General features: G+C 69.2%; 53 protein-coding genes and 2 pseudogenes (2 of these 55 running past the window's edge). 24 read left to right on the top strand and 31 right to left on the bottom strand.

Annotated features, from left to right (window positions below; translation table 11 throughout):
* On the bottom strand, positions 1 to 2 hold a 2-nt sliver of the coding sequence (locus O4N75_RS00845) for a hypothetical protein (RefSeq protein WP_269627524.1). Its footprint begins 529 nt before the window's first position; just 2 of its 531 coding nucleotides fall inside the window; its start codon straddles the left edge of the window (only 2 of its three bases are visible, at positions 1 to 2); its stop codon lies beyond the left edge, outside the window.
* A 116-nt stretch (positions 3 to 118) separates the two neighbouring features.
* On the opposite strand from O4N75_RS00845, the gene coaBC reads away from it, so the two are divergent.
* Positions 119 to 1312: a bifunctional phosphopantothenoylcysteine decarboxylase/phosphopantothenate--cysteine ligase CoaBC gene (gene coaBC, locus O4N75_RS00850; RefSeq protein ID WP_269629413.1), complete on the top strand. Its 1194-nt coding sequence runs from the start codon at positions 119 to 121 to the stop codon at positions 1310 to 1312.
* A gap of 7 nt (positions 1313 to 1319) precedes the next feature.
* Here the strand turns inward: coaBC and O4N75_RS00855 are convergent, their stop codons facing one another.
* Genes O4N75_RS00855 through O4N75_RS00865 form a run of 3 tightly spaced genes read right to left on the bottom strand, consistent with a single transcriptional unit; the run spans position 1320 to position 2941 of the window.
* Positions 1320 to 1787, bottom strand: coding sequence for a hypothetical protein (locus O4N75_RS00855; protein WP_269627525.1), 468 nt, complete (start codon positions 1785 to 1787; stop codon positions 1320 to 1322).
* Positions 1788 to 1808: 21 nt separating this feature from the next.
* Positions 1809 to 2186, bottom strand: coding sequence for a c-type cytochrome (locus O4N75_RS00860; protein ID WP_269627526.1), 378 nt, complete (start codon positions 2184 to 2186; stop codon positions 1809 to 1811).
* A 14-nt stretch (positions 2187 to 2200) separates the two neighbouring features.
* Positions 2201 to 2941: a GntR family transcriptional regulator gene (locus tag O4N75_RS00865; protein WP_269627527.1), complete on the bottom strand. Its 741-nt coding sequence runs from the start codon at positions 2939 to 2941 to the stop codon at positions 2201 to 2203.
* Between the two features lie 94 nt (positions 2942 to 3035).
* Between O4N75_RS00865 and O4N75_RS00870 the strand changes: the two genes are divergently transcribed.
* The 5 genes from O4N75_RS00870 to O4N75_RS00890 all read left to right on the top strand — a co-directional run bounded on the left by O4N75_RS00870 (position 3036) and on the right by O4N75_RS00890 (position 9489).
* A complete protein-coding gene (locus O4N75_RS00870; protein ID WP_269627528.1) occupies positions 3036 to 4604 on the top strand; it encodes an FAD-linked oxidase C-terminal domain-containing protein in 1569 nt (522 codons plus the stop codon).
* 2 nt (positions 4605 to 4606) lie between these two features.
* Positions 4607 to 5830, top strand: coding sequence for an FAD-binding protein (locus O4N75_RS00875; RefSeq protein WP_269627529.1), 1224 nt, complete (start codon positions 4607 to 4609; stop codon positions 5828 to 5830).
* Positions 5830 to 7125, top strand: a complete 1296-nt coding sequence (gene glcF, locus O4N75_RS00880) for a glycolate oxidase subunit GlcF (protein ID WP_269627530.1) — start codon at positions 5830 to 5832, stop codon at positions 7123 to 7125. The genes O4N75_RS00875 and glcF overlap by 1 nt, the downstream gene beginning before the upstream one ends.
* Positions 7122 to 7403, top strand: coding sequence for a hypothetical protein (locus O4N75_RS00885; protein ID WP_269627531.1), 282 nt, complete (start codon positions 7122 to 7124; stop codon positions 7401 to 7403). The genes glcF and O4N75_RS00885 overlap by 4 nt, the downstream gene beginning before the upstream one ends.
* Before the next feature lie 70 nt (positions 7404 to 7473).
* A complete protein-coding gene (locus O4N75_RS00890) occupies positions 7474 to 9489 on the top strand; it encodes a TonB-dependent receptor (protein ID WP_269627532.1) in 2016 nt (671 codons plus the stop codon).
* Between the two features lie 4 nt (positions 9490 to 9493).
* On the opposite strand, the gene dut is transcribed toward O4N75_RS00890, so the two are convergent.
* The 5 genes from dut to dapB form a co-directional block, all read right to left on the bottom strand.
* Positions 9494 to 9940: a dUTP diphosphatase gene (dut, locus tag O4N75_RS00895; RefSeq protein ID WP_269629414.1), complete on the bottom strand. Its 447-nt coding sequence runs from the start codon at positions 9938 to 9940 to the stop codon at positions 9494 to 9496.
* 106 nt (positions 9941 to 10046) lie between these two features.
* A complete protein-coding gene (locus tag O4N75_RS00900) occupies positions 10047 to 11984 on the bottom strand; it encodes a S9 family peptidase (protein WP_269627533.1) in 1938 nt (645 codons plus the stop codon).
* Positions 11985 to 12092: 108 nt separating this feature from the next.
* A complete protein-coding gene (locus tag O4N75_RS00905) occupies positions 12093 to 14009 on the bottom strand; it encodes a prolyl oligopeptidase family serine peptidase (RefSeq protein WP_269629415.1) in 1917 nt (638 codons plus the stop codon).
* A 77-nt stretch (positions 14010 to 14086) separates the two neighbouring features.
* Positions 14087 to 15514, bottom strand: coding sequence for an amidase family protein (locus tag O4N75_RS00910; RefSeq protein ID WP_269627534.1), 1428 nt, complete (start codon positions 15512 to 15514; stop codon positions 14087 to 14089).
* Positions 15514 to 16284, bottom strand: a complete 771-nt coding sequence (dapB, locus tag O4N75_RS00915) for a 4-hydroxy-tetrahydrodipicolinate reductase (protein ID WP_269629416.1) — start codon at positions 16282 to 16284, stop codon at positions 15514 to 15516. The genes O4N75_RS00910 and dapB overlap by 1 nt, the downstream gene beginning before the upstream one ends.
* A 179-nt stretch (positions 16285 to 16463) precedes the next feature.
* Here dapB and O4N75_RS00920 point away from each other — a divergent pair, with 179 nt between their 5' ends.
* The 7 genes from O4N75_RS00920 (at position 16464) to O4N75_RS00950 (ending at position 25600) form a co-directional block, all read left to right on the top strand.
* Positions 16464 to 17894 (top strand): DUF4173 domain-containing protein, encoded by a 1431-nt coding sequence (locus O4N75_RS00920; protein WP_269627535.1) that lies wholly within the window; start codon positions 16464 to 16466, stop codon positions 17892 to 17894.
* Complete coding sequence (locus O4N75_RS00925; RefSeq protein ID WP_269627536.1) at positions 17891 to 18598, top strand: response regulator transcription factor; 708 nt, start codon at positions 17891 to 17893, stop codon at positions 18596 to 18598. The genes O4N75_RS00920 and O4N75_RS00925 overlap by 4 nt, the downstream gene beginning before the upstream one ends.
* The gene (locus O4N75_RS00930) at positions 18595 to 20160 is read left to right on the top strand and encodes a HAMP domain-containing sensor histidine kinase (RefSeq protein ID WP_269627537.1); all 1566 of its coding nucleotides are present in this window, start codon (positions 18595 to 18597) and stop codon (positions 20158 to 20160) included. Before O4N75_RS00925 ends, O4N75_RS00930 begins: the two co-directional genes overlap by 4 nt.
* Positions 20161 to 20251: 91 nt before the next feature.
* On the top strand, positions 20252 to 20461 hold the full coding sequence (locus O4N75_RS00935; RefSeq protein ID WP_269627538.1) for a hypothetical protein: 210 nt from the start codon (positions 20252 to 20254) through the stop codon (positions 20459 to 20461).
* 72 nt (positions 20462 to 20533) lie between these two features.
* On the top strand, positions 20534 to 21820 hold the full coding sequence (locus O4N75_RS00940) for a S41 family peptidase (RefSeq protein WP_269627539.1): 1287 nt from the start codon (positions 20534 to 20536) through the stop codon (positions 21818 to 21820).
* 97 nt (positions 21821 to 21917) lie between these two features.
* The gene (locus O4N75_RS00945) at positions 21918 to 24206 is read left to right on the top strand and encodes an NADP-dependent malic enzyme (RefSeq protein ID WP_269627540.1); all 2289 of its coding nucleotides are present in this window, start codon (positions 21918 to 21920) and stop codon (positions 24204 to 24206) included.
* A gap of 95 nt (positions 24207 to 24301) precedes the next feature.
* Entirely contained in the window at positions 24302 to 25600 is a 1299-nt protein-coding gene (locus O4N75_RS00950) for an Hsp70 family protein (RefSeq protein WP_269627541.1), read from the top strand.
* Between the two features lie 172 nt (positions 25601 to 25772).
* Here the strand turns inward: O4N75_RS00950 and O4N75_RS00955 are convergent, their stop codons facing one another.
* The 5 genes from O4N75_RS00955 to acs all read right to left on the bottom strand — a co-directional run bounded on the left by O4N75_RS00955 (position 25773) and on the right by acs (position 33624).
* Entirely contained in the window at positions 25773 to 28574 is a 2802-nt protein-coding gene (locus O4N75_RS00955) for a pitrilysin family protein (protein WP_269627542.1), read from the bottom strand.
* Between the two features lie 208 nt (positions 28575 to 28782).
* On the bottom strand, positions 28783 to 29766 hold the full coding sequence (locus O4N75_RS00960; RefSeq protein WP_269627543.1) for an NADP-dependent oxidoreductase: 984 nt from the start codon (positions 29764 to 29766) through the stop codon (positions 28783 to 28785).
* Between the two features lie 111 nt (positions 29767 to 29877).
* Positions 29878 to 30861: a small ribosomal subunit Rsm22 family protein gene (locus O4N75_RS00965; protein WP_269627544.1), complete on the bottom strand. Its 984-nt coding sequence runs from the start codon at positions 30859 to 30861 to the stop codon at positions 29878 to 29880.
* A gap of 216 nt (positions 30862 to 31077) precedes the next feature.
* Positions 31078 to 31641: an SRPBCC family protein gene (locus tag O4N75_RS00970; RefSeq protein ID WP_269627545.1), complete on the bottom strand. Its 564-nt coding sequence runs from the start codon at positions 31639 to 31641 to the stop codon at positions 31078 to 31080.
* 45 nt (positions 31642 to 31686) lie between these two features.
* Complete coding sequence (acs, locus tag O4N75_RS00975; protein WP_269627546.1) at positions 31687 to 33624, bottom strand: acetate--CoA ligase; 1938 nt, start codon at positions 33622 to 33624, stop codon at positions 31687 to 31689.
* A 180-nt stretch (positions 33625 to 33804) separates the two neighbouring features.
* Between acs and O4N75_RS00980 the strand changes: the two genes are divergently transcribed.
* On the top strand, positions 33805 to 35382 hold the full coding sequence (locus O4N75_RS00980) for a M28 family metallopeptidase (protein WP_269627547.1): 1578 nt from the start codon (positions 33805 to 33807) through the stop codon (positions 35380 to 35382).
* 49 nt (positions 35383 to 35431) lie between these two features.
* Here O4N75_RS00980 and O4N75_RS00985 read toward each other — a convergent pair whose 3' ends face one another.
* The 3 genes from O4N75_RS00985 to O4N75_RS00995 form a co-directional block, all read right to left on the bottom strand.
* Positions 35432 to 37051, bottom strand: coding sequence for a cisplatin damage response ATP-dependent DNA ligase (locus O4N75_RS00985; protein ID WP_269627548.1), 1620 nt, complete (start codon positions 37049 to 37051; stop codon positions 35432 to 35434).
* A gap of 34 nt (positions 37052 to 37085) precedes the next feature.
* Positions 37086 to 37952 (bottom strand): DUF4349 domain-containing protein, encoded by an 867-nt coding sequence (locus O4N75_RS00990; protein ID WP_269627549.1) that lies wholly within the window; start codon positions 37950 to 37952, stop codon positions 37086 to 37088.
* Positions 37953 to 38045: 93 nt separating this feature from the next.
* The gene (locus tag O4N75_RS00995; protein ID WP_269627550.1) at positions 38046 to 39056 is read right to left on the bottom strand and encodes a ligase-associated DNA damage response exonuclease; all 1011 of its coding nucleotides are present in this window, start codon (positions 39054 to 39056) and stop codon (positions 38046 to 38048) included.
* Between the two features lie 498 nt (positions 39057 to 39554).
* Between O4N75_RS00995 and O4N75_RS01000 the strand changes: the two genes are divergently transcribed.
* Together O4N75_RS01000 and O4N75_RS01005 are read left to right on the top strand one after the other, a co-directional pair.
* Positions 39555 to 40004: a PaaI family thioesterase gene (locus tag O4N75_RS01000; protein ID WP_269627551.1), complete on the top strand. Its 450-nt coding sequence runs from the start codon at positions 39555 to 39557 to the stop codon at positions 40002 to 40004.
* Positions 40001 to 40420: a PaaI family thioesterase gene (locus tag O4N75_RS01005; protein ID WP_269627552.1), complete on the top strand. Its 420-nt coding sequence runs from the start codon at positions 40001 to 40003 to the stop codon at positions 40418 to 40420. The genes O4N75_RS01000 and O4N75_RS01005 overlap by 4 nt, the downstream gene beginning before the upstream one ends.
* Positions 40421 to 40429: 9 nt before the next feature.
* On the opposite strand, the gene O4N75_RS01010 is transcribed toward O4N75_RS01005, so the two are convergent.
* From O4N75_RS01010 to O4N75_RS01020, 3 genes are read right to left on the bottom strand one after another with little or no spacing between them, the layout of a single operon-like run.
* A complete protein-coding gene (locus O4N75_RS01010) occupies positions 40430 to 42142 on the bottom strand; it encodes an MFS transporter (RefSeq protein ID WP_269627553.1) in 1713 nt (570 codons plus the stop codon).
* Positions 42143 to 42181: 39 nt separating this feature from the next.
* Positions 42182 to 43684: a response regulator gene (locus O4N75_RS01015; RefSeq protein ID WP_269627554.1), complete on the bottom strand. Its 1503-nt coding sequence runs from the start codon at positions 43682 to 43684 to the stop codon at positions 42182 to 42184.
* A 46-nt stretch (positions 43685 to 43730) separates the two neighbouring features.
* Positions 43731 to 44111 carry a helix-turn-helix domain-containing protein gene (locus tag O4N75_RS01020; protein ID WP_267232142.1) on the bottom strand — a complete coding sequence of 127 codons (381 nt, stop codon included), beginning with the start codon at positions 44109 to 44111 and terminating at the stop codon, positions 43731 to 43733.
* Between the two features lie 414 nt (positions 44112 to 44525).
* Between O4N75_RS01020 and O4N75_RS01025 the strand changes: the two genes are divergently transcribed.
* The 3 genes from O4N75_RS01025 (at position 44526) to O4N75_RS01035 (ending at position 45975) form a co-directional block, all read left to right on the top strand.
* A complete protein-coding gene (locus O4N75_RS01025; protein WP_269627555.1) occupies positions 44526 to 44918 on the top strand; it encodes a hypothetical protein in 393 nt (130 codons plus the stop codon).
* Between the two features lie 196 nt (positions 44919 to 45114).
* Positions 45115 to 45465, top strand: a complete 351-nt coding sequence (locus O4N75_RS01030) for a hypothetical protein (protein ID WP_267232140.1) — start codon at positions 45115 to 45117, stop codon at positions 45463 to 45465.
* A gap of 84 nt (positions 45466 to 45549) precedes the next feature.
* On the top strand, positions 45550 to 45975 hold the full coding sequence (locus O4N75_RS01035) for a hypothetical protein (protein ID WP_269627556.1): 426 nt from the start codon (positions 45550 to 45552) through the stop codon (positions 45973 to 45975).
* Here the strand turns inward: O4N75_RS01035 and O4N75_RS01040 are convergent.
* Positions 45953 to 46093 (bottom strand): universal stress protein, encoded by a 141-nt coding sequence (locus O4N75_RS01040; RefSeq protein ID WP_269627557.1) that lies wholly within the window; start codon positions 46091 to 46093, stop codon positions 45953 to 45955. The genes O4N75_RS01035 and O4N75_RS01040 overlap by 23 nt on opposite strands.
* A gap of 95 nt (positions 46094 to 46188) precedes the next feature.
* Positions 46189 to 46821, bottom strand: a pseudogene (locus O4N75_RS01045) (ATP-binding protein); the annotation flags it as partial.
* Positions 46822 to 46888: 67 nt separating this feature from the next.
* Here O4N75_RS01045 and O4N75_RS01050 point away from each other — a divergent pair.
* Both O4N75_RS01050 and O4N75_RS01055 read left to right on the top strand, forming a co-directional pair.
* Positions 46889 to 47350 (top strand): hypothetical protein, encoded by a 462-nt coding sequence (locus O4N75_RS01050; RefSeq protein WP_269627558.1) that lies wholly within the window; start codon positions 46889 to 46891, stop codon positions 47348 to 47350.
* Entirely contained in the window at positions 47347 to 47547 is a 201-nt protein-coding gene (locus O4N75_RS01055; RefSeq protein ID WP_269627559.1) for a hypothetical protein, read from the top strand. Before O4N75_RS01050 ends, O4N75_RS01055 begins: the two co-directional genes overlap by 4 nt.
* A gap of 53 nt (positions 47548 to 47600) precedes the next feature.
* Here the strand turns inward: O4N75_RS01055 and O4N75_RS01060 are convergent, their stop codons facing one another.
* Both O4N75_RS01060 and O4N75_RS01065 read right to left on the bottom strand, forming a co-directional pair.
* Positions 47601 to 47951 carry a hypothetical protein gene (locus O4N75_RS01060; protein WP_269627560.1) on the bottom strand — a complete coding sequence of 117 codons (351 nt, stop codon included), beginning with the start codon at positions 47949 to 47951 and terminating at the stop codon, positions 47601 to 47603.
* Positions 47952 to 48238: 287 nt separating this feature from the next.
* Complete coding sequence (locus O4N75_RS01065; protein WP_269627561.1) at positions 48239 to 48778, bottom strand: hypothetical protein; 540 nt, start codon at positions 48776 to 48778, stop codon at positions 48239 to 48241.
* 77 nt (positions 48779 to 48855) lie between these two features.
* Between O4N75_RS01065 and O4N75_RS01070 the strand changes: the two genes are divergently transcribed.
* The gene (locus tag O4N75_RS01070; RefSeq protein ID WP_269627562.1) at positions 48856 to 49119 is read left to right on the top strand and encodes a helix-turn-helix transcriptional regulator; all 264 of its coding nucleotides are present in this window, start codon (positions 48856 to 48858) and stop codon (positions 49117 to 49119) included.
* On the opposite strand, the gene O4N75_RS01075 is transcribed toward O4N75_RS01070, so the two are convergent.
* From O4N75_RS01075 to O4N75_RS01100, 6 genes are all read right to left on the bottom strand, one after another.
* Positions 49116 to 49421 carry a hypothetical protein gene (locus O4N75_RS01075; protein WP_269627563.1) on the bottom strand — a complete coding sequence of 102 codons (306 nt, stop codon included), beginning with the start codon at positions 49419 to 49421 and terminating at the stop codon, positions 49116 to 49118. The two genes, O4N75_RS01070 and O4N75_RS01075, sit on opposite strands and share 4 nt — an antisense overlap.
* Positions 49422 to 49557: 136 nt before the next feature.
* Positions 49558 to 49917, bottom strand: a complete 360-nt coding sequence (locus O4N75_RS01080; RefSeq protein ID WP_269627565.1) for a hypothetical protein — start codon at positions 49915 to 49917, stop codon at positions 49558 to 49560.
* 1 nt (position 49918) lies between these two features.
* Complete coding sequence (locus tag O4N75_RS01085; RefSeq protein WP_269627566.1) at positions 49919 to 50338, bottom strand: hypothetical protein; 420 nt, start codon at positions 50336 to 50338, stop codon at positions 49919 to 49921.
* Between the two features lie 208 nt (positions 50339 to 50546).
* Positions 50547 to 51164 (bottom strand): NYN domain-containing protein, encoded by a 618-nt coding sequence (locus O4N75_RS01090; RefSeq protein ID WP_269627567.1) that lies wholly within the window; start codon positions 51162 to 51164, stop codon positions 50547 to 50549.
* A 226-nt stretch (positions 51165 to 51390) separates the two neighbouring features.
* Positions 51391 to 51807: a hypothetical protein gene (locus O4N75_RS01095; RefSeq protein WP_269627568.1), complete on the bottom strand. Its 417-nt coding sequence runs from the start codon at positions 51805 to 51807 to the stop codon at positions 51391 to 51393.
* 102 nt (positions 51808 to 51909) lie between these two features.
* Positions 51910 to 52194: a DUF6471 domain-containing protein gene (locus tag O4N75_RS01100; RefSeq protein WP_269627570.1), complete on the bottom strand. Its 285-nt coding sequence runs from the start codon at positions 52192 to 52194 to the stop codon at positions 51910 to 51912.
* 113 nt (positions 52195 to 52307) lie between these two features.
* Here O4N75_RS01100 and O4N75_RS01105 point away from each other — a divergent pair.
* Positions 52308 to 53087 (top strand): annotated as a pseudogene (locus O4N75_RS01105) (IS1595 family transposase); the annotation flags it as partial.
* On the opposite strand, the gene O4N75_RS01110 reads toward O4N75_RS01105, so the two are convergent.
* Positions 53011 to 54480: a helix-turn-helix domain-containing protein gene (locus tag O4N75_RS01110; RefSeq protein WP_348649514.1), complete on the bottom strand. Its 1470-nt coding sequence runs from the start codon at positions 54478 to 54480 to the stop codon at positions 53011 to 53013. The pseudogene O4N75_RS01105 and the gene O4N75_RS01110 sit on opposite strands and share 77 nt — an antisense overlap.
* 633 nt (positions 54481 to 55113) lie before the next feature.
* On the opposite strand from O4N75_RS01110, the gene O4N75_RS01115 reads away from it, so the two are divergent.
* On the top strand, positions 55114 to 55514 hold the 5' portion of the coding sequence (locus O4N75_RS01115; protein ID WP_269627571.1) for a PAS domain S-box protein. Its footprint extends 343 nt past the window's final position; 401 of the gene's 744 nt are visible here — the first part of the coding sequence; its start codon is at positions 55114 to 55116; its stop codon lies off the right edge, out of view.

The raw sequence follows: 55514 nt of genomic DNA on the forward strand, positions 1-55514 counted from the left end.
ATCCGTCGTCTCCCTCTCACGGCCAAGTTGTGGAACAAATTAAGAACGGAAACCGACGTTTGTCCAGCCGCTTCGTATGGCCTATGACCGAGCGACCATTGCGGAGGGGCACGAAGCCTTGTCGGACAAGCGGATTCTCCTGATCGTCGGCGGCGGCATCGCGGCCTATAAGGCGCTGGAACTGACCCGGCTGCTGCGCAAGGCGGGCGTCGGCGTGCGGCCGATCCTGACCAAGGCGGGCGAGCAGTTCGTGACCCCGCTGTCGCTGGCCGCGATCAGCGAGGACAAGGTCTATTCCGAGCTGTTCTCGCTGACCGACGAGGCCGAGATGGGCCATATCGAGCTGTCGCGCTCAGCCGACCTGGTCGTCGTCGCTCCGGCCACCGCCGACCTGATCGCCAAGGCCGTGCACGGCCACGCCAGCGACCTGGCCTCCACCACCCTGCTGGCCACCGACAAGCCGGTGCTGATGGCGCCGGCGATGAACGTGCGCATGTGGGAGCATCCCGCCACTCGCCGCAACGTCGCCCAGCTCAAGGCCGACGGGGTGCTGTTCGTCGGGCCTGACAAAGGGGCGATGGCCTGCGGCGAATACGGCTTCGGCCGGCTGGCCGAGCCGCCGGCGATCTTCGAAGCGATCATGGCCGCCCTGGCCGGTCCCGCAGCGCGGCCGCTGGCGGGCAAGCGGGCGATCGTCACCGCCGGGCCGACCGCCGAGCCCATCGATCCCGTCCGTGTGCTGACGAACCGGTCGACCGGAAAGCAAGGCTTTGCGATCGCACAGGCCTTGGCCGAACTTGGCGCCGAGGTGACTCTGGTCGCCGGTCCGGTCGCCGTGCCGACCCCGGCGGGGGTCAGGCGAGTCGACATCGAGACCGCCCGCGAAATGCTGGCGGCCTGCGAGGCGGCGCTGCCGGCGGACATCGCCGTGTGCGTGGCGGCGGTGTCCGACTGGCGCCCTGAAAGCGCGGCCGGGACCAAGATGAAGAAGGGCGCCGACGGCCCGCCGGCGATCACCTTGGTCGAGAACCCCGACATCCTGGCGACCTTGTCGCAGTCAGCGCGGCGTCCGGCGCTGGTGGTCGGTTTCGCGGCCGAGACCAACGACGTCGAGGCCTACGCCAAGGCCAAGCTGGCCAAGAAGGGCTGCGACTGGATCGTCGCCAACGACGTCAGCATCGCCGGCACCATGGGCGGCGACGACAATGCGGTCTCGATCGTCACCAAGAACGGGGTCGAGCGCTGGGATCGGACGGCCAAGTCGGAAGTCGCCCGCAAGCTGGCCGAACGGATGGCTCAGGCGTTGGGCTGACGCCCGCTCAGGCCCTCGCCTTCTCCAGGGCGCAGAGCAGCAGCACCGCGCGGCGGACCAGGTCGCAGGTCCGCATGTGCAGGACCTCCAGCGCCTTGTCGCCGTCCGCTGCCGGCGGCGCGGCGGACGCGTCGAACTGACCAAGGCCCATGCGGCTGAGGCTGGCGCGGGCCAGGTCCTGCAGCGCCGCCTGCCGGCGATGGGCGAGCGCCCGCACCTCTACGGCGAGGGCCGCGGCCTCGCTGCGCTGAGCGCCGAAATCCAGGCGTTCGAGGGCGTCGAGCCGGACGGCCAGGCTCAGAGGCTGGTCGCAGGCGGCCTCGCCGCCGGCCTGGACGCAGCGCTCCAGGAAGTATTCAAGGAACGACCAGGTTTCCGAGAACGTCCCCAGCGCGTGGTAGTCGGGCGCGCGGCCCCAGGCATGCTGAAGCGCTCCGGCGGGGCGGGCGCCCGTCCGGAGGTCAACCGTATTCATGGGGCACCTGGGGGTTGGCGGCTACTTCAGGGTGGCGAGATAGGCGATGACCGCCGCGCGCTGCTCGGGGTTGGCGACCCCGACCAGCATCTTGGTGCCCGGGACGGTGGCGGCGGGCTTGGCCAGATAGGCGTCGAGATTGGCTGTGGTCCACGTCTGGCCCCAGCCGGTCATGGCCTTGGAGTAGGCGTAGCCCGGCACGGTCCCGGCCTTGCGTCCGATCATGCCCTTCAGCGGCGGGCCGAGCTTGGCCGGGCCGCCGGGGGCGATCGCGTGACAGGTTCCGCACTGCTGCTTGAACACCGTCTCGCCCTGAGCCGGCGCGGCCGCCGCCGAGGAGGCCAGGCCGGCGGCGAGCGCAAGCCCGGCGGCCAGGCGAAGGAGAGTGTGATCGGTCATCGCGGTGATCCTGCTCATCGTGCTGAGGTGCGGCGCTTGGGCCGCGAGCGGTCAACGGCCGGCTCGTCGGTCCGTTGCGTCGCGGCGAAGCTGGAGAACCTCTCCGGCTCGTCATAGGAGACCCTCAGGTGTGCAATCACGGCATCCTCTGGTGAGACGCTGGAGCGGCCCAAAACCACATCCAGCAATCCGCGATGCCGGTTCAGCCGCCACTTGATGGTCTCGCCGCGGTCCTGGGCGGCGTGGGCGAAGAGGACTGTGCACAGAGAGTCCAGGGTGCGCGCGAGGTACGGATTGCCCGACAGCGCCCAGATCTCGCGGTGGAACTCGAAGTCGGTGGTGGCCCCGGCCGGGCGGTCGCCGACCTCCCAGGCCTCCATCTGCTCGACCATGGCGCTGAGCCGCGCGGCCGTGGCCTTGGTCATGTTGGCCTGGCAGAGGCGCAGCGCCTCGGCTTCCAGCACCACGCGGATGCTGTTGATGCGCTGTACGTCCTCGTCGGTCAGGCGGGTGACGAACATGCCACGGCGGGCGTGGTTGGTGACCAGGCCGCTTTCCTGCAGCTGCATCAGCGCCTCGCGGATCGGGATGCGGCTGATGGCGAACTCGCGGGCCAGCTGGCTCTCGTTCAGCCGCGAGCCGGGCGGGTAGCGACCCGACAGGATCGCTTGGCGCAGCAGGCGCAGGATGTGCGACTTCAGCGTGGTCGGCGTGGCGCCATGCGGGTCGCCCAGGGGAACATCGCCGTCCATCATCCACGCTCACTGCCCGGCTGCGGCGCCGGCTTTTCGTATTCAGTATACGAAATGGGCTCACCTAGGGGAAGCAGGCCGCGCTGCGGCGGTGGTCATGGCCGAGCGGCCGCGCTATGTCGAGCCGTCAGTTCGAGCGGGGAGGCCGGGCGGCCATGATGAGAACGGCGTCGCCGCCATGTTGATGCCCGCGCCCGACCAGGGGCTGCTGGACCGCCGCGGCGAGTTCGTGGCGGCGCTGCGCGCCATCGTTCCCGGCGAAGGGGTGATCGACGACGACGCCGGCCTCGCCGCCTATGAGTGCGACGGTCTGACCGCCTACCGCCAGCGGCCGATGATCGTGGTGCTGCCCGAGACCGTCGACCAGGTCAGCCGGGTGCTGGCCTACTGCCACGGCGTGGGCCTGAAGGTCGTGCCGCGCGGGGCCGGGACCTCGCTGTCGGGCGGCTCGCTGCCGCTGGCCGACGGGGTGATCCTGGGCCTCGGAAAGTTCAACCGCATCCTCGACATCGACTACGCCAACCGTTGCGCGGTGGTGCAGCCGGGGGTGACCAACCTGTCGGTGACCCATGCGGTGGCCGGCGAGGGGTTCTATTACGCGCCAGACCCCTCCAGCCAGATCGCCTGCTCGATCGGCGGCAACGTCGCCGAGAACGCCGGCGGCGTGCACTGCCTGAAATACGGCATGACCACCAACAACCTGCTGGGCGTGGAGCTGGTGCTGATCGACGGCACGGTGATGCGGCTGGGCGGCAAGCACTTGGACCCGCAGGGCCTGGACCTGCTGGGCGTGGTCTGCGGCTCGGAAGGGCTGCTGGGGGTGGTGACCGAGGTGACGGTCCGCATCCTGCAGGCGCCGGAGACCCAGCGCGCCCTGCTAATGGGTTTCCAGGACGTCGAAGAGGCCGGGGCCTGCGTCGCCGCGGTGATCGCCGCCGGCATCATTCCGGCGGGCATGGAGATGATGGATCGCCTGGCCATCGCCGCGGCCGAAGCCTTCGTGAAGGTCGGCTATCCGCTCGACGTCGAGGCGTTGTTGATCATCGAGCTGGACGGCCCGCCGGCCGAGGTCGACCACCTGATCGAGGTGGTGCGCGAGATCGGCGAGGGCTGCGGCGCCAGCTATCTGCGGGTCTCGATGAACGAGGACGAGCGCAAGGGCTTCTGGGCTGGGCGCAAGGCGGCGTTCCCGGCGGTGGGCCGGATTTCGCCCGACTACTACTGCATGGACGGCACCATCCCGCGTGGAACCCTGCCATTGGTGTTGCGGCGGATGACCGAGCTGTCGGAGCAGTATGGCCTGCGCATCGCCAACGTCTTCCATGCCGGCGACGGCAATCTGCACCCGCTGATCCTCTACGACGCCGACATTCCGGGCGAGCTGCACCGGGCCGAGGAGCTGGGCGCGGCGATCCTGACCCTGTGCGTCGAGGTCGGCGGGGTGCTGACCGGCGAGCACGGGGTGGGCGTCGAGAAGCGCGACCTGATGGAGGTGCAGTTCGGGCCGGCCGACCTCGACCAGCAGCAGCGGCTGAAGTGCGCCTTCGACGAGGACGGACTGCTGAACCCGGGCAAGGTGTTTCCCAAGCTGTGCCGGTGCGCGGAGCTCGGCCGGGTGCATATCCACGGCGGCAAGGTCCGCTTCCCCGAACTGGATCGGTTCTGAGCGTGGGCGAGAGCTGGACACCCAAGGACACGGACGAGGCGCGCGCCGCGGTCGGCGAGGCGCTGGCCCAAGGGCGCTCCCTGGAGCTGGTCGGGACCGGGACGCGGCGCGGCTTCGGCCGGCCGGTCGAGGCTGACGTAAGCCTGGACCTTTCGGCGTTGCGCGGCGTCGTCACCTATCAACCCGAGGAGCTGATCCTGGCCGCGGGCCCGGCGACGCCGATGAGCGAGATCGCCGCCATGCTGGCCGAGCGGGGCCAATGCCTGGCCTTCGAGCCGCCGGACTTCGGGCCGCTGTGGGGCCTGCCGGCAGGCCAGGGCACGCTGGGCGGGGCGATGATGACCGGGCGCGGGGGGCCAAGGCGGCTGACGGCCGGCGGGCCGCGCGACCACTGCCTGGGGCTGAAGGGCGTCAACGGCTTCGGCGAAGCGTTCGCGGCCGGCGGCCGGGTGGTCAAGAACGTCACCGGCTTCGACGTCGCCAAGCTGGCCACCGGCAGTTTCGGCACGCTCTGCGTGGTCACCGAGCTGACCCTGAAGGTGCTGCCCGCGCCGCCGCAGGCGCAGACCCTGGCGATCCGCGGCCTGACCGACGAGGCGGCGATGGGGGTGATGGCCAAGGCGCTCGGCTGCCCGGCCCAGGTCTCGTCGGCGGCGCACCTGCCGGCCGACGTCGCCGCGCGTTCGCAGGTCGGCGAGCTTTCGGCCGCGCACGGATCGGTGACCCTGCTGCGGGTCGAGGGGGTCGGCCCGTCGGTGACGGCGCGGATCGCGCACCTGGCCGAAGTTCTCTCCAGCGAGACTCGGCAGGCGGTGCTGGACCGCGAGGCCTCGCAGCTGGCCTGGAAGGAGATCGCCGATGCGGCCTTGTCCGCCGGCGGCGAGGGCCAGGTCTGGAAGCTGTCGGTTCCGCCGATGCTCGGTGCGGCGATCGGGCGGCGTCTGGCCGATGAGCTGGCCGGACGCTGCTTCTACGACTGGGGCGGCGGGGCGGTATGGCTGGAGCTTCCGGCCGCGCCCGATGCTCACGCCGAGCGGGTGCGGGCGGTGCTGGCGCAGGTCGCCGGCGGCGACGGCCATGCGACCCTGATGCGGGCCGACGCCGCGGTGCGGGCGCAGGTCGCGCCGTTCCAGCCGCTGGCCGCGGGCGTGGCCGCGCTGACCGAGCGGGTGCGGGCCCAGTTCGATCCGCAGCGTATCTTCAATCCCGGCCGGATGTACGCCTGATGCAGACCAGCTTCTCGCCCGCCCAACTAGCTGATCCGGATACGGCGTCGTCGGAAAAGATTATCCGCACGTGCGTGCACTGCGGGTTCTGCACCGCGACCTGTCCGACCTTCCTGCTGCTGGGCGACGAACTCGACAGTCCGCGCGGTCGGATCTACCTGATGAAGGAGATGCTCGAGAAGGGCGGGCCGCCCTCGGCTCGGACCGTCAAGCATGTCGACCGCTGCCTCTCCTGCCTGTCCTGCATGACCACCTGCCCGTCGGGCGTGAACTATATGCACCTGGTCGATCACGCCCGGGCCTATATCGAAGAGCATCATGTTCGTCCGTGGCCGGAGCGTTTCCTGCGCGCGATGCTGGCGCGGGTGCTGCCGGACCGCGCGCTGTTCCGCTGGGCGCTGCGGCTGGCGCAGGTCGGGCGGCCGCTCGCGGGCCTGCTGCCGGGACGGCTGAAGGGCATGGCGGCCATGGCGCCTGTGCGGCTGCCGCCGCCCGATCCTGCTGAAAAGGCGCAGGTTTTCAAAGCCGTCGGCGAGCGCCGGGCGCGGGTGGCGCTGCTGGCCGGTTGCGCCCAACCGGTGCTGGCGCCGGAGATCAACGCCGCCGCGATCCGGCTGCTGAACCGCCTGGGCGTCGAAGTGGTCACGGCGCCCGGATCCGGCTGCTGCGGAGCGTTGCCGCACCATCTGGGCAAGGCCGATCGCTCGCACCTGCTGGCCCAGGCCAACATCGCCGCCTGGATGCGCGAAATCGACGGCGAGGGGCTCGACGCGATCATCGTCACGGCCTCCGGATGCGGGACTACCGTGAAGGATTACGGCTTCGTCTTCCGGGAATCTGCCGAATGGGCGGAGTCGGCGGCCAAGGTCTCGGCCCTGGCCAAGGACATTACCGAGGTGCTTCAAGGACTTGGTCCGCTGCCGCAGGTCGGGATCCCGCCGTTGCGGGTCGCCTACCACTCGGCCTGCTCGCTGCAGCACGGCCAGCAAATCGGCAATGTTCCCAAGGCCTTGCTGCAAGCGGCAGGTTTGACGATCGTCGAGCCGATCGAGCCGCACATCTGCTGCGGCTCAGCGGGCACCTACAATCTGCTGCAGCCGGAGCTGGCCGGGCGCTTACGCGAGCGCAAGGTCGCCAATCTCGAGGCGACCAAGCCCGACGTGATCGCCGCCGGCAACATCGGCTGTCTAACCCAGATCGCCGGCGGCTCGGGCGTGCCGGTGGTGCACACGGTCGAGCTGCTCGACTGGGCGGCCGGAGGACCGGCGCCCGCGGCGCTGGCGGGGCGGGCGTGAGGCTGCTGGCTCTGGCCATCCTGCTGGCCGCGGGCGCGGCGTCCGCCCAGACCATGGATGGGTTGCCGGCCGGCCCCGGCCGCAGCGACACGGTGCGGATCTGCACCGGCTGCCACGAAGCCGGGGTCATCGTCCATCGGACCCAGAAGACGGCCGCCTGGGCCGACATCGTCCAGGCGATGGTCGAGAAGGGCGCCGAGGCCTCGAGCGCCGAACAGGCGGCGATCATCGCCTACCTCCAGAAAGCGTTACCGCCGAAGGGCGATTTGGCGCCCTAAACCGCCGCCCGCGCCGTTTACACGCGCCGTACCCGGCACTAGACCCGTCGCACGACCAGGGGAGGTGCGCGTGGGAGTACTGTCGATCGCCTTGATGGCCGCGGCGTTGACGCAGGACGCCGGCGCCGCGTCCGCGGCGGGCGCTGACCAGGCGGTCACCAGCTACGACGCCGGCTTCTTCTCCGCCGCGCGGCCCGGCGACGCCAAGGCGATGATCGACCGCATCCCCGGCTTCGCCTTCGACGGCGGCGGCAGCGTGCGCGGGCTGTCGGGCGCGGCGGGCAATGTGCTGATCGACGGCCGCCGGCCCTCGTCCAAGAGCGACTCGCTGAGCGACGTGCTGGCCCGGATTCCGGCCGACCAGGTGGTCCGCATCGACGTGATCCGCGGCGGCGCGCCCGGGATCGACATGCAGCGCAAGCCGGTGGTGGCCAACGTCATCCGCGATCCGCGCGGCGGGGTCAGCGGCTCGGTCACGCTCAGCGATCAGCTGACCTTGGGCGATGCGCGAAACGAGACCGAGATCGCCGCCGACTTGGCCGCCCGGCTGGGCGCCCATGTGTTCGAGGCCGCGGCCAGCTACGAGCGCGGCGACAGCCACGATCGCCGCCGCACGCACCGGGTGCGCACGGCCGGCCACGGGCGGCTGCTGATCGACTCGCAGATCGACAGCGACAAGCCGGGCGAGGAGGTGGTCGGCTCGGCCGCCTACGAGACCGCCCTGCCGGTCGGCGACGTGCGGCTGAATATCCGCGGCTATCGCGAGATCAGCGACGTGACCGAGCGCGACAGGTTCGATGTTCCCGCCGGGGCCGGCCTGCTGAGCGAGGCCTATCGCGGCGCCGGCGGCGAGTTCGGCGGCCGCTATGTCGCGCCGCTCGGCGACGGCGTCGAGCTGGAGGCCATGGCCCTGCGGTCCTGGCGAACCAATGAGACGCGGGCGACCTCGACCAATGGCCCCCGGACGGTCGGCTATCGCCGCTTCGACGAATCCGGGGAGAGCGTCGGGCGCGCGGTGCTGCGCTTCCACGGCTGGGACGCGCTGTCGCTGGAGACCGGGCTGGAGGCGGCGTTCAACTGGCTGGAGGGCGACAGCGCCCTGATGGTCGGCGGCGTGCTGGCTCCGGCGCCCGGATCGCAGGCCCGGGTCGAGGAGCGCCGCGGCGAAGGCTTCGCCACCGGGGTCTGGCAGCCGTCGCCGGTGCTGGCGCTGGAGGCCGGCCTGCGGTTTGAAGCCTCGGTGCTCGATCCCGGCCATGGCGAGGCGCAGGGCCTGGAGTTCGCCAAACCGTCGGCGGCCCTGACCTGGACGCCCAGCGCCCAACGTTTGATCCGTGTGCGGATCGAGCGCGAGGTTGGGCAGCTGAACTTCAATGATCTCCTCGCTTCGGTGAACATGTACACCGGCGTGGTGACGGCCGGGGCGGGCCTGCTGGCGCCGACCCAGACCCTGCGCGCCGAGATCGCCTTCGAGCAGCAGTTCGCCGGCCGTGGGGCGCTGGGCGCGATCCTGCGCCAGGAGCAGGTGGAGGACGTGATCGGCCTGGCGCCGGTGGCCGGTCCCAACGGCCTGTTCGACGCGCGCAGCAATGTCGGCTCGGGTTTGCGTCAGATCCTAGAGGTCAACTCGACCGTACCGCTGGACGCCGGCGGCGTGCCCGGCGGCCTGTTGAAGGCCGGGCTGAAGGCCGTGCGCTCGGAAGTCGTCGATGCGGCGACCGGCGAGCTGCGCAGCTATTCGAACCAGTCGGGGCTGGAGTGGAACGCAGCGTTCACCCAGGACTTGCCGGCGTGGAACGCCACCTGGGGCGTCAACCTGTCGGGCTATACCGACAAGATCGCCTATCGGTTCGACGGCACGGCGGTCAGCGGCGCCGAGCCTTGGGCCTCGGCCTTCGTCGACTATTCGCCGCGCGCCGACGTGACCCTGCGGCTGGAGGTCAACAACCTGACGGCTCGCAGCGCCTGGAGCGAGCGCGACGTGCACGCGGGCCTGCGGCACGTGGCCGATCTCGTCTACGCCGAGCGGCGCGACGAGGAGAGCTATCGCAACGTGCGGCTCAGCGTCCGCAAGGCCTTCAACTAGAGGCTTAGACGCCGGTCGAGCCGTGGCCGCCGGCGCCGCGGACGGTGTCGTCGAGCTCGTCGGCCTCGACCAGAGTCCACTGCGGGGCCGCCGCGATGATGCCCTGGGCGATGCGGTCGCCGCGGCGGACATGGAAGGCCTCGGCCCCGAGGTTGATCAGGCAGACCAGGATTTCGCCGCGGTAGTCGCAGTCGACGGTGCCGGGAGCGTTGACGATGGAGACGCCGTTCTTGGCGGCCAGGCCCGAGCGCGGACGGATCTGCATCTCGTAGCCGATCGGCAGGGCGACGGCGAAGCCGGTCGGGATCAGGGCGCGGGCGTTCGGCTCGATGGTCACCGTCTCGCCCTTGGGCACGGCGGCGCGGAAGTCGAAGCCGGCGGCGCCAGCGGTGGCGTAGGCCGGCAGGGGCAGGTCGTGGTTGCCGTCCCAGCGCTTGAAGGTCGCCGTCATGGGCGTCAGGCCGCGGGGTTCAGTCATGGCTCTCGCCCTCCGATGATGCGTGGGGGCGGAATGCCAGAGCCGGGCCCCCGCCTCAAGGGCGAGGGCCGGCATCGGGTCAGTTGGTCGCCGGCAGATGCTTGGCGAGGAAGGTGTCCAGGGCCTGCAGCATCTGGGTGCGGGTGGCCGAGCGGGTCATGTAGTGGTTCTCGCCGGCCAGGACGACGTAGTCGACCGGCTTGCCGGCGGCCTTGAGGGCATTGGCCATCACCTGTGACTGCTGGGGAGCGACGACGGTGTCCTGGTCGCCGTGGACCAGCAGGATCGGGGCCGTGGCCTTGGTGACCAGCTGCGCCGGCGACGTGGCGTTGAGCTTGCCCTTTTCGGCGGCGCCCAGCATCGCCCGCAATTCGCCGACCTTGGCGGAGTCGTCGCCTGAGGTCCGCCACTGCTGTTCGAGCATCAGGCCGAGATCGGAAATCCCGGAGACCGATGCGGCGCATTTGTAGGCTTCGGGATGCATGGTCGCACCGGCCAAGGCCGCATAGCCGCCGAAGCTGGCGCCGACGATGCAAACCCGGCCAGCGTCGGCCTTGTCGGCGACGGCGGCGATCCCGTCGAGCAGGTCGGTTTGCATCTTGCCGCCCCACTCGCCGGCCCCGGCCTGCTCGAAGGCGTCGCCGAAGCCCCAGGAGCCGCGGAACTGCGGCTGCAGCACCGCATAGCCGCGGGTGGCGAGGAATTGGGCCATGTAGTCGAACTCATAGCCGTCACGCGAGGTCGGGCCGCCGTGCGGCAGAACGATCAGCGGCGGCTTGGCGTCGGCCGTCAGTCCCGGCGGCAAGGTCAGGTAGGCCGGAATCTCCAGGCCGTCGCGGGCCTTGTAAGTGATCCAGCTGGTCTGCCCGAAGGCGGCGTCCTTCAGTTCAGGATACTCCTCGCCCAGGGGCGAGAGCTCCTTGCGGGTCTTGTCGAACAGGTACCAGACGCCCGGCGACGACGGCGAGGCGACCCGGACGATGAAGCGCGTGCGGTCGGTCGACCACTCCCAGAGCGTGACCTCCTTGCCCTTGAAGGCTTTGGACAGCGCTGCGTGCGTCGCCCCCAGTTCGGCGTCGAGCCAGTTGTAGAGCGGCCGTTCGGTCCCGCCGACGATGGCGACCGGAGCGATGCGGTGGGGATCCCAGATCATATTGGGTGAGACCCCGTTCAGCGGCTGCCCGACCGGCTGGTCGGGGCCCCCGGCCAATGGCTTGCGGACGATGCGGTCGCCAATGGCGAGGTAGATCGCGTCTTCGGGCGCCGAATAGCCCAGGTACTGACGACGGCTTTCGTAGTTGGGGCCTTGCCAGATCTGGGTCCAGGCGCGGGCGCCGGAGCGGGCGTAGATTTCGAACTTGTGGGTCAGCTCGTCGACGTCGAGGCGGACCTTCGCTTCACCGGCGGCGTTGAGCGCCCAGCTCACCGTGTCGGAATCGCCCCGCTCGACGCGCACGCCCTTGCCGGTGGCGGGATCGACCTTCATCAGCGCCACGCCCCAGCCGTCCGTGCCCTTGCGCTTGATGCGGGTGTCCATGCCGCTGTTGGCCTCGATGGGGGCCAGGGCGAGGACAAAGGCGTTGGCCGGCGGGCCGGCGACGACGCCGAGCACGGGCTGCTGCAGCCCGTACTGCGCGAAGGCGTCGCCCTCGAGCAGACGCGAGACGGCCTGGCCCTGGGTGTTGATCGAGACGTTGCGTTCGAACCGGTAGGCCAGCCGCGGTCCGTCGGACTTCCAGTAGGCCATGCGCGCCAGCACGTGGTCGTTGCCGGCCCAGCGCAGGCTGATCGCCTCGGCCTCGCCGAGCGACAGCACCGGCATGTTCGGATCGTCGATGGTCGCGATCGAGACGAAGCGCTGCTCGGACGTGCCGCCCAGCAGGGCCACGCGGCGCCCGTCGGGCGAGATGGCGGTGTCGGCGACGGCCGGGACGCGGCCAAAAGCCGAGGCGGGCGGAGGCGCGGCGTGAGCCGCCCCGGCGATGGCCGCGAGCGCGACCGCCGAAATGAAACGCATGGCTGAGCTATTCCCTGGATGCGGCCGAGCCGAAGTCCCCCGAGGCGGGTCTATAAGGATACGGCGCAGTCTTGCAACCAGACGGGGCGCCGCACCCGACAATTCGCGTCAACTGGCCGGGTAGCTTTGGGCCAGGAAGGTCTCGAGGGCCTCCAGCATCTGCACGCGATTGGTCCCGCGCGAGAAGTAGTGGGCCTCGTCCTTCATGACGATGTGTTCGACCGGCTTCCCGGCCGACTTGAGGGCGTCGGCCATCACCTTGGACTGCTCGGGGTCGACCTCAGTGTCCTGGTCGCCATGGATCAGCAGCACCGGGCCGCCGACCTTGCCGGCGAAGCGGGCCGGCGAGGCGCCGCTGAGCTTGGTCTTGCCCGTGCCGCCCATCCGTTCGCGCAGCCGCTCCAGCGCCAGCGACTCGTAGTCGTAGAACCAGCGGCGCTTGGACATCATCAGGCCGAGATCGGAGAGCCCGCCCATCGAGGCCGCGCAGCGCCAGGCGTCCGGCTGCAGGGCGATGGCGGTCAGGGCCGTGTAGCCGCCGAAGTCATGGCCGACGATGCACGGGCGGCGGGCGTCGACCTCGCCGGCGACCGCGGCGACGGCGTCCAACAGGTCGGTCTGCATCTTCCCGCCCCACTCGCCGAAGCCGGCCTCGTAGAAGTCGTCGCCGAAGCCCCAGAGACCGCGGTGGTAGGGCTGCAGCACAGCGTAGCCGCGGCTGGCGAGGAACTGGACCATGTAGTCGAAGCTGGCGCGCGTTTCGACGCCCGGGCCTTCGCCGGCCATCACGACCAGGGGCGGCCGCGATCCCGGCCCCGCCCCCGGCGGCAGGGTGAGATAGGCCTGGATGTCCTTGCCGTCGCGGGCCTTGAAGGACAGCCAGCGGCCCTGGGCGATGGGCGCCCCCTTGAGCTCGGGATAGTCCTCGCCGAGCAGCGAGACTTCCTTGCGGTTGCGGTCATAGAGATAGACGGCGTCCGGCGCGGTGCGCGACTCGACGTTGAAGATCACGCGGTTGCGGTCGTCCGACCAGTCGAGCAGCGAGACTTCCTTGTCCTTGAATATCTTGCCGAGCGACGCGTGGATGGCGCCGACCTCGGGATCGAGCCACTTATAGGTCGTCGTCGCCCCCCAGGTCACGATCGCCAGGGGCGCGGCCGTGCCGATGTCCCACAGCATGTCGGGCGAGGTGTCAGGCGAGGGGCGGTCGACCACCTCGGTCGCCCCGTCGCTGGTGCGCTTGCGGACGATCTCGCCGGTCTCGAGGAACAGGTAGACAGCATCTTCCGGCCCCGAATAGCCGAGGTAGCGTTCGCGGCCGCCGAGCTTGGTCGACCAGAAGCGAGTCCAGAGCGCCGCGCCCTGGCCCGGACGCGACAGGTGGATCGCCTCGACGCTGGTGATGCGATTGGAGTCGTAGTCGTGGCGGACGCGCGCCGAGCCTGCGGCGTCGACGCTGAAGTGCCGGGTGGTGGCGTCGCCTTTGGCGATGGTCTCGCCGAGCCCGGTGGCAGGATCCACCCGCCAGAGCGCCATAACGGTGCCCTCGTTGCCGCCGTTGGCGCCGCCGCGCAGGACGATCTTGCCTGCGCCGTCCTGAGGCGCGGCCATGATCGGCTGGTTGTAGAAGTGCTGCGAGTAGGTCTCGTTTTCCAGCAGTCGCGTGGCGATCTTGCCGTCGGGCGTGATGGAGATGTGTCGCTCGAAGCGGTGCATTTCCTTGGGCCGGGGCGAGAACCAGAAGGCGGTGCGCAGCAGCAGGTGGTCGTTGCCCGACCAGGCGAGGCTCAGGCCTTCGCCCGCACCCAGCGGAACCACGGGCACGTTCGGCTCGTCGATGGTGGCGATGGAAACGAAGCGCTTGTCGTCCTGGCCGCTGAGGATGCCCACGCGACGGCCGTCAGGCGAGATCGCGGCGGCGGCGACGCCCGGAAATCGCCCATAGGCGGACGCGGGGGGCGGCGCGGCGTGAGCCGACGCGGCCAAACCAAGGACGCCCGCCGTTGCGGCGGCCGCCAGAACCATACGCTGCAAAACGCTTCCCCCCGGAATACCCGCGATAAGGGTACACAGTGCGGAGGGGCATGCAATGGTTGCGGTGTTCAGCCCGGCGGCGGGGCGACGTAACCACCGAGCGCCTCGTCGATCGCCTGGGCGATGGAGAGGGTGCGGGAGTCGGCGCCGTGCGGGCCGATGATCTGGGCGCCGACCGGCAGGCCGCTGGCGGCCAGGCCGGCCGGAACGGTGGTCACCGGCAGGTGGCAGGCGGTGGCGAGGGCGATCCAGTTCAGCATCGCCGGGTAGGGAATGATCCCGCCGTCGCTGGTCTTCAGCTTGCGGCCGGCGAACGGCTTGTAATCGTGCGGGAAGGCGACGGTGGGGGCGACGGGGGCGAGGATGGCGTCGAAGGCCTCGAAGGCGTCCGACATCGTGCTGCGCAGCCGGGCGCGGACCTCGTCGGCGGCGATCCACTCGGCGTGGCTGGCGGTATAGGCGCGGGTCAGGCCGGCCCAGGAGTCGCGGCCGGCGCCCAGCGCCAGGGCGAGCGCGGCGGGGCCGCGCATCCGGCGCATGGCGTGCTGGGCCTTGGGCGGCATGTCGGTGGCGACCAGCGAGCCGAGCAGCACGCGATAGGCGTCCATCAGCTGGTCGAGCGGGGCCGGGGCGGAGATCGGCCGCACCTCGACCCCGGCGGCGCGCAGCCGGCCGGCTAGGTCCTCGAGCACCGCGCGGACCTCCGGGTCGAGCGGAAAGCCGTCCAGCCAGAGGCCGAGCTTGAGGGTCTTGAGGTCGGCGAGCTCGGCCTTGGCCGGGACGCCCTCGGCCAGGATCGAGAGCAGCAGCCGCAGGTCGCGGGCCGAGCGGGCCATCGGGCCGACGACGTTGAGGTCGCGCTCGGCGTGAGTTCCGGGCGCCGGCGGAACGTGCCCGACCTGGGAGACCAGGCCCCAGGTCGGCTTGTGCGAGAAGACGCCGCAGAAGCTGGCCGGGACGCGCAGCGAGCCGCCGATGTCCGAGCCGATCTCCAGGGCGGTGACGCCGGCGGCCAGCGCGGCGGCCGCTCCGCCGGACGAGCCGCCGGGGACGCGGGTCGGGTCCCAGGGATTGTTGGTCGCCCCATAGAGCGGATTGAACGACTGCCAGTCGGCCGCCATCACCGGGACGTTGGTCTTGCCCCAGATCACCGCCCCGGCCTGGCGGGCGGCGGCGACCACGGCGGCGTCGTCGGGCTTGCGCCGGCGCAGGGCCTCGATCCCCGACGAGGCGGCCATGCCGATCACGTCGAAGGTGTCCTTGATGGTCATCGGCAGGCCGGTGAGCGGCCCGCCGGCCTTCTTGGCGCGCAGGTCGTCGGCGGCCTTGGCGAGGTCGAGAGCGCGCTCGACGTCGGCGGCGATCACCGCGTTCAGCCGCGCGTGAGTCTGCTCGTGGCGGGCGAGGGCGAGCTTCAGCAGCTCGACGGCGGAAACCTCCTTGGCCCGGAGCGCCGACAGCTGACCGGTGGCGTCGCGGGCGAGGAGGTCGGCCACTACTTCAGCCCGAGCACGTCTTGCATGTCGTAGAGCCCGGGCGGCTGGCCGGCGACCCAGCGGGCCGCCTCGACCGCGCCGCGGGCGAACAGTCCGCGGTCGCGGGCCGAGTGGCTGAGGGTCAGGATCTCGTCCTCGGCCGCGAAGATCACCGAGTGCTCGCCGATGATGCCGCCGCCGCGGATGACCGAGAAGCCGATCTCGCCGGTCGGTCGAGCGCCGGTGATGCCGTCGCGCATCCGCTGGGCGACGTCGGCCAGGGCGACCTGGCGGCCGCGGGCGGCGGCCTCGCCGAGCATGAGGGCGGTGCCGGACGGGGCGTCGACCTTGCGCTTGTGGTGGCTCTCGGTGACCTCGATGTCGTAGGCGTCGGCATGCAGCGCCTTGGCGGCCTGGGCGACCAGGCCCATCAGCATGTTGACCCCCAGCGAGTAGTTGCCGGCGAACACGATCGGGATCGACTTCGCGGCGGCCTCGATGGCCTCGATCTCCTCGGGCGAGGCGCCGGTGGAGCCGATCACCAGGGCCGGGGCGCCGCGGGCGGCGGCGGCCCGGGCCAGGGCCACCGAGGCGGCCGGGGTGGTGAAGTCGATGACCACCTGGGCCTTTTCCAGCGCCTGCTCCGCGGGCACGAGGCCCTCGCCCTCGGCGCCCGGACGGTCGAAGCGGGCGGCCAGGCGTACGTCCTGGCGGCCGGAGACCACGGCGGTCACGGCCTGGCCCATGCGGCCGAGCGCGCCGGCCACGGCGATGTCGATGGGACTGGACAGGGGAGGACTCCGACGCGGCGAAAACTTGAGCGCGCTAGTCTCCCGTCCTGGCGGTCGCGGTCAAGGCGCCAGCCTGCACGGCTTCTGCACGGCAACGCCTTGGACCGTGGACGGCCGCTCCCGCAGGGCTGGAAGCGGGCCGGCGATAGCTGCGGCTCCCGCCATCGGAGCCGCCTTGCATGACCGCCTACTCGTTCCGCCTCAAGGCCGTGCTGGCCGCCGGCCTGGTCGCCGCCGCCGACCTGCTGCTGTTCGACCACGAGATCGGGGCCAATCTCGGCCTGCTGATGCTGGCGGCGCTGGCCGTCGCGGTCGCGGCCCATCCGGAGAGCTGGCGCGACCGCCGGGCGCTGGCGGCGTTCGCGGTCGCCGGCGGGTTCAGCCTGCTGCTGATCGACCGGCCGGGACTGATCGCCTGGTTCATGGCGGCGCCGGCGCTGGGCGTGGCGGTGCTGTCGCCGCGGACCGCCGCGCGCAGCGACGTCGCCGACTGGGCGCTGCGGCTGATCCGGGCCGGGCTGCTGGCGGTTCCGGCTCCGGTGCTGGACCTTCGTCGCGCAGCGGCCAGGGGCGGGCGGCCGGGGGCGGTGCGGCGGGCGCTGGTGGCCGCGGTGCTGCCGGTGGTCGGTGGGGCGGTGTTCCTTGGCCTGTTCGTGCTGGCCAATCCGGTGATGGAGGCGGCGCTGGCGGCCTGGCGGCTGCCGCCGTTCTCGCTGGGCCGGCTGCTGTTTTGGATCTGGATGGCGATGGCCGCCTGGGCGCTGCTGCGGCCGCGCGGGGCGCGCCGCCGGTTCGCGCCGGTGTGGCGCGGCCAGGCGCCAGCGGCGGCGGCCTCGGGATCGGTGACGGTGTCGCTGGTGGTGTTCAATGGCCTGTTCGCCCTGCAGAACGGCCTGGACCTGGCCTTCCTGTGGAGCGGCGCGCCGCTGCCCGAGGGAGTGAGTTTCGCCGAGTATGCGCATCGCGGGGCCTATCTGCTGATCGTCACGGCGCTGCTGGCCGGGGCCTTCGTGCTGGCGTTCCTGCGGCCGGGCGCGGCGCAGAGCCGGGCGGTGCGCTGGCTGGTGATCGCCTGGGTCGGACAGAACCTGATGCTGGTGGCGTCCAGCGCCCTGCGCACGCTCGACTATGTCGCAGCCTACGGCCTGACCCAGCTACGGATCTCGGCGCTGATCTGGATGGCGCTGGTCGCCCTGGGGCTGGTGCTGATCTGCGTGCGGCTGGTGCGGGACAAGAGCGCCAGCTGGTTGGTCGGGGCCAATGCGGCGGCGCTGGCGGCGGTGCTGAGCGCCGTGGCGATCACCGACATCGGCGCGGTCGCGGCCGCCTGGAACGTGCGCCACGCCCGCGAGGTGACCGGCGACCTGCGCGATCCGAGCCTGGACGTCGTCCACCTGCGCGAACTGGGGCCGGCGGCGCTGGTCCCGCTGACCGAGCTGGCCGGCCGACCGCTGGCGCCGACCCTGGCCGCCGAGGTCCACGCGGCGCAGCAGGCGACCCGGGCCGAGCTGGCCGCGCGGCAGGCGCACTGGCGGACCTGGACCTGGCGCGGCCAGCGGCGGCTGGACGCGGCGGCCGCATTGACGGCGCCCGCGCAAGCCGGAACATGACGCTCATGGCCAAGATCCTGATCGCCGACGACGACCCGCACATCCGCCAGCTGCTGGCCTTCGCGCTAGAGAAGGCCGGGTTCGAGGTGATCGAAGCCGAGGACGGCGAGGCGGCGCTGGAACAGGTGCAGGCCGCCGCCCCCGACCTGCTGGTGCTGGACCTCAACATGCCGCGCATGAACGGGCTGGACGTCTGCCGCCAGCTGCGCGCCCGCGGCGAGCTGCCGATCCTGATCCTGTCGTCGCGCGACGAGGAGATCGACCGGGTGCTGGGCATCGAGCTGGGGGCCGACGACTATGTGGTCAAGCCGTTCAGCCCGCGCGAGGTGGTGGCGCGGGTGACGGCGATCCTGCGCCGGGCGCGGCCGGCGCCGGCGGCCGCCATCGGGGGGCAGGTGGCGCGTGGGCGGCTGAGTCTCGATCCCGACGCCTGGCTGGCGCATTGGGACGGCCGGCCGCTGGCCCTGACCGTCACCGAGTTCGGCATTCTGCGGACCCTGGCCGCCGCCCCGGCCAAGGTGTTCACCCGCGACGCGATCATCGACCGGCTGCGCGGCCCCGGATTTGCGATCACCGACCGCACGGTCGACAGCCACGTGCGCAACCTGCGCGGCAAGTTCGCGGCGCTCGGCGCGCACGACGTGATCGAGACCCGGGCCGGGGTCGGTTACCGCCTGGGGGCCTGCCTGGGCCAGGGCGCGTGATCACCGCCGCAAAGGACCTCGCCAAGCGCCATTGGCCGCGCCTGCGACTGCGGGTGATCGTTTTCGCAGTGCTGTTCTTCGCCGCCGCCATGCCGGGGCTGAGCGCGATCTTCCTGCGGGTCTACGAGAACACCCTGGTGCGCCAGACCGAGGCCGAGCTGGTCGCCCAGGGCGCGGCGATCGCCGCGGCCGCCGCGGTCGGCTGGCCCGGCGCGACGATGGCGGCCGCGCCCGTCGACCGCCGGGCGCCGGGCTATTACGACCCGGAGCCCAGCACCATCGACCTGCAGGCCTCGCCGCTGCTGGCTGAGCGGCCGGTCCCGGCGCCGAGCGGTCCTCCCGAGGCGAACGCCGTCGCCGCCGCCGCCCGCCTGGCGCCGATGATCGAGCGCACGACCCGCACGACCCTGGCCTCGGTGGTGCTGCTGGACGGGCGCGGGGTGATCGCGCCGGACGGCGGCTCGCTCGCCGCGCTGCAGGAGGTGCGCTCGGCCCTGGCTGGAACCCCGGACACCGTGCTGCGGCGGGTCGGGGACTATCGGCCGCGCTATTCGCTGGAGTGGCTGAGCCGGGCGTCGGGCCTGCGGCTGCATCATGCGCGGCCGATCGAGGTCGGCGGCCAGGTGGTGGGCGTGGTGCTGCTGTCGCGCTCGCCGCGGGCGCTGTTCCGCGGCATCTACGAGGACCGCGGCAAGATCGCCATCGGCATGGTCGGGATCGCCGCCCTGCTAGTGGTGCTGGCGGGTCTTGTCTCCCGCGGGGTGACCCGGCCGATCGAGGCGCTGAGCGCGGCCTCGCGGCAGGTGGCGGCCGGCGGCGTGCAGACCCTGGAGACCCCGACCACGGCGGCGGTCGAGATCCAGTCGCTGTACGAGGACTTCGCGGCGATGTCGGCGGCGATCGAGCGGCGCAGCGGCTACCTGCGCGACTTCGCCGCCTCGGTCAGCCACGAGTTCAAGACCCCGCTGGCCGGGATCAGCGGAGCGGTCGAGCTGCTGCAGGACCACGGGGAGGAGATGAGCCCGCAGGAGCGGTCGCGGTTCCTCGGCAATATCGCCGCCGATTCCGCGCGGCTGTCGCAGTTGGTCACCCGGCTGCTGGACCTGGCGCGGGCCGACATGGCGCGGCCCGAAGCGGGGTTGTCGACGCAGGCGGCCGGGGCGGTGCAGCGGGCGGCGGACGCCATGAACACCGCGGGTTTTGCGGTGGAGACGCTGGTTCAGCCCGCCCTGCCGCCGGTCGCCGTGCCCGCCGCCACCATCGAGGCGGTGATCGGGGTGCTGCTGCAGAACAGCCGCCAGGCCGGGGCGCGTCGGGTGAGCGTCTCGGTTCAGCTCGAAGGCGACCAGGTGCTGGTGGAGGCGCGCGACGACGGTCCCGGGGTCGGCGCGGCCGACGCCGCGCGGCTGTTCGAGCCGTTCTTCACCACTCGCCGGGCGCAGGGCGGGACCGGCTTGGGCCTCTCCATCGCCCGCTCGCTGCTGGCCGCCAACGGCGGGGCGATCGAGCTGGGGCCAAGCGACCAGGGCGCGCGGTTCGTGGTGACCTTGCCGCGGGCCTGACCGCGATCTGCACGGAATCTCCTTGGCTTGCGCAGGCCTGGCTGCATGTCGTCACGCGATCCTCGTCGCCAGGTCGCAGAGGAGGATCGAGATGGTCGAGCAAGGCTATGAGGTGGTGATCGAGCAGGGCGGCGAGCGCTGGCGCTGGAGCCTGCGCGCCGACGGGGTGGTGGCGGCCAGCGGACCCGCCGAGACCGAGGAGACGGCCGAGCGTTCTGGCGCCTTCGCGGCGGCGGCGCTGTCGGCCCTGGCGCGCATCCGCCGCCGCGAACTGGCCGGCTGCCGGGCGGCCGTGCGGTAGGGCCCGGATCGGCACGCCGTAAAATAGCCCAGCTTGCGCCGGACGAGGTTCGTCGAACCGGAGACTCCAGCGATGAAGCTGCTGACCGCCCTGAGCCTGAGCGCCGGCTTGCTGACGAGCGCCGCCGCCGCCCAGACCCCGATCGCGCCGCGCGCCAAGGTCGAGGCGCTGGCCGCGGCGATCGACGCGCAGTTCTACGATCCGGCCCGGGCCGGCAAGCTCGCCGCCGAGCTGCGGGCCGAGGCCGGGAAGGGGACTTATGACAGGCTCACCGACCCGCGCGACTTCGCTGCGGCCCTGACCGAGCGGCTGCGGCCGCAGGACGGGCATTTTGCGGTCAGCTGGACGCCCCCGGAGGCCGCGTCCGCGACGGCACCGCCGGCCCGCAGCGGGCCGCCGCCGTTCCTGTCGCGGCGCGGCGGCTACGGCTTCGTGGCCGTGAAGGTGCTGCCCGGGAACATCGGCTACATCGACATGCGTGGCTTCGCCGACTTCGCAGCCGACGGCGACCAAGCCCCGCGGCAGGCGGCCGATGCGGCGCTGGCGCTGGTGGCCGGGACCGACGCGCTGATCTTCGACCTTCGCGACAACGGCGGCGGCTCGCCGGCCATGGTCGGCTACCTGATCGGCCACTTCGTCCCGGACGAGGCCAAGATCTACAACATCTTCAAGACTCGCGGCGAACCCGACAGCGACGAGGCGCCGAGCGTGCCGATCGCCGGGCAGCGGCGGCTCGATACGCCGCTCTATGTGCTGACCAGCGGGCGCACGGCTTCGGCGGCCGAGAGCTTCGCCTACACCCTGCAGGCGGCGAAGCGGGCGAGCGTGGTCGGCGAGGCCTCGGCCGGCGGGGCCAATCCGGGCGGCGGCGCGCCGCTGGGCGACGGGCTTTCGGTGTTCATCTCCTCGGGCACGCCGATCAACCCGATCACCGGCAGGAACTGGGAGGGTACGGGGGTGACGCCCGACGTGGCGGTCCCGGCCGCGCAGGCGCTTGATCGGGCTCAGCAATTGGCGCTGACCCGGCTGGTCGCCGCGCCGCTGGAGCCCGCGGTCCTGACCGAGAACCGCTGGGCGCTGGAAGCGCTGTCGGCTCCCGCGCCGGAGCGCCAGAATCTGGCCCGCTACGAAGGCGGCTATGGGCCCTACCAGGCCAAGGTGGTGGACGGGCGGCTGCAACTGACGACCGGCCGGCGCCCGCCCAGCGTGCTGACGCCGCTGGACGACAAGGGCCTGTTCTTCGTCGAAGGCGCGCCTTCGCGGCGGGTCAGGTTCGACGAAACGGCGCTGGTCTTCCTGTCGCCGGACGGGTCGCAAACGCGGCAACCGCGCCACGGCGCCGCAACGGGAGCAAGCTAGGACAGCGTTCGGCGGTTGTCAGGGCGCGCCGCGGCTCTATAGGTTGGCGCCCTTTCAGTCCAAGCGGGCCTTAGGGCCAAGAGGAAACGCCGCGCCTATGAGCGACGCCGAGAAACGCACCTTCACCGACGAGGAAGCGCTGAGCTTCCACAAGCACCCGACCCCCGGGAAGATCGCCATTGCGCCGACCAAGCCGATGGCCACCCAGCGGGACCTGTCGCTTGCCTATTCGCCGGGCGTGGCCGTACCTGTGCTCAAGATCGCGGAAGATCCTGAGACCGCCTACGACTACACCTCCAAGGGCAACCTGGTGGCGGTGATCTCCAACGGCACCGCGATCCTCGGGCTCGGCAACCTCGGCGCCCTAGCCTCCAAGCCGGTGATGGAGGGCAAGAGCGTGCTCTTCAAGCGCTTCGCCGACGTCGACTCCATCGACATCGAGGTCAGCGCCACCGACCCCGACGAGATCATCACGGTAGTCAAGAACATCGGGATCACCTTCGGCGGCATCAACCTTGAGGACATCAAGGCGCCGGAGTGTTTCCGCATCGAGACCGAGCTGCAGGAGCTGCTCGACATCCCGGTGTTCCATGACGACCAGCACGGCACCGCGATCATTTCGGCCGCCGGCCTGATCAACGCCTGCGCCATCACCGGCCGCGACATCTCCAAGATCAAGGTGGTGCTGAACGGCGCCGGCGCGGCCGGCATCGCCACCATCGAGCTGATCAAGGCCATGGGCGTCTCGCCCGAGAACGTCATCGCCTGCGACTCCAAGGGCGTGATCTATCGCGGCCGCCCCAACGACATGAACCAGTGGAAGAGCGCCCACGCGGTCGACACTGATGCGCGCACGCTCTCCGAGGCGCTGGACGGCGCGGACGTGTTCATCGGCCTGTCGGTCAAGGGCGCCCTGACCCCGGACATGATCAAGGCGATGGCCCCCAAGCCGATCATCTTCGCCATGGCCAACCCCGATCCGGAGATCACCCCGGAAGAGGTCTACACCGTCCGCGCGGACGCCATCGTCGCCACCGGCCGCAGCGACTATCCCAACCAGGTCAACAACGTCCTGGGCTTCCCCTACATCTTCCGCGGCGCGATGGACGTGCGCGCTCGCCGCGTGAACATGGAGATGAAGATCGCCTGCGCCCGCGCCCTGGCCGAACTGGCCCGGGAAGACGTGCCGGACGAAGTGGCGGCCGCCTATCACGGCACCCAGCTGAAGTTCGGGCCGCAGTACATCATCCCGACCCCGTTCGACCCGCGGCTGCTCGCCTACATCCCGCCGTTCGTCGCCCAGGCGGCGATGGACACCGGCGTGGCGCGCAAGCCGATCGAGGACATGGACGCCTATCGCGCCTCGCTGGCCCAGCGGCTCGACCCGACGGCGGCCTTCCTGCAGAAGCTGCAGGGCGCGGTGCTGAAGGCGCCGAACAAGCGCATCGTCTTCGCCGAAGGCGAGGAGCCGACGGTGATCCGCGCCGCCCACGCCTTCGAGGCCGCGGGCCTGGGCCACGCCATCCTGGTCGGCCGCGACGAGCTGGTGAAGCAGAACATGATCGAGGCCGGGCTGGACCCGGCCGAAACCAAGCTCGAGATCATCAACGCCCGCGTCTCGCGGCATAATCCCGAGTTCGTGGACTTCCTCTACGAGCGGCTGTCGCGCCAGGGCTACCTGAAGCGCGACGTCCAGCGGCTGATCAACCAGGACCGCAACTCGTTCGCCGCCTCAATGGTGGCGCTGGGCTATGCCGATGGCATGGTCACCGGCGTGACCCGCTCCTACGACCAGGTGCTGGAAGAGGTGCTGCGGGTGATCGACCCGGCCCCCGACGGCCGGGTGATGGGCATGAGCGTCGTGCTGGCCAAGGGCCACACCCTGTTCATCGCCGACACCAACGTCACCGAGATGCCCGAGGCCGAGGAACTGGTCGAGATCGCCTGCGAGGCGGCCCGCACGGTCAAGTCGCTGGGTTACGTGCCGCGCGTGGCGTTCATGTCCTATTCGACCTTCGGCAATCCGATGGGCGTGCGCTCCGAGAAGGTGCGCGACGCGGTGGCCATGCTCGACATGATGGACGTCGACTTCGAGTACGAAGGCGAAATGCCGCCGGAGCTGGCGCTCGACCCCAGCAAGCGGGTCAACTATCCGTTCATGCGCCTGACCGGCCCGGCCAACGTGCTGATCATGCCGGCCATCCACTCGGCGGCGATCTCGACCCAGCTGGTGCAGTCGCTCGGCGGCGCCACGGTGATCGGGCCGCTGCTGCTGGGCCTGTCGAAGTCGGTGCAGATCGCCCCGCTCTCGGCCTCGGTCTCCCGCGTTCTGCAGATGGCGACCCTGGCCGCCTACGAGCAGGACGCCATCGAGGCGCAAGGATGAGCCTCGCGCTCAACAGCTTGAACTAACGAGCCGCCCGCTCCTCGGGGTGCGGGCGGCTTGGCCGTCCCACCCCGAACCATGAGGAGCGCAGGCCCATGACCGGTCTCAGCATCGGCATCGATTTCGGCACGACCAATACGGTCGTCGCGCTCGCAGGGGCGGACGGGCCGGCGCATCTGGTCAAGTTCCCCGCGCCGGAAAGGGAGGTCTTCGCCTTCCGCTCGGCGCTGTCGTTCTACGCCCCGCCGGACCTGCCCAACGAGCGCGAGGTCGAGGCTGGGCCGTGGGCCATCGAGGCGTATGTCGAGGACCCGCTGGAGACGCGGTTCATCCAGTCGTTCAAGAGCTTCGCGGCCTCGGAGAGCTTCACCGAGACGCAGATTATCGGCCGCCGCTACCAGTTCGAGGACCTGCTCTCGGCCTTCCTGCTGAAGCTCCGCGAGCACGCCGGCGACGACCTGGCCCAGCTGCCCAAGCGGGTGATCGTCGGGCGGCCGGTGACCTTCGCCGGCGGGGCGCCGAACGAGGACCTCGCCCTGGCCCGCTATGAGACCGGGTTCCGGCGGCTGGGCTTCGAGGAGATCCTCTATTCCTATGAGCCGGTCGGGGCGGCGTTCTTCTTCGCCCGCGAGCTGCAGGAGGACGCCACCGTGCTGGTCGGCGACTTCGGCGGCGGCACCAGCGACTTCTCGATCATCCGCTTCACCCGCGAGAACGGCGAGATCCGCTCGACCCCGCTGGGTCGCGCCGGGGTCGGCGTCGCGGGCGACGCCTTCGACTACCGGATCATCGACAACCTGGTCTCGCCGGAGCTGGGCAAGGGCTCGAGCTACAAGTCGTTCGGCAAGATCCTGCCGGTGCCGAACCGCTACTATTCGACCTTCGCGCGCTGGGACCAGCTGGCGCTGATGCGCGCTAGCCGCGACATGCGCGAGATCCGCAAGCTGGTCCGCGAGGCGGTCGAGCCGGATAAGATCGAGCGGCTGGTCGAGGTGCTGGACGAGAACTACGGCTACCGGCTTTACCGCTCGGTGTCGGCGCTGAAGGAGGCCCTGTCGTCGCAGGAAAAAGCGCAGTTCAAGTTCGCGGCCGGCAGCATCGACATCGGCCGCGAGGTCGAGCGGGCCGAGTTCGAGGACTGGATCGCGCCGGAACTGCACCTGATCGAGGACGCGGTCGACCGGGCGATGAGCGACGCCGGGCTCAACGCCGGCGGCGTCGACCGGGTGTTCCTGACCGGCGGCTCGTCACTGGTGCCGGCGGTGCGCGACATCTTCTACCGCCGGTTCGACGCCTCGAAGATCGAGAGCGGGTCTGAGCTGGAGTCGATCGCCTCGGGCCTGGCGCTGATGGGCCGCGAGCGCGACCTGACGAAGTGGGCGCGCGGGGCTTAGCGGTTAGCGTGTCATCCCGGTTTGCGAAGCAATACCGGGACCCATGAACACCAGATGGATCAGAACTCGGCTCGGCCTCGCCCGATCCCGCCAGCTCAGGCGCGAATGGGTCCCGGTCTTCGGCCCGTGGCCGAAACCGGGATGACACCGGTGGTTGCCCCCGCTGTAAGCCTCACTTCCGCAAATTCACCGCGTCGAGGTCGATGTCCCTGGCCGGGACCAGCTCCAGGTTGGGGCGGCGCTGCTTGAGGCCGGCTTCGAAGGCCTTGGCGTCGCCGGCGACGATGACGCTGACGCTGCCCGGGGCGAGGTTCTTGGCGGCGAAGGCCTGGACCTCGCCGGCGGTGACCGCCTCGACCTTGCCGGTGTAGGCGGCGACTTCGCTGAGCGGCAGGTCGTAGAGGGCGAGATTGCCGAGGATGCCGGCCAGGCCGTCGGTGGTGGCCAGTTCGCGGCCGAAGCCGCCGACCAGCACCGACTTGCGGGCCTTCAGCTCATCGGCGCTGGTCGGCGCGTCGGCCAGGCGCTGGAGCTCGCCGAGCATCAGGTCGAGGACCTGCGGGGCGGACTCGTTCTTGGTCTGGGCGGCGGCGCGGAACAGGCCGGTGGTGCGCATCGCCGAGAGCCGGGAATTGGCGCCGTAGGAGAGGCCGCGCTTGATGCGGATCTCCTGATTGAGGCGGGCCGAGTAACCGCCGCCGAGCACCGAGTTGGCGACGACGCCCGGATAGTACTGGGCGTCGCCGCGGGCGATCGAGGCCTTGGCGACGGTGACCGCGGCCTGGCCGGTTCCGGGCAGGTCGATGGCGACGGCGCGCGGCGCGGCCTTGGGGGCGACGTCGGCGCGGGCCGGGGCGGCGCCGGCCGGGGCCTTCCAGTCGCCGAACGCGCCCTCGGCAAGCTTGAAGCCCTGCTCGGGGGTGATGTCGCCGGTCAGCACCAGGATGGCGTTGTCGGGCCGGAAGTACCGGCCGTGCAGCTTGGCGAGGTCCTCGGTCTTCAGCCGGACCAGCGAGGCCGGCGTGCCGGAGGCGACGTGGCCGAAGCTGGTGCCGGAGAAGATCACCGGCGAGGCGGCGAAGCCGGCCAGCTGACCCGGCGACTGATAGGCCACCGACAGGCCGTCGAGCGCCTGGACGCGCTGGCGCTCGAGCTCCTCGGCCGCGAAGGCCGGATTGCGCGCCACGTCGGCCATGATCGCCATGGCGGCGGGCAGCTTCTCGGGCATGACGTTGAGCGTGACGGCCGAGGACTCCTGGCCGCCGCCGGAGGAGAGCACCGCGCCGAGCGCCTCGGTCTGGCTGGCGATCTCCTGCGCGCCGCGGGTCTTGGTGCCCTCGGTCAGCATGCCGGCGGTCATGCCCATGGCGCCGGCCAGCCCCTGCGGATCGGCCCAGGCGCCGGCCCGCACGGTCAGGGCGGCGGAAACCAGCGGCAGGTCGGAGGACTTGGCGACGATGACCCGCAGGCCATTGGCCAGGGTCTTCTCGGCCGGCTTGGGCAGCACCGGCTCGACCGGGGCGGCGAGCGGCGGCGGGGCCTGGCGCTGGCCCTCGGGGGCGAGGGTGACAACGGGGCCCGTGTACTTGGCCGAGGCGACGACCGGCGGCTTTTCCACGGCGTCCTTCTCGCCGGCCGGGCGGGCGCTTTCGGGCTGATAGAGGATGGTCATGCGGCCGGCGTCGGTCAGGTACTTCTGAGCCACGCGCTGCACGTCGGCGGCGGTGACCGCCTGCAGCTGCGCCAGTTCGCGGTTGGCCAGGGCCGCGTCGCCGGCCGTGCACAGGGCGTAGCCGAGCGCGAAGGCGCGGCCGTCGATGGTTTCGCGCTCGCGCAGCTTGCCGGCGATCAGCTCGTTCTTGGCCTCGCTGAGCTCGGCGTCGGTGGGCGGGGCGTCGCGCAGCTTGGCGACCTCGGCGAGCAGGGCGGCCTGGCCGTCGTCGATCGACTTGCCGCCCGAAAGGATGGCGCCCAGCATCACCAGACCCGGCTGCTGGGGCAGGGAGGCGTCGGAGAACACCTCGGTGGCGACCTGCTGGTCGTAGACCAGGCTGTTGTAGAGCCGCGAGGACTTGCCGCTGGAGAGGATGGCGTCGAGCACGGTCAGGGCCGGGGCGTCCGGGCTGGCCGCGTCGGGGGCGTGCCAGGTCATCAGGATCGCCGGCAGCGGGACGTTGGGGCCGTAGCCCTTGAAGACGGCCGGCGCGGTGCGCGGCGGTTCGACCGCGGTCACGCGCTTGATTGGGGCGGCCGGGGTCTTCAGGCCCCCGAAGTACTTGTCGACCCAGGCGTCGAGCTGACCTTGGTCGAAGTTGCCGACCACGATCAGGGCGGCGTTGTCGGGCCGGTAATAGGCGGCGTGGAAGGCGCGCACGTCGTCGATGGTGGCGGCGTCCAGCTCCTCGATCGAGCCGATGCCGGGGCGCTTGTAGGGGTGAACCTGGTAGCTGGCCTGGGGCATGTAGAGATAGAACAGGCGACCGTAGGGCTGGCTCAGCACCGACTGGCGCAGCTCCTCCTTCACCACGTCGCGCTCGGACTTGAAGGTCGCCTCGTCGACGACCAGCGAGCCGAGGCGTTGGGCCTCGACCCACAGCAGCCGCTCCAGGTGATTGGCCGGCACGACCTCGTAGTAGTTGGTGAAGTCGTCGTAGGTGGAGGCGTTGTTGAAGCCGCCGACGTCCTCGGTCATGCGGTCGATGGTCTCCGACGGCATGTCGCGCGTGGCCTTGAACATCATGTGTTCGAAGAGGTGCGCGAATCCGGAGCGGCCGATCGGATCGTCCTTCGACCCGACGCCGTACCAGACCTGGACCGTCACGTTCGGCGTGGTGCGGTCGACCGAGGAATAGACCTTCAGCCCGTTGGCGAGCGTGCGTTCCTGGTAGCCGATTGGCGGGACGCTGTCGGCCGCTGCGGCGGGAAGGGCGAGGCCCAGGCAGAGGGTGAGCGCGAGGGCGGCGTGACGAAGCATACGGACTTCCCGGTTGGCGAGCGCGGACCCTAGCACTCGCCCCGGCCATGGGAAGCTTACGGGATTGTCATGTGGGCCTGTTGCTCCCACGCACTCCACCGCTCAACCCGGCGAAAGCCGGGGCCCAAGCTGGATTTCAGCCTGCGAGGCGGCGAGGTCGCTTGGGTCCCGGCTTTCGCCGGGACGAGCGGAATTCTAATGCCCGGCCCTACTCCGCCAGCTTGACCAGCATCTTGCCCGAGTTCTTGCCTTCCATCAGGCCGATCAGCGCGCTGGGGGCGTTGCCGATGCCGTCGAGGATGGTCTCCTGGTACTTGACCTTGCCCTCCTTCAGCCAGCCGGCCATGTCGCCGAGGAACTGGCCGTGCAGGTGCAGGAAGTCGGTGCCGACGAAGCCGCGCAGCATCACCCGCGAATAGATGATGTTCGACAGGTTCGAGACGCTGGAGTGGCCGGAGTTGTAGCCGGAGATGAAGCCGCAGACCGGGATCCGGCCGAGCGTGTTGATCCGGCGCAGGGCGGCCTCCAGGTGGTCGCCGCCGACATTGTCGAAATAGACGTCGATGCCCTTGGGGGTGGCTTCTTCGAGCGCCTTCCTGATCGGGGTTTCCTTGTAGTTGATCACAGCGTCGAGCCCGACCTCGTCCTTCAGCCAGGCGGCCTTGTCGGCGGCGCCGGTGGAGCCGACCACGTAGCAGCCCTTGATCTTGGCGATCTGGGCGGCGACCGAGCCCACGGCCCCGGCGGCGGTGGAGACGAACACCTGCTCGCCGTCCTTCAGCTGGCCGATGTGCAGCAGGCCGCCATAGGCGGTGAAGCCGGTCATGCCGAGCGCGTGCATGTGGACGGTGACCGGCAGGTCGGGATCGGCGGCCAGCTTGGTCAGGCCCTTGCCGTCGGAGGTGAAGAACTCGCGGAAACCGTTGCGGTTGGAGACCAGGTCGCCGACCGCGAAGTCGGGGTTCTTCGATTGCACGACGCGGCCTAGCGCCCCACCCATCATGGCGACGTTCAGGTCCTGGCCGGCGGTCAGCCGCGGGCGCATGGCCGGGTCGACCGACATGTAGAGGTTCTCGACCAGGACTTCGCCGTCGGCGGCGTCGGGAACCTGCGTCTCGATCAGGGCGAAGTCTCCCTGGGCGGGCATGCCGCTCGGACGGGCGACGAGGTGGATTTCACGGCTCTTGGGCATATGGCCTCCCTTTGTCTTTGAAATGCGCCGGCCCGAAATGCAGATGGGCCGAAGAGAAGTTGTCGCCTGCCGAACGGCGTAAGGCCAGGGCTTTCAAACAATTGTTCGAGATCAGCCCTCGGGCAGCGCGTCGCCCCAGTCGAGCCGGCGGGCGACCGCGTAGGCGGCCTTGTCGCGCTTGGCGGCGAAGGCCAGCTCGGCAGCGCCCCGCGGCGTGCAGAGCTTGAGCTCGATCCCCGGCTTGCCGGCGCGCGGCGGGGCCAGCACGCGGGCGCTCGGCGCTTCGGCCGCGACGCCGGGGCGGGCGGCCAGCAGGTAGATGAACTTCTCGTCCTCGAACGGGGTCTCGGCGCCCTTGGCCAGGCGATGGTCGCGCGAGCGGGCCAGGCGCTGGCTGAAGTGGCACCAGTCGGGGGCGGCGAGCGGACAGGGCGCCTGGTGCGGGCAGGGGGCGAGGATGCTCGCGCCGGCCTCGATCAGGGCCTGGCGGGCGGCGAGGATCCGCGCGTAGCCGGCTGGCGTGCCCGGCTCGACCAGGGCCAGGGCCCCGAGGGTCGAGGCCCAGAGCGCGGCGATGGTCGCGGCCTGCTTGGTTTCGGGGATCTCGGCCAGGGCGTAGCTGGCGACGACGAGGTCGGCGCTGGGCCAGTCGCCCGGGGCGGTGAGGTCGGCGCGGATCCGCTCGGCGCCCTGCAGCGGCGCAGGCGCGTCGACCGCCAGCGTGGCGGCGATGTCGAGAAAGGCGCGGTTGGAGTCGAGCAAGCTGGCGGAGGCGATCTGCGGCCAGGTCTCCAGCGCCGCCCAGCTGGCCCCGCCGGGACCGGCGCCGGCGTCCAGCAAGGAGGTCGGCGAGAAGTCGGGGGCGCGCTGGCTCAGCTCCTCGAACACCCGGCCGCAGGCGGCGAAGGTGGCCGGCAGCCGGGTGAGGACATAGGCCGTGGCGTCGGCCTGGCTGGCGACCACCGCGGCCGAGCCGCCGCCGGCGCGGTAGCGGGCCGAGATCGCGCCGGCGCGCTGCGCCATGTCCTTGCGCGAGACGCCGTCCATCAGGCGGTCGGCGGCGAGGCGGAGCTGGGGCGGCAGGTCGAACGACATGGGGAGGGGATTAGCCGCCTCCTTCACGAACTGTCATCCCGGAAAGCGCGCGGCGCTTGTCCGGGACCCATGAACACCGGATGGGACGGGTGGCGGCGAGGCCGCGCCGGGGCCGGACGGAAGCGGTGCGAATGGGGTCTTGCTTCGCAAACCGGGATGACAGGGGTGTGGATGCCCCGCTGGGCGCCGATCCAGCTCCGCCCGCGGGGGAGGAATTCATTTTCGGGCCATCACCTCGCGGCGCAAGGCGGCCAGGGCGTCGGGGATATCGCGGCGCAGGGCCATGCGGGCGATGGGGGCGGGAATGGCGAAGGGGGTGGAGGCGCGGCTCTCGTAGAGCACCCGGGTGCGGGCGCCGCCGTCGAGCGGGATCAGCCGCCACTCGCCGTGTAGCACCTGCAATTGGCCGCCCTCGCGGTAGAAGCGGATGCGGCGCGGCGGGTCGTATTCTGAGCGGAAGACGCTGCGCACCGGCGGCAGGATCCCGGCGCGGCTGACGTGCTCGCGCACGTCCCAGCGGCCGGCGGGATCGCGTTCCAGCACGCGGCAGCTCTTGAGGCGGCGGACCATGCGCGGAGCGAGGTCGCAGTCGACCACGACCTTCCAGACAGCCTCGGGCGGGGCGTCGATCTCGACGCTGCCGCGGATCAGCCCCGAAGCCCCGCCAGGATCGGCGAGGACCTCCACGCCGATGCCTTCGTGGCTCGGGCCGGCGTCAGCCCAGGCCTGCCCCGGTCCGCAGAGGACCAGGGTCGCGGCAAGGGCGGCAAGCGCCCGCATGGCGTTCCCTCACGGCGCAGCTTCTCCCCGTGAGGGGGTAACGCCTCAGGAGCCGTGGCGGTTCTTGACCAGGTCGTCGACGACGGCGGGATCGGCCAGCGTGGTGGTGTCGCCGAGGTTGCCGAGGTCGTTCTCGGCGATCTTGCGCAGGATGCGGCGCATGATCTTGCCCGAGCGGGTCTTGGGCAGGCCCGGCGCGAACTGGACGACGTCGGGGGCGGCGAACGGGCCGATCTCGCGGCGGACCCAGCCCTTGAGCTCGGCCTGCAAGATGTCGGTGGGCGCCACGTCGGCCTTCAGGGTCACGAAGCAGTAGACCCCCTGGCCCTTGACGTCGTGCGGGTAGCCGACGACCGCGGCCTCGGCCACGTGCTCGTTGCCGACCAGGGCGCTCTCGATCTCGGCGGTGCCCAGGCGGTGGCCCGAGACGTTGATCACGTCGTCGACCCGGCCGGTGATCCAGTAGTAGCCGTCCTCGTCACGGCGGCAGCCGTCGCCGGTGAAGTACTTTCCCGGATAGGTCGAGAAGTAGGTGTCGAAGAAGCGCTGATCGTCGCCGTAGACCGTGCGCATCTGGCCCGGCCAGCTATCGGTGATGCAGAGGTTGCCGGAGGTCGCGCCGTCGAGCACCGCGCCCTCGGCGTCGACCAGCTGGAACTTCACGCCCGGCAGCGGCTTGGCGCAGGAGCCCGGCTTGGCGGCGTGGGCGCCGGGCAGCGGCGAGGCCAGGCACGCGCCGGTCTCGGTCTGCCAATAGGTGTCGACGATCGGGCAGCGGCCCTCGCCGACCACGCGGTGATACCAGAGCCAGGCTTCCGGATTGATCGGCTCGCCGACCGTGCCGAGCAGGCGCAGCGACTTGCGCGAGGTCTTGGTCACCGGCTCGTCGCCGTCGCGCATCAGGGCACGGATGGCGGTGGGGGCAGTGTAGAAGATCTCGACCTTGTGCTTGTCGATGACCTCCCAGAAGCGCGAGTTGGTCGGGTAGTTCGGCACGCCCTCGAACACCAGCGAGGTCGCGCCGTTGGCCAGCGGGCCGTAGACGACGTAGCTGTGGCCGGTGACCCAGCCCACGTCGGCGGTGCACCAGAAGACCTCGCCAGGGCGGTAGTCGAAGACCAGCTCGTGGGTGTGGGCCGCCCAGGTCAGGTAGCCGCCGGTGGTGTGCAGCACGCCCTTGGGCTTACCCGTCGAGCCGGAGGTGTAGAGGATGAACAGCGGGTCCTCGGCGTTCATCGGCTCGGGCGCGCAGGTGTCGGCGACGCTCCGCTTCAAGTCGCCGAAATAGGCGTCGCGGCCGTCGGTCATCGGCACCTCGGCGCCGGTGCGGCGCACGACGATGACGTCCTTGACCTGCGGGCAGGACTTGAGGGCTTCATCGACATTGCGCTTCAGCGGCACGACCTTGCCGCCGCGCAGGCCCTCGTCGGCGGTGATGACGATCTTGGAATCGCAGTCCTGGATGCGGCCGGCGATGGAGTCCGGCGAGAAGCCGCCGAAGATCACCGAGTGGATGGCGCCGATGCGGGCGCAGGCCAGCATGGCCACGGCGGCCTGCGGGATCATCGGCAGGTAGATGGTGACGCGGTCGCCCTTCTGGACGCCCTTGGCCTTGAGCACGTTGGCCATGCGGCAGGTTTCGGCCAGCAGCTCGCGATAGGTGAGGGTGGTGGTCTCGCCCCCGTCGCCTTCCCAGATGATCGCGACCTGGTCGCCGCGGGTCGCGATATGGCGGTCCAGGCAGTTGACCGAGACGTTCAGCTCGCCGTCGGCGTACCAGCGGATGCGGAAGTCGTCCTTGTTGAACGAGACGTCCTTCACCTGGGTGAACGGCTTGCTCCAGTCGAGGCGGCCGGCGACCTTGGTCCAGTAGCCGATCGGATCGGCCTCGACCTGCGCCACGGCGGCCTCGTAGCCGGCCGCATCCATGTGCGTCCGCTCGGCCCAGGCCTTCGGAACCGGAAAGACTTCGCCTTCGCTCACGCCGCGCACTCCCTGTTTCACGCTTTGGCGGGAGTTATGCGGACTGCGGCGGCGGGCGCAACCGCCCAGCGGGTGCAGGGCGACGTTTATGGCCCTGCGGCCCTGCCGCGGGTTGCCGCAGGGGGGCGGATCGGCGAATGGTCGAGGCTTCCCCCCAACAACCGGAGCGGCCCAAGACCGATGCGCCTTCCCCTTGCCCTCGTGATCGCCGCGCTCGGCGCCCTTCCCGCCGCGGCGGCCGACGCCGACGGCGCCCGCTGGTGGTCGCATGTCGAAACCCTGGCCGGGCCGCAGTTCGAGGGCCGGCTGACCGGGACGCCGGGCTATGACAAGGCCGCGGCCTATGCGGCGGCGCAGTTCAAGGCGTTCGGACTGAAGCCGGCCGGGACCGAGGGCTATCTGCAGCCGATGAAGTTCACGGTGCAGAAGGTGCTGGCCGAAGGCTCCAGCGCGGCGTTGGTCGTCGAAGGACACGAGCAGCCGCTGCGGGTCGGCCCGGACCTGCTGCTGGGCGCGCGCATTCCGCAGCCGAAGACGATCGAGGCGCCGCTGGTGTTCATCGGCTATGGCCTGCACCTGCCGGAGGTCGGCTATGACGACTTCGCCGGCCAGGACCTGAAGGGCAAGATCGCGGTCTATGTGAACGGCGGGCCGGGAGACATCTCGGCGGCGCTGAAGGCGCACTCGCGCGGCTCTGAGACCTGGCGCGCGGCCCGGGCGGCCGGCGCGGTCGGGCTGATCGCCCTGCCGACCCCGAAGTCGATGGACGTGCCGTGGTCGCGCCAGATGCAGAGCGCCGGGCAGCCGGGCATGTACCCGGCCGATGAGGACCTGCGCGAGCTGACCGGCGAGGCGTTTTCCGCCAGCTTCAATCCAGCCGAGGCCGAAAAGCTGTTCGCCAAGTCGGGTCACACCTTCGCCGAGGTGCTGGCCCTGGCCGACGCCGCCAAGCCGATCAAGGGCTTCGCGCTGAACATCGGCCTCAAGGCGCAGGTGGCCACCGAGGTCGGGCAGGTCGCCTCGGCCAACGTGGTGGCCAAGCTGCCGGGGTCCGACCCGAAGCTGAAGGCCGAGCACGTGGTGGTCACCGCCCACCTCGACCACCTGGGCGTCAACACGACCGGCGTCGGCGCCCCCTACTATGCCGGCGCGATGGATAACGCCGCGGGCGTGGCCTCGGTGCTGGAGATCGCCCGCGAAATGGCCGCGGCGAAGACGGCCCCCAAGCGCTCGGTGCTGTTCGTGCTGGTCACCGGCGAGGAGAAGGGGCTGCTGGGTTCGAAGTATTTCGCCGGCAAGCCGAGCGTGCCGCCGGCCTCGGTGGTCGCCAACCTCAACATGGACATGGCGCTGCCGCTCTGGAAATTCGACTCGGTGCTGATCTACGGCATCGACGAGAGCACCATGGGCGACACCGCCAAGGCCGCGGCCAAGGCGGCCAACCTGGAGGTGGTCGCCGACCCCTATCCGGACCGCAACTCGTTCATCCGCTCGGACCAGTACAGCTTCATCCGCGCCGGCATCCCGGCGCTGTCGTTCAAGTTCGGGTTCACGGCGGGCAGCGACCGCGCGGCGATCGAGAAGACCTGGCGGGCCGAGCGCTACCACGCCCTGGCCGACGACCTTTCCCAGCCGGTCGAGAAGGCCGAGGCGGTGAAGTTCGACGCCTTCCTCGGCCAGCTGATCACCGACGTCGCCAACGCGCCGGCGACGCCGCGGTGGAAGGACGACAGCTTCTTCAAGCGGTTCGCGCGGTAGTCCGCAGCTGTCATCCCGGTCTTCGGCTGTCGCCGAAACCGGGATGGAGCTAACGCCCCTCCATCTGTTCCAGCATGCGCTCCAGGGTAGCCAGTTCGTCGGCCTCGCCGGCCGGCTTGTCCCAGCGGATGCGGCTGATGCGCGGGAAGCGCATGGCGACGCCCGACTTGTGGCGGGTGGAACGCTGCAGGCCCTCGAAGGCGACCTCGAACACCAGGCCCTGGCGGACGTCGGCGCGGACGGCGCGGACTGGGCCGTAGCGGTCGACGGTGTGGTCGCGGACGTACTTGTCGATCTCCTTCAGCTCCTCGTCGGTGAAGCCGAAATAGGCCTTGCCGACCGGGGTGAGGACGCGGGAGCCGTCGACCGCCTCGGCCCAGACCCCGAACGTGTAGTCGGAATAGAAGCTGGAGCGCTTGCCGTGGCCGCGCTGGGCGTACATCAGCACCGCGTCGATCAGGAACGGGTCGCGCTTCCACTTGAACCACGGGCCTTTCGGGCGGCCGGCCTCATAGACGCTGTCCCAGCGCTTCAGCATCAGCCCCTCGGCCAGCGTGGGGTCGCCGGACGGCGGTGCGCGGCGCAGGTCGGCGAGCTCCGCCCAGGTCGCGAACGGCTGGATTGGCGAGAGGTCGATGCGGCTGGTCTTCAACGCGCCGACGAAGGTCTCCAGCCGGGCGCGGCGCTGGGCGAAGGGCAGGGCGCGGGTGTCCTCGCCGCCGTCCGACAGCAGGTCGTAGGCGCGGATCCCGGCCGGGAAGTCGGCCAGCAGGCGGTCGGTGACGCTCTTGCGGTTCAGCCGCTGCTGCAGGTCGGCGAAGCTGGCCATGCCGCCTCCCCGCAGGACCAGCAGTTCGCCGTCGAGAGCGCCCTCGAAGTCCAGCGCCTCGATCACGTCTGGAAAGGTGCGGGAGATGTCGTCGCCGGTGCGGGTGTAGAGCCGGCGCACGCCGCCCTCGCTGACCGCTTGGACGCGGATGCCGTCCCATTTCCATTCGGCGGCGTAGTCGTCCGGATCGAGCCTGGCGAAGTCGACCGCCTCGTCGAGGCCTTGCGCCAGCATCACCGGCCGGAAGCGCCCCGGGGCGTTGGCGGTCGGGCGGTCCGAGCGGCCCTCAAGCCAGGCGAACAGGTCGTCATAGGGCGGGGCGAGCGCATGCCAGACCTCCTCGACCTCCGAGACCTCGACCGGACCGAGCGCGGCGACGGCGGTCTTGGCCAGCCGGGCCGAGACGCCGATCCGCAGCCCCCCGGTCATCAGCTTGAGCAGCGCCCAGCGGCCAGTGGCGTCGAGGGCGTCGAGCCAGCCCTCGATCAGCCGCTGGACCTCGGCGCGGCTGGCCCCGCGCAGAGCGTCGACCACCTCGGACAGCTCCGGTTCGCGGTTGGCGCCCGGGCGGGCGGGCCAGACCAGGGCGACGGTCTCGGCCAGATCTCCCACATAGTCGTAAGACCAGCCGAACAGCACCGGATCCATCCGGGCCTCGACCGCCTTGCGGATGAAGGTCGGCTTGGCGGCGTCGAAGACGAGGTCGCCGGTCAGGGCCGCCAGCGCCCAGCCCCGGTCGGGGTCGGGCGCGTTGGCGAAATGGTCGCGCAGCAGGACGAGCTTGGCGTTCCGCGAAGCGGTCAGCGACAGGCGGTCGAGGAGCTCGGCGAAGGCGCGCATGCGATCAGCTTAACGCGCGACGCCGAGCTTGGCCTCAGGCGGCGGGCTTCTGTTTGCGCCGCCAGGGCCACTTCAACCGCTTGCGCAGCGCCCAGATCAGCAGGCCGCCGAGCAGCAACCAGGGCAAGGTCCAGGCGATGACGTTGATCAACAGCGCAACGGTGGCGGCGAGGATGCCCAGGAAGTCGCTCAGAGCTTTGCCGATGGGTGACCAGACGCCCTGCGGCGCCAGGACGCCGCCGGATTCGTAGCTGATCGTCACGTCCGACGTCGCCACCCGCTGGCGCATCATGGTCAGTTCCGACTGCGCGGCGTCCAGTTCGCCTTGGACCTTGGACAGTTCGCGTTCCAGCTCGACGAGGTCGGCTAGCTTCCCAGGACGCGAGGCGAGCAGCGCCTGGAGCCGGTCGCGCAGGGTGATCTTGGCGCGAAGCATGGCCTCAGTGTCGACGATCTGGCGCGAAAGGTCCTCGGACGAGACCTGGGAGCGCACCAACCTGCCGCCCGCGCCCTTGGCGTCCACGGCGAGGCCCCGGCGGAACTGGGTCAACCAGGGTGGGGCCGCGCGCAGATTGAGCTCGGCCGACAACTGGTCTTCGCCGTGTTCGTTCACGGATGAGCCGATGACTTGGCAGATCGCGGGGCCAGCCTTGGCGCAAGCCGCCTCGTGGCGGGCGAGAAGCGTGCGCACGCCCTTGGGCGAGGCTTGCAGGCCGTAGTCGTAGCTGTAGGCGAGCATGGGGGCGCCCGCCGGGACGCTGTCCGCTGGTCGTGTGGCGGCGTCAGTCGCGGCCGCGGCGGCGTCGGCGAGGGTGTTCTGCTCCTTGTAGGCCCGCTCGACGGGCCGGCCGCATCCCGCCAGCAGGATGCAAAGGGCCAGTCCAACAATCGATGATCGCATGTCCCGCTCCGCCGAAGATGACGAACTCGACGGTAACGGGTTCGTGATGCCCGGCAAGCCGCTTTCACAACCAGAGGTGCGGGGCTCGCCCGATCAGTCCTCGGTCTCGTCCTCGTAGCCGACCAGGGCCAGGGCGCGGGCTCTGATGTCGTGCAGCTGCGCCCAGCGCAGCAGGGCTTCCTCGCGGCCGTGGGTGATCCAGAGCTCGCCGGGGCGCAGTTCGTCGACGGTGGCGGTCAGCTCGTCCCAGTCCGCGTGGTCGGAGATCACCAGCGGCAGCTCGACGCCGCGCTGGCGGGCCCGGGCGCGGACCTGCATCCAGCCGGAGGCGAAGGCCGTGACCGGGTCGGGGAAACGGCGCGACCAGCGGTCGGCCAGGGCGCCGGGCGGAGCGATGATGATCTGGCCGGCGAAGTCCTGCTTCTGGTCCGAGGTCGCCGGCGCCAGCGGGCCGAGCGGTACGCCGTGCGCCTCATAGAGCGCGTTCAGCCGATCGAGCGCGCCGTGGACGTAGATCGTCCGCTCCCAGCCGGCCTCGCGCAGCAGGCGGATGATCCGCTGGGCCTTGCCGAGCGCATAGGCGCCGACCAGGTGGGCGCGCTCGGGGAACTGCTGGACCGAGCGCAGCAGCCTGGCGATCTCGTGGCCTGCGTCGGGGTGCCGGAACACCGGCAGGCCGAAGGTGGCCTCGGAGATGAAGACGTCGCAGGGGACCGGCTCGAAGGCTAAGCAGGTCGGGTCGCGGCGGCGCTTGTAGTCGCCGGAGACCACCATGGTCAGGCCCTTCCACGCGACGACGGCCTGGGCCGAGCCGAGCACATGGCCGGCCGGGACCAGGGTGACGTCCACCCCGTCGCGGCTGACGCTCTCGCCATAGGCCAGCGGCTGCACCGAGCCAGCGAAGTCCTGGCCATAGCGCTCGGCCATGATCGCCAGGGTCTGCGGGGTGGCGATCACCGTGCCGTGGCCGGCGCGGGCGTGGTCGGCGTGGCCGTGGGTGATCACCGCGCGCGCCACCGGCGCCACCGGATCGACGAAGAAGTCGCCAGGCGCGCAGTAGAGCCCCTCGGGCTTTGGGCAGAGCAGGCTTTCGGGCCGGATCATGGCTGGGAATATGGGAACGGGTTTCTCGGCGTGTCATCCCGGCTTCGGCCGCAGGACGAAGGCCGGGACCCATGAACACCTGATCATGCAGGATGTTGCGAGGGTCGCGCCCTTTCCGGCGAGCTTAGGCGGCAATGGGTCCCGGACAAGCGCTGCGCGCTTTCCGGAACGACACTTCGCAGCAAGCCGAACATTACATAGTATTCATATTATGAAATCGAGGTCATGACCAAGACTTAACGAGTATTCGGAGGTGTCATCTCGTATACCCCTCTCATCGGGACGCGGACATCGCGGACCACGCCAGACCAGAGGGACAACACCATGCGTAACACCTTCGCTTTCAACGGCTTCGCCAACCTCGTTCTCGCCGCCACTCCGCTGATGGCCGTCGCCGTCGCGATCCTCACCAAGGCCGCCGGCGTCGCCTAAGTGACCGGCCTGCAATTGACCTACCGTCACGTTGACCGATAGGCGGAGGCGCCTCAAAGACGGGGGATGAACACATACCCCGAGGCCCTTCGCGAGATTGCGCGGCACATGGTGGAAACCGTGCCGCAGGCCTCCGCCCTCGGCTTCAAGCTGCTGTCCGTCGAGCCTTCGCGAGGCTCTATTTTTACCCCCTGGCGCGAAGACCTGGTCGGCGATCCCGACACCGGCGTCATCGCAGGCGGGGTGGTCACCGCGCTTCTTGATCATGTCTGCGGCCTGGCGATCATCTCGACCGCGCGGGACGCGACGACCCCCTTCTCGACCGCCACGCTCGACTTGCGCATCGACTACATGCGCCCGGCGGCGCCGCGCGCCGACATCACCGCCAGCGCCCATTGCTACAAGCTGACCCGGACCATCGCCTTCGTGCGGGCCCACGCCTACGACGCCGACCCGCAAGACCCGATCGCCACGGCCCAGGCCGCCTTCATCCTCAAGAGGGCGCCCGCCGCATGAGCCAGTCCGCCGCCGCCCAACGCCTGGAAGAGTTCCTCGGCCGGGTGCCCTATGTCCGGTTTCTCGGTATGCGCGCCGAGCTGGCCGGGGACGAGATGACCGCTACCTTGCCGTTCGCGCCGCATCTGGTCGGCAACGTGATCATGCCGGCCCTGCACGGCGGGGTGATCGGGGCGTTCATGGAAATGACCGCGCTGGCCCAGCTGTCGGTGATCGCGCCTAGCGCCAAGGTCCACAAGACCATCGACATCACCATCGAGTACCTGCGGCCGGGCAAGGCCATGACCATGTACGCCCGGGCCGACGTGCGGAAGATCGGCCGCCAGATCGCCAACGTGCACGTCGAGGCCTGGCAGGAGGCGCGCGACAAGCCGGCCGCGGCGCTGCGCGGGCACTTCCTGCTGAGCGGGACGTAGGGACTGAGCCTACGCGTCCTTCGGCTGAGGGCTGAGCCTGGCGACCATGAAGGCCAGGACGATGCCGACGATGCCGAGCAGGGCCGAATAGAAGAAGAAGGTCATGTAGCCGGCGCCGAGCGCTTCGGGGGTGACGCCGGACTTCTGCATGGCGTTGGCGAAGGTCTGCGGCGGCAGGCCGGCGAACAGCGGCTTGAAGGCCGCGAAGATCCCGCCGGCGTCGGCGCTGGCGGCGGCGCCCTCGACGATGCGTCCGGACTGCGAGGCGACCAGCTTGCCGAGCAGGGCGTAGAGCGAGGAGAACAGCGCGTACTGGGTCGCGGTGAAGCCCTGGCCGGTCAGGCTGGACATGTAGGCGATCAGGCAGGTGCCGGCGAAGCCAGAAGCGATGTTGTCGACCCCGATGGCCACGCTGAGCGCCCAGAGCTGCGGGCCCTGAGCCGCCAGCCAGGCGAAGACCAGGTTGGACAGGGGGCCTGCGAAGGCGCCGATCACCATCGAGCGGATCAGGCCGAAGCGGGCGATGCAGAAGCCGCCGAGCCCGACCCCGAGCACTGACATGACCACGCCCAGCACCTTGCGGACCTCGGCGATCTCGATCTTCGAGTAGCCCATGTCGAGGTAGAACGGGTTCATGATGTTGAGCACGAAGTCGCTCAGCCGGTAGACGCAGATCAGCGCCAGGATCAGGCCCGCGGCCTGGCCGTAGCGGGCGAAGAAGTTGGCCAGCGGCTCGCCGAGCGCGACGCTGAGATAGCGACCCGGACGGGTCTGCAGGCCCGGCGCCGGACGGGCGGCGAAGAAGATCACCAGCGCCCCGGTCACGACGCCGACGAGCTGGGCGAAGACGCCCCAGGGCTTGGCTTCCCAGAGCGCGGTGACCTGGGCGGCGGCGGCGGACAGGCCGAGCTTCTCGAAGGCGGCGGCGAGGATGGCGGCGTTGCCGGCCAGGCCCGAACCGAGGACGATCCCGCCGAGCACGAACAGCAGCAGGCGGATCGCCCACTCGACGCCGTCGCGGGCCGGGGCGGCGGGAATGTCGCCGGTGTCGATGGCGCGGATCTCGTGCTGGGCCTCGCGCGGGGCGCCGAGCACGCCGAGTACGCCTATCAGCATCAGCAGCGCCATGATCGCGTAGGAGGTGTTCCAGCCGGCGTATTCGGACAGCGCCAGCGGCAGCACGCCGGCGACGATCATGGCGATGCGGTAGCCCCACTGGTAGGCCGCCGCCATCGCCCCCTGCTTCTCGGTGACTGCGGCCTCGATCCGCCAGGCGTCGATGACGATGTCCTGGGTGGCGGAGACGAAGCCCACCAGCACCGCGAACAGCGCCATCAGGCCGAGGCTGGAGACCGGATCGGCGCCGGCGATCGACCACAGGCCGAGCACGATCAGCCCCTGGCAGAGCAGCATCCAGGAGCGGCGATGGCCGAGCCATTTGGTGACGACCGGCACTTTGGCGCGGTCGACGAGGGGGGCCCAGAGGAACTTCAGCGAATAGGCGAGGGTGGCCAGGCCGAAGAAAGCGATGACCTCCAGCGACAGGCCCGCGTCGCGCAGCCAGGCCGACAGCGTGTCGAAGATCAGCAGGTTGGGCAGGCCCGAGGCGAAGCCGAGCGAGAGCATGACCAGCGAGCGGCGCTCGAGATAGACGGCCAGAGCCGCCAGCGTGCCGGGCTTCTTGCCGGCGGCGGCCTCGCCGGCCTCAGTCTCTGTGGTCATCTAAGGCTTCCCCGAACGACGCCGGGGCGGCCCGCGGCGTCAGCCGACCTTGGCGTGGTCCGGCTTTTGCGTCCAGTCGGCGGCGAGGGTCCAGCGGCCAAGCGCCGCGCGCAGGGCGTCGGGGGTCAGCGGCTTGACCAGGAAGTCGTCCATGCCGGCGGCGAGGCAGGCGTGGCGGTCTTCCTCGAAGGCGTTGGCGGTCAGGGCGACGACCGGCGTGCGCACGCCCATGCCGCGGACCTTGCGGGTGGCCTCCAGCCCCGACATGCCGGGCATGCGCATGTCCATCAGGATCAGGTCGTAGACCCCGACCTTGAGTGCGGCCAGCGCCTCCTCGCCGCCGCCGGCCTGGTCGACGCGGCAGCCCTCGCGGGTCAGCAGGGTGCGGGCCAGCAGGGCGTTAATGGGATTGTCCTCGACCAGCAGGATGCGGGCGCCGGGAGCGGCGGCCGGGGCGATGCGGTCGTCCTCCACCGCGCGGGCCGGATCGTCGTCGCGGCGGGCGGCGAGCACCCGCTCGGCCAGCGAGGCGCGGCGCAGCGGCTTGATCAGGTAGCCGGCGAAACCGGCGGCGCGATGCTCGGCGATACGGCCGCGCTCGTCCGGGGTGAGCATGACCAGCAGCGAGCGCTTGGCGGGCGGGCGCTCGGGGGCCAGGGCGCGGTCGATCAGCACGACGTCGGCCGGACGGCTGGCGGCCAGGGCGGCCGGCAGGTCGGCGGCGACCAGGGCCTTGCCGCCGGACGCCTCGATCTGGCGGCGGGCGGCCTCGGCGACGATCGGGTTGGCGCTGACGATGGCGACGGTGCGGCGGGCCAGCGGGCGTTCGGCCCGGGCCGGGCGGCGGGGCAGCGGGGCCTCGAACCAGAAGGCCGCCCCGCCGAGCGAGGCGGTCTCGACCCCGACCGCGCCGTCCATGGCGCCGGCCAGCTTGCGGGCGATGGCCAGGCCCAGGCCCGCGCCGCCGAGTTGGACGTCGCGCAGCGGGTCGGCTTGTTCGAAGGCCTCGAAGATGGTCTCGCGGGCGGCCTGGCTTACCCCGGGACCAGAGTCCTCGACCGTGAAGCGCAGGCCGGCGGGAGTTTCGGCGACGCTCAGCAGCACGCCGCCCTGGCTGGTGAACTTGACCGCGTTGCCGGCGAAGTTGAGCAGAATCTGACGCAGACGGCCTTCGTCGGCGTAGACGACGCCGATGCCGGGCGGCGCGGCCCAGGCGATCTCCAGGCCCTTTTCCTGGGCCCGCGGGGAGAGCAGTTCGCAGACCGAGCGCAGCAGGCTCTCGACGTCGAAGTCGGCGGGATGCAGTTCGATCTTGTCGGCGCCCAGGCGGGCGAAGTCGAGCACGTCGTTGACCAGGCCCAGCAGGTGTTCGCCGGACTCGCGCAGGGCCGAGACATAGGCGCGCTGTTCGTCGGTCAAGGTAGTGCCCGCCAGCAGCCGGGCCATCCCGAGTACGCCGTTCAGCGGCGTGCGGAACTCATGGCTGAGCGAGGCGAGTTGCTCGGCGCTGACGCGGGCGTCACGGGTGCGATCGTAGGTCATCGACCCTAGGTTTACCGCGCGCGGCTTAACGGGCGGTCAAGCGCCCTTAGAGTGCGGCCATTTCCTGGGCCAGGGTCACCAGGGCGGCGCGGGCCGAGGCCTGCGGGATGGACGCGAAGGCCTCCAGCAAATCGACCCCGCCGGTCAGGGCCAGGGCCGAGATCACCTCGTCGGCGGCGTCGGCCAGGCCGCCCTCCTCGCCGACCAGCCAGCCGACGCTGGTGTCGAGCGCTGCGGCGATGGCCACCAGCATCGAGCCGGAGACGCGATTGGCCCCGCGCTCGTACTTCTGGATCTGCTGGAAAGAGACGCCGACCCGTTCGGAGAGCACTCCCTGGCTGATGCCGAGGGACTTGCGGCGCAGGCGCATTCGGGCGCCGATGCCGATATCAACAGGGTCTGGACCGATGGCGTCGTCGAGGGGCATTTTGTCCTCCCCACTGCTTGGGATATTCTATCGCGGCGTTAAGCCTGCCGCAGCATAACAAGTAGACGGCCGGTAACGCGAGTCGCTAACGTATTCGTCCTATGCGCGCACCGTCTGAGACCATCGCGGACCCAGTCGAGCTTCTCACGCCGAGAGAGCGCGATTGCCTGCGCCTCGTCGACCGCCACCTCAGCTCCAAGCAGATCGCCCGCGAGCTGGGCATGTCGAAGGCTTCGGTCGACACCTATTGCGATCGGGCGCGCCGCAAGCTGGGCGTCGCCGACCGCTATGCGGCCGCGCGGGCCTTGGCCGATCACGAAATCGCTGTCCCGATCGGATCGGGACACGACGCGATCAGGACAGACGCCGCCGCCGTCTCGTGGGCTGATGAAGCCCAGCAAGGAGGCGAGGCCGATGGGCGACTGGTTGCGAGAACTGGCGGACGCCAGGGGTACGGTGGTGAACCCGCACCCGACCCGCGAGACGATGAACCGCCGGGCGGCGGTGGGCCGCGCGGCGCGGGTGCGCGAGGAAGCAGCCGCGTTCGAGCGCCGCTGGCCGGCGCCGCCGAGCCACGAGGACAGCGTCCCGAGCTTTACCTGGAGCCAGCTGGAGCGCCAGCTCGCCGACTTGGCGGATTCGCCGATGAAGGCGGCCATGGCCCGCGACCTGATTTCCGGTTTGCGGAAGATGTCGCAGTTCAAGCCGCCGGAAATGGTGCTGCGGGAGATCCTCTGCACCAGCTGGGCGCTGCTGGACGAGGACTTCCAGCCGGATATGGCCTCGGAGTATCCGCCCGAAGCCTAGGTCCGCTCGCGCGGCTGGGGCTCGTGGGGCTGATCGCGATCGTCGCGGCCCTGGCTTTCGGGGCCCTGCTCGCGGGCCTCCATGCGCTCCAGAACCTGATTTAATCCTATTTCCAAACAGGGCCTTAGCCCTGTTCCCCGAAAACTCAACACGCACAGAAGGCGCCGGCGTTCGGCCGCGCGCCAGGAGACCTCTCATGCTCAAGCAACGTCGTATGATCGCCGATCAAGTCGCGGCGAGTTTGTTCGAAGCCGAAGCCGCCATCGACGCCGCCCTGGCGAAGACGGCCGGTTTGGCGGGTGTGATGCCGGGCCTGCGGGCCGATGCGGGCCTGTCGGCCCTGGTCGGCCAGGGCGCCGTGGAACGCGCCAGCGAGGCGATCGCCCTGCTGGCCCAGGCGCGCCGCGCCATCTGCGAGACCCACAAGGAGCTGGACGTCGCCAAGACCCAGATCGGCCTGGGCGCAGTGATGTACGGCGGCATGGAGAAGCCTCCGGAGGCCTCGGCCCGGGCGCGCCACCTCCTGCAGGTCGCTCCGGCCGCCTGACACCCAATCCGGGGCGCTGCGAAGTTGCACTTTGCGGCGTAAGCCTCAGTATCGGGGCCCTCATCCTGGAGGGCCCCTTTTTTCGTGCTCAGTTCCCCGCCCGAACAGATTTGGGCCGTCGCCATGCTGGCGGTCTCGACCTACGCCTGGTGGCGCGGCGGCTGGGTCGAGCGGGTGGTGGCGGTGGCCAACGTGCTGGCCTGGGTCGCCACCGCAGCCTTGCAGAACCGCACCAACTGGGTCGATCCGCAATGGAGCGTGTTCGCGGTCGACGTCCTGTTCCTGGGCGTCCTGCTGGGGCTGGTGGTGCGCTCGGATCGCACCTGGATCCTGCCGGCGGCGGCGTTCCAGCTGCTGCTGGTGATCACCCATGCGGCGATCATCGTCGACGGCGGCGTGCGGGCGCGGGCCTACATCACCGCCCTGATCCTCTGGAGTTACCTGGTGCTGATCGCCCTGGCGCTGGGCGCGCACCTGCGCTGGCGGCTCAGCGCGCGATCAGCACGCTGACCGGCGACTCGCGGACCAGGCGCTCGGCGTTGGAGCCGAGCAGCCGGGAGACGGCGTTGGGCTGGTGGGCGCCGACGATGATCAGGCCGGCCTCGATCGCGCGGGCCTCGGCGCGCACGGCGCAGCTCTCGCTCGGTGTTGGTCGGGTCCTCGATGTCGACGGTGATCAGGATATGCGAGTAGTCGGGCATCGCCTCCCCCCTTGCTGCGGAGCTAAGACGTGTGAAGCGCGGTTCGGGTTGCATCGAGGGAGCGTCCGGCGGCGCGGCGATAGACCAGGGCCTCGGCGACGTGGGCTCGGCGCACCGGGCCGCCACCCTCGAGGTCAGCGATGGTGCGGGCCAGGCGTAGCGTGCGGGTCCAGCCGCGGGCGGTGAGGCCGCCGGCCTCGGCGGCGCTCGCCAGCAGGGCGCGGGCGGCGGGATCGAGGTCGGCGATCTTCTCCAGGAAATCGCCCTCGGCGCGGGCGTTGAGGGGCGGGCCTGCGGTCCCAGCGCGGTCGGCCTGTAGGGCGCGGGCCTCGGCGACGCGGGCGGCGGCCTCGCGGGTGCCCTCGGCCGGCGGCGGCAGGGCGAGGTCGGCGGCGGTGACTGGCGGCACGTCGACCTGCAGGTCGATGCGGTCCATGAACGGGCCGGAGACCTTCATCTGGTAGTCGGTCTGGCAGCGGGGCGCGCGCCCGCATGCCCCGCGTCCGGCCCCGCCCAGCCCGCACTTGCAGGGGTTCTGGGCGGCGACCAGCTGGAAGCGGGCCGGGTAGCGGACATGAGCATTGGCGCGGGCGACCACCACCTCGCCGGTCTCCAGCGGCTGGCGCAGGCTGTCGAGCGCCTGTGCCGAGAACTCGGCCATTATGCAGCAAACACACCTAGCTCCACCGTGACTACGGCATTGTTCTCGTTATGTTTTTCTCATGACAAACGAGATCATCCCCTTCGACGCCGATCAGCCGAACGTCCTGCACGCCCTCACCAGAAAGCGGGCTGAGGTCGCCGGCCAGATCGAGCACAATCAACTCGAACTTCGGCGCCTGATCGCCGAACTCGACCACATCGACGCGACCATCCGCATCTTCAATCCGACGATCGACATCGGCGCCATCCGCTCGAAGCCGGTCCCGCCGCGCCATGCGGCCTTCAAGGGCGAGGTGACGCGGATCGTCTTCCAGACTCTCCGAGACGCGCATCAGCCCGTCACGTCCCGCGACATCGCCATGCGGCTCATGTCCGAGCGGGGCCTGAACCCCGATGATCGAGAACTGGCCCTGATCATGGTCAAGCGCGTCTGCGCTTGCCTGCGAGTGCAGAAGCAGAAGGGGCTCGTCCGGAACGTCCCTTCGGTCGGGAATCTTCAGGGCTGGGAGGTTGCGCGATGAACTCTCCCAGGCGCACTCCGCTCCGCTTCACCCGAGGCGGCCGAGCCTACGTCATCGCGCCCGCCTATGCGGCGAACGATGCCGGCTACATCGGCATCTGCGACGGCCGGATTGTCGCTTCAGCAGTCGAGCCGGCGGAAGTCGCGCGGAACCTAATCACGCAACGGCTGCTTGATCCGATTGATCGCGCCGAATGAGGCGTGACACTGAGCGGTCACGCCCCAGGTCTCGTTAACGAGACAGCGCTACCCTACTGGTCGTTACAGCTAGGACGGCACGAATGCCGAAGATCGCGCTCGATCCCCAATCGTTCGGTCGAACCGCCCGAGACGGCGAGCGTGCAGAGGTGAGTGGCCCCTGCGCGGCGCATCCGTTCCAGCTTATGATGCCTTTGGAGGCCGGCGCCGATGCGATCATCGAGGTTTTGGGCCTCGCCGATGTAGTCCGCGACCCAGCGTCCATCGGACCGTTGATGGCAGGCGATGTAGACGCCTGCAATCGGCCGATAGCGGGTTCCGATCGGGTGTAGGTAGGTCGTGTACGAGCGACCGCTCGCACCTTGCCAGAACACTTGCGTGTTCTGCTGGGCTTGCTGGAACATGGTCCAGGGTCTCCGGCTCAATGTGAGGCTGGACCCTTGACCTTTCGACCCTTCGGACTCACAGTCCAAAGTCTTGACGGCGATGTTCCCAGGCCCAGCCATCGGTTGGTTCGGGAACCTCCCAGTTTCGTGTGGGGGCGCGGCCAGTGGTCGTGCCCCCACGCGATTCTAAGCGATCCCGCGCAGCAGGCGGCGCCACAACCCTAGAGTCAAGCTCCTCAGCGCCCTTCGCCCCCTACATATTGTGGGTCGTTCGCATCACGTTCTCGTATATCTTGTGTTTCGGCCTAGTCGCGGAGCTTCATCACCTTCTCGCCATCGAGGCAGATAGACTGGAAGCGGTCAGCGAAGTTCGGGTGCTCGGGCGTGAAGATATAGCTCGCCGCAGCAATGAATGGCGTATCGCCAACATAGGCCCCGAGCGCGTTCGGGGCGTTGACGACCCCGCAAGCCGCGACGACCTCAAAGCCCCGCACCTTGGCGCGTACCGCCCAAACATCCCGAAACCGAGCGGCTTGGGGGTCGCGTAGCGACGCCTTAAAATTCTCGAACGACTCCGACGCCGCGAGGTAGGTGACCTCCTCCTTGCGCTGGGCTTCATCTCGTTTGGCCTGTTCGGCGTCGGCTACTCGCTGGACTTCGGCCTGACGCGCCGCAGCGGCTGCTTGCTCGGCCTCTTCGGCTGCCCTGGCGGCGGCGTATTGTTTCGGCGTCAAGATCGCCGCCGCGCGGTCCAGTACGAAGAACGTCCCCATCATCAGCAATCCGATGCCGAAGAAGAACCCGAGAATCTTCCCTGCCCAATCATTTTGGCTTGTCGTTGCCATAAACCCCTCCACCTGGAATGGGGTCTATTCTGCTCGTCGCAGGTAAACGGAATGGGCAATATAGATCCTAGAGCTAGTTGGGCGGCACCTGCTTCATCCTGCGAATGGAGTGGGAGGCGATCGTCGGCGCGAACATCCGCCGCCTGCGGAAGGCGAAGGGCCTTACGCAGGAGCAGCTTGCCCATGAAGCCGAGATCGCGATGCGATACATCGCCGGCGTTGAGCGCGGTGAGGAAAACCCCTCGCTCAGGTATCTGGTGAAGATCGCCGAGGCGTTGGAAGCTGAGCCAGCGGACTTGTTGCGCCGCGATCTCGAAACGGCGACGCGTAGGCGCTGCTAGGTCACCGCAAGGTACGCAACAATGATACCCGCCGCCGGACCCGTAAGCAGGAACGCCCATATGAATACGCGGCGAAAACGATAAGCGTCTAAGTCCTCGTCGCCAGTTTCCCTAATGATTGCGCGGATGAACCGCCCAATTGCAAACGTCGCGGCCCCCCCAAGAAAAAGGGTTCCCCATAGAAACGTCTCGCCCGCCACCCGCCACGATTGCGTCAGGATTCCTGCCGCCGCGACCGGCGCGATGAGGAGAATTAGGTGAAGCAACTTAGCCAGTGGCGGAAGTCGATCGTAGGCGTTCATGTGTCCTCAGGCGCTGACGATTTGGCCGGACAAACCAATTCTAATTACATCCGGGGCGTTTCGCCCCGATTTGGGGATTCTATTACTATCGTGCTTGGTCGCTAAGCGTTTCCATCTGATCGGAGGCGCGCGATGACTACCCGTAGCCGGAGTTTTGGTGAGCGGCCTCGACCGCCCGGCCGAACGCGCTCAGCAGCATCTCGGTCGCGATGGGCAGTAGATGTCGGAAACCGCTGGGAATCGAGCGGTCGGCATTTTGCGTATACGCCTTCACCAACTGTAAGGCGGTGGGAGACCAATCCCCAGGCGCCTCCTCGGCCGAGAGCAATGCCAAGCGGCCGATGATGGCGGTGCGAAACAGCTTCTGGCCCGACAACGGCACTCCGAGTTCGGCGATCGTGGCGTCGAGCTGCGGCACGAGCAAGCGCGCCGGCGACTGAAAGTAGGGCGGCGACCAGCCGATGATCTTCTCGTGAGGAGGATCGAAGAAGCTCATGCTAGTGGGCCGCCCGGCTGGCGGCGGTCGCCGCCTTCATCGCATCGGACGCGGCCTCGGCGGCTGCCTGTGCGGCATCGGCAGCTTCCTGTGCGGATTCTGCGGCGGCTTCCACCTCTGCGGACGGCGCGACTTTGGGGAAGCGGGCGACCTCGGCGCAGGACGCGGCCAGGTCCATCGTTGTCATCAAGCCACGATCCGACGCATTGGTTCTCTGGCCGGAGAGCGCGGTGCTGAGCGCCCACTGAAGCGTTTCAATCTGCTCGGCCGTTTGGATGCATTCAGTCGGCGCCTTCATTCGGCGCAGTTTAGTGATTGCGGCTTTGCATCGTTGCGCGTTGGCGCGTGCGTTGGCGGCGTAGTCCGGGTCGACCGCGCCAGCTTCCGCGAGACCCATGAGGTGGGGGGTGTCGTCGCTCATGCAACTCATTACGGCGGCTTGAATGGCTACCGGGGTTGCTGTCGCTGTCGGAGCACTTACTCGACTATCTTGACCGCAAGCCGCCAATGATCCGGCCGATGCGATTACGGCGAGAAGTCGAGAGGCTGTCGAAACGCGCAGAGTACCTTGGGTCGTCTTCACGTGCGCCTCTCCCTAGGACTTAACCAAAAGACGTGAGCGACCGGTGTTATTCGGCCAGCATCTTTTCAGCCGCTGCCGCTTCGGGTTCAGCTTGCTTACGCTCCATGAGGATGTCGTCGATGACTGTCGCGACATCGAAGCGCTCGTCGCACATTTGATGTAGGTCTCTGCTGGGAGGATTGGCAGCACCAGCCGCCATTGATCCATGCCAAAGATGAACCACCACGCCCTCTTGCTTCACGACTTCAACCGCTGGAATAACATCGCTGTCACCAGTGAAGATGGCAATTGACGTGACTTTTCCCTTCGCCGCGAGCAGGGCCATGTCAACGCCTAGCATCAGATCAACCCGCTTCTGCTGGAAGATCGGCCGTCCATTCTGGCCCACGCCAACCTTGGCGAGCTTTCCAAGTCGAACTTCGAAACGCGGCAGATACCTAAGCGCGTCCACGAACTTGACCTTCCTATCGTAGGCGGCCTTCTCCTCCTGTGTTGGAGGATCGCTCTGATAGGGCAGGCAATTGTAGTAGTAGGATCGCAGAAGGGCTTCGTCGCCAGCCATCTTCGCAGCCAGTTTTGCATAGTCGATGCGCTTGCCCGGATGCTCCCGCAGAAGCACCTTCTCGATATAGCCCGCATCAAAGAATACTGCGCACGCCGCCATTCGTTAGCCCACCCCATGTCGCGGCCATGAAAAAAGCCGCCCTGTGACAGGCGGCTCTTTGAAAATAAGTCTCTCGACGTCCCAAGGAACGCCGAGGTCCATAAGTAAGGCCTTTAAAGTAGCCCTCCGACCCGCCGCTGTCAAGAAATTCGTACCAGCGGTTGTAGCGTCAACGCAACTCCATTTCCCGCCCGGACGCCTGTTCAACCCGAGGGATGTCGATCGGCTACCGGCAGGTCGAATTTCCGTAAGCGTCTCGATAGCAGCGCACGGTATTTCCGCTGTTGTCGCGGTACGTCGAGTTCCCATAGTTGTCGGTGTAGCCTCGAACGGTGTTGCCGCTGTTGTCGCGGTACGTCGAATTCCCGTAGCTGTCGGTGTAGCCTCGAACGGTGTTGCCGCTGCTGTCGCGGTACGTCGAATTCCCGTAGCTGTCGGTGTAGCCGCGAACGGTGTTGCCGTTACTGCCGCGCCACGTCGAGTTCCCGTACGGGTCGGTGTAGCCACGGGTCGTATTGCCATTTCCATCTCGGCACGTCGTGTTGCCGTAGGCATCGCTGTAGCAACGCGATTGAGCGTTAGCTTGTCCGGCCACGGCCAAGACGCTCACCGCCCAGACTACGCCGATCATCGGCAGCTTCATTGCGCAACTCTCCCTGACCCCAATTGTCAGCTTCACCATAGCGCGCGATGGCAAAGCTTGCCAGCTTTGGTCGAGAGCGAGGCTGGTGCGCTGGACGCGCGCTTATTCGTCTGAGACCTCGGGAAAAGATGACTCCGCTCGGATCGGCTCGGCCGGCTGTGGCAGTTCGTAGCCGCTCAAATCCAGCACCATCATGTCCATCGCCACCATGCACTGAAGCATAAAGGTGGCGGAGAAGGTGCTACGCGCGACCTTGTTTCGAAGGCTGCGCTCATTCTCGATGATCCCGATCCGGGCGAACCGCTCGACCAATTCAGCGTAGCTGATCCCCCGCTTGGTCATCTCCGTGCGGATGATCCGGTGCGGCATGTCGGTCCAATTTTGCATCTTTAGCGCCGATATTGGGGTGAAAGCATCGAATATGATGCTTTTGCGCTTGACGTGAGCACCGCCGCCGCAACATAAGCATCGATATTGATGCTTCTGCACGGAAAGGCGGGTTGCGACAACACTTTCTCCTCAGCGCCAAAGCGCGGTCCCTGAGTCTTCGGGAGGTTGCTCGCATGAGCGAACCCGAAGCCAAGGCAGCGTTCCGGGCGGTCCGCTTCGCGGAAAACGGGGGAGAGCCTTTCTGTCCTCACTGCGGCGCTGACGCCGTCTATGAGTTCAAGAGCCGCGCGATCTTCAAGTGCAAGGCCTGCGAGAAGCAATTCTCGCTCACGTCCGGCACGATCTTTGCCAGCCGGAAGCTGTACTTCGCAGACATCCTCACCGCGATCGCGCTCTTCGTGAACGGCGTGAATGGCGTTGCCGCGCTGCGGCTGAGCCGCGAACTCTGCATCAACTATCGAACCGCCTTCGTGCTGACCCACAAGCTGCGTGAGGTGTTCGGCGCCATGGCGACCGCTGAACAACTAACCGGCGTGGTCGAGATCGACGGCGCCTTGGTCGGCGGATCGAAGCGTCTCGGTAACATCGGGAATAAGGGGAAAAGCCCTCGCGCGCCGAAAAACGGCAAGGAGCGGAGTGTCGTCAGTCTGCGCGAACGCGGCCAAGGTGGGCGTACCCTCACCTTTGTCGTCGGTCATGAGAAGGATGCGCTCGCGGCGATCCTCAAGCACGTCCACCCCAGCGCGACGGTCGTGACCGACGAGGCCGGTCACTGGAACGTCCTGCACCTCCATTTCGACAAGGTGCATCACGTCAACCACAGTCAGGTGTGGTCGCAACGGAATGGCGTCCACACGAACATCGTGGAGAGTCTGAACTCGCGTCCCCGAGCGGATGAAGGACGACGAGCACTTCGCAGATCTGACCTGCATGGTTGAAGATCGGACTGAGCTGATACTCGCACCAAGCATAGTCGCCGGCCTGCGTGGCGAACCGGCATTGGCCGAAGGGCTCGCCCTGCTTGGGCGGCTTCGCCGCCCAAGCTCTCTTGAAGGCATCGATCCATCCGTGATCGTCCGGATGGACCAGGCCGTGGATGTCCTCGCCGACTAGATTTTGCGACGTCTGACACAGCCGGCGGGCGGCGGGGTTCGCAAAGAGGATCGTTCCCCCGTCGCCCACGCCGAGCACCATGTCGCGAGTCCGGCTCATCAGTGCGGACAGCCGTTCGGCTTCGGTGGCTCCCACGCGTCGCTTTCGATAGTCCGACGCGGTCATCCCGTAGGACTGCCGGAACCAGCGCGAGAATGTGCTGATGCTGGAAAAGCCCAGCTCAGACACCAAGCGGGTGAGCGTATGGTCTTCCCGGCGGATGAGAATCTCGACGGCCTCCATGCGCGATCGGTCGATCAGTTCGGAGAAGGTGAGCCCGTGAGCCTTTAGGCGTCGCTGCGCGGTGCGACGCTCCACACCAAGCGCTGCCGAAAGGCGCTCAAGGGTGCACTCGCCGTCCGGCAGCATTCTGGCCGTCAAATCTCGAATGTCGTCGAGCGAGATCGACGGACTTGCGGATCGCGCCGAGATGACCTTCTCGATGCGGTCCAAGCTCTCTGGATCGCTAAGCGGAGCTATGTAGGGTTGGCTCTTGTCGAAGATGTGCCCATCAAACTCGCGATCGAATTCAACGGAGCCAAAAATCTCCCGATAAGGCGTCTCATCCGCGGGCCTCGGCCTTGAGAAACAGGTCTTGTATGGCCGCCAATCTCGTCCCAGAAGTCCTCGAAGGAAGATCGCCGAGTTGGCGAGGTTCAGGTCGATAAAGAAAGGATTGCTCGCTAGCGCCTGCATTTTCAAGCCGCGCTTCAAGATTAAGAACTGGCCGACCTCCTCTACATGGTTCCATTCAGTATTGTTCTGCAAATGCGCATTGCGCGCGTAAAATTTAATCACGTCGGCCACTGTCGGTTGCGCGCGCAGGCCGTACTGCAATTGAGGAACGACCACGGGCGAGCCCATGCTCTTCTCAATCTGTTCGGCGGCCCGCAAACCCAAATCCCGCCTTCCGGAGCGCGCTGCCAGCAGGTTTAGCGCCTCACCCGCCACCTGAGCTGGAATTTTGGCGAGAGGGTCCATGAACTCCGCGGGGATTGCGAGTTCGTCGCGAATGGCTCGCCAATCCATCGCCAGACCGACCGCGACTTGGGAGATCGCGATCAACACCGACCCACGAACGAAATGGGAAATCTCCCCCGAGCCTTCAGGCTCCCGATCTATCACGCCCATCGCCTCCCGCCTGGGTGAACCATGTCATGGATCGCATGGAAGGCTAGCGCGCTGAACATGCGCGCTATGACAGATCGAAATTGGGCGGCGCATTCGCCCCGGCCGGGCCGCCGCCATCGGGATTTTGACCGCGCGCGCGGCCCAATGGCCATGCAGCGCTCGCTGTCCGTACTGGATCGACCTTTGCTCCGATCTGCCGATCTTTTGCCAAAGGCGACATTCGCAGTCGCGTGGCCCCTTACCATGGACTTCGCCCTGGGCACCCCCCGAGTCGTCTCAGGCGGTCTGGAGCGCTTTCGGGTTTCGAATCGGTCGCGCAGTTGCGTAGACGCCCTCTTGGGCGAGCAATGAAAACCTAAAGTAGAATTTGAATTCACGCCTCTTCGTCCTGGGTGGATAAGTATTCGTGATTTCAATGAGTAAGTGGATTGCCAAGGGCGAAGACGAACTGCCGCACTGTTTGGCCCTGCAACCCCTGTTTCCTGCCTGAGAATTTGATCCGGGGATCGCCGCGCCCCGCAAGCGCCGCTTGAGAGGGCCGCTTCGGCGACGTCGTTAATCTCCGCTTCACCAGCCGAACCCTGATTGGGAAGGGCGTCCGCACTGTTAGGCGGGCCGAGACCCGAGCGATTGATGTCTGATAGCCACGACAGTTCCGCCAACATGCAACGCGCCTTGCGTAAGAGCGAGGCGCGTTTCCGCGAGGTGGTGGAGTCGGCGCCGAGCGCCATGGTGATGATCCGATCGACCGGCCGGATCGAGATGGTCAACAGTCAGGCCGAGGTCCTCTTCGGCTACTCGCGCTCGGAGCTGTTGGGGCGGCCGGTGGAAATCCTCGTGCCCGAACGGCTGCGTAACGACCACCCCAAGCTGCGGGGTGCCTACTTCGGTCGGCCGAAGTCGCGCCCGATGGGCGTGGGGCGAGACCTGTATGGGGTGCGTAAGGACGGCAGCGAGTTTCCGATCGAGATCGGCCTAAATCCCATTGAGACAGATGAAGGCACGATGGTGCTCTCCGCCATTGTCGACATCTC

The sequence above is a fragment of the Phenylobacterium sp. NIBR 498073 genome, assembly GCF_027286305.1.
Classification (GTDB): Bacteria; Pseudomonadota; Alphaproteobacteria; order Caulobacterales; family Caulobacteraceae; genus Phenylobacterium.

Bases quoted from the DNA above. Each gene is read 5' to 3' on its own strand.
- O4N75_RS00855 (WP_269627525.1), bottom strand. From the start codon at position 1,787: ATGAATACGGTTGACCTCCGGACGGGCGCCCGCCCCGCCGGAGCGCTT.
- O4N75_RS00860 (WP_269627526.1), bottom strand. From the start codon at position 2,186: ATGACCGATCACACTCTCCTTCGCCTGGCCGCCGGGCTTGCGCTCGCC.
- O4N75_RS00865 (WP_269627527.1), bottom strand. From the start codon at position 2,941: ATGATGGACGGCGATGTTCCCCTGGGCGACCCGCATGGCGCCACGCCG.
- O4N75_RS00870 (WP_269627528.1), top strand. From the start codon at position 3,036: ATGGCCGAGCGGCCGCGCTATGTCGAGCCGTCAGTTCGAGCGGGGAGG.
- glcF (WP_269627530.1), top strand. From the start codon at position 5,830: ATGCAGACCAGCTTCTCGCCCGCCCAACTAGCTGATCCGGATACGGCG.
- dut (WP_269629414.1), bottom strand. From the start codon at position 9,940: ATGACGGCGACCTTCAAGCGCTGGGACGGCAACCACGACCTGCCCCTG.
- O4N75_RS00900 (WP_269627533.1), bottom strand. From the start codon at position 11,984: ATGCGTTTCATTTCGGCGGTCGCGCTCGCGGCCATCGCCGGGGCGGCT.
- O4N75_RS00905 (WP_269629415.1), bottom strand. From the start codon at position 14,009: ATGGTTCTGGCGGCCGCCGCAACGGCGGGCGTCCTTGGTTTGGCCGCG.
- O4N75_RS00920 (WP_269627535.1), top strand. From the start codon at position 16,464: ATGACCGCCTACTCGTTCCGCCTCAAGGCCGTGCTGGCCGCCGGCCTG.
- O4N75_RS00925 (WP_269627536.1), top strand. From the start codon at position 17,891: ATGACGCTCATGGCCAAGATCCTGATCGCCGACGACGACCCGCACATC.
- O4N75_RS00935 (WP_269627538.1), top strand. From the start codon at position 20,252: ATGGTCGAGCAAGGCTATGAGGTGGTGATCGAGCAGGGCGGCGAGCGC.
- O4N75_RS00940 (WP_269627539.1), top strand. From the start codon at position 20,534: ATGAAGCTGCTGACCGCCCTGAGCCTGAGCGCCGGCTTGCTGACGAGC.
- O4N75_RS00945 (WP_269627540.1), top strand. From the start codon at position 21,918: ATGAGCGACGCCGAGAAACGCACCTTCACCGACGAGGAAGCGCTGAGC.
- O4N75_RS00950 (WP_269627541.1), top strand. From the start codon at position 24,302: ATGACCGGTCTCAGCATCGGCATCGATTTCGGCACGACCAATACGGTC.
- O4N75_RS00955 (WP_269627542.1), bottom strand. From the start codon at position 28,574: ATGCTTCGTCACGCCGCCCTCGCGCTCACCCTCTGCCTGGGCCTCGCC.
- O4N75_RS00960 (WP_269627543.1), bottom strand. From the start codon at position 29,766: ATGCCCAAGAGCCGTGAAATCCACCTCGTCGCCCGTCCGAGCGGCATG.
- O4N75_RS00965 (WP_269627544.1), bottom strand. From the start codon at position 30,861: ATGTCGTTCGACCTGCCGCCCCAGCTCCGCCTCGCCGCCGACCGCCTG.
- O4N75_RS00970 (WP_269627545.1), bottom strand. From the start codon at position 31,641: ATGCGGGCGCTTGCCGCCCTTGCCGCGACCCTGGTCCTCTGCGGACCG.
- O4N75_RS00980 (WP_269627547.1), top strand. From the start codon at position 33,805: ATGCGCCTTCCCCTTGCCCTCGTGATCGCCGCGCTCGGCGCCCTTCCC.
- O4N75_RS00985 (WP_269627548.1), bottom strand. From the start codon at position 37,051: ATGCGCGCCTTCGCCGAGCTCCTCGACCGCCTGTCGCTGACCGCTTCG.
- O4N75_RS00990 (WP_269627549.1), bottom strand. From the start codon at position 37,952: ATGCGATCATCGATTGTTGGACTGGCCCTTTGCATCCTGCTGGCGGGA.
- O4N75_RS00995 (WP_269627550.1), bottom strand. From the start codon at position 39,056: ATGATCCGGCCCGAAAGCCTGCTCTGCCCAAAGCCCGAGGGGCTCTAC.
- O4N75_RS01000 (WP_269627551.1), top strand. From the start codon at position 39,555: ATGAACACATACCCCGAGGCCCTTCGCGAGATTGCGCGGCACATGGTG.
- O4N75_RS01005 (WP_269627552.1), top strand. From the start codon at position 40,001: ATGAGCCAGTCCGCCGCCGCCCAACGCCTGGAAGAGTTCCTCGGCCGG.
- O4N75_RS01010 (WP_269627553.1), bottom strand. From the start codon at position 42,142: ATGACCACAGAGACTGAGGCCGGCGAGGCCGCCGCCGGCAAGAAGCCC.
- O4N75_RS01015 (WP_269627554.1), bottom strand. From the start codon at position 43,684: ATGACCTACGATCGCACCCGTGACGCCCGCGTCAGCGCCGAGCAACTC.
- O4N75_RS01020 (WP_267232142.1), bottom strand. From the start codon at position 44,111: ATGCCCCTCGACGACGCCATCGGTCCAGACCCTGTTGATATCGGCATC.
- O4N75_RS01025 (WP_269627555.1), top strand. From the start codon at position 44,526: ATGGGCGACTGGTTGCGAGAACTGGCGGACGCCAGGGGTACGGTGGTG.
- O4N75_RS01030 (WP_267232140.1), top strand. From the start codon at position 45,115: ATGCTCAAGCAACGTCGTATGATCGCCGATCAAGTCGCGGCGAGTTTG.
- O4N75_RS01050 (WP_269627558.1), top strand. From the start codon at position 46,889: ATGACAAACGAGATCATCCCCTTCGACGCCGATCAGCCGAACGTCCTG.
- O4N75_RS01055 (WP_269627559.1), top strand. From the start codon at position 47,347: ATGAACTCTCCCAGGCGCACTCCGCTCCGCTTCACCCGAGGCGGCCGA.
- O4N75_RS01060 (WP_269627560.1), bottom strand. From the start codon at position 47,951: ATGTTCCAGCAAGCCCAGCAGAACACGCAAGTGTTCTGGCAAGGTGCG.
- O4N75_RS01065 (WP_269627561.1), bottom strand. From the start codon at position 48,778: ATGGCAACGACAAGCCAAAATGATTGGGCAGGGAAGATTCTCGGGTTC.
- O4N75_RS01075 (WP_269627563.1), bottom strand. From the start codon at position 49,421: ATGAACGCCTACGATCGACTTCCGCCACTGGCTAAGTTGCTTCACCTA.
- O4N75_RS01080 (WP_269627565.1), bottom strand. From the start codon at position 49,917: ATGAGCTTCTTCGATCCTCCTCACGAGAAGATCATCGGCTGGTCGCCG.
- O4N75_RS01085 (WP_269627566.1), bottom strand. From the start codon at position 50,338: ATGAGCGACGACACCCCCCACCTCATGGGTCTCGCGGAAGCTGGCGCG.
- O4N75_RS01090 (WP_269627567.1), bottom strand. From the start codon at position 51,164: ATGGCGGCGTGCGCAGTATTCTTTGATGCGGGCTATATCGAGAAGGTG.
- O4N75_RS01095 (WP_269627568.1), bottom strand. From the start codon at position 51,807: ATGAAGCTGCCGATGATCGGCGTAGTCTGGGCGGTGAGCGTCTTGGCC.
- O4N75_RS01100 (WP_269627570.1), bottom strand. From the start codon at position 52,194: ATGCAAAATTGGACCGACATGCCGCACCGGATCATCCGCACGGAGATG.
- O4N75_RS01110 (WP_348649514.1), bottom strand. From the start codon at position 54,480: ATGGGCGTGATAGATCGGGAGCCTGAAGGCTCGGGGGAGATTTCCCAT.